The sequence below is a fragment of the Streptomyces naganishii JCM 4654 genome (assembly GCF_014650575.1).
Classification (GTDB): domain Bacteria; phylum Actinomycetota; class Actinomycetes; order Streptomycetales; family Streptomycetaceae; genus Streptomyces; species Streptomyces naganishii.
Window position 1 is genome coordinate 112,966 of sequence record NZ_BMVF01000016.1, and the last position, 56,567, is coordinate 169,532.

52 protein-coding genes and 3 tRNA genes (2 of these 55 only partly in view) are annotated in these 56,567 nt (G+C 71.7%); 35 read left to right on the plus strand and 20 right to left on the minus strand.

Annotated features, from left to right (window positions below; genetic code table 11):
* Positions 1-86: the beginning of a flavodoxin family protein gene (locus IE217_RS26100; RefSeq protein WP_190180402.1), read on the minus strand. Its footprint begins 556 nt before the window's first position; 86 of the gene's 642 nt are visible here — the first part of the coding sequence; it begins with the start codon at positions 84-86; its stop codon lies beyond the left edge, outside the window.
* Between the two features lie 114 nt (positions 87-200).
* Positions 201-758: a DUF6668 family protein gene (locus tag IE217_RS26105; RefSeq protein WP_190180403.1), complete on the minus strand. Its 558-nt coding sequence runs from the start codon at positions 756-758 to the stop codon at positions 201-203.
* 177 nt (positions 759-935) lie between these two features.
* Between IE217_RS26105 and IE217_RS26110 the strand changes: the two genes are divergently transcribed.
* Complete coding sequence (locus tag IE217_RS26110) at positions 936-2,300, plus strand: tetratricopeptide repeat protein (RefSeq protein ID WP_190180404.1); 1,365 nt, start codon at positions 936-938, stop codon at positions 2,298-2,300.
* 75 nt (positions 2,301-2,375) lie between these two features.
* On the opposite strand, the gene IE217_RS26115 is transcribed toward IE217_RS26110, so the two are convergent.
* From IE217_RS26115 to IE217_RS26125, 3 genes are all read right to left on the minus strand, one after another.
* Positions 2,376-2,852 carry a VOC family protein gene (locus IE217_RS26115; RefSeq protein ID WP_190180405.1) on the minus strand — a complete coding sequence of 159 codons (477 nt, stop codon included), beginning with the start codon at positions 2,850-2,852 and terminating at the stop codon, positions 2,376-2,378.
* Positions 2,853-2,993: 141 nt separating this feature from the next.
* Positions 2,994-4,028 carry an EamA family transporter RarD gene (gene rarD / locus IE217_RS26120; RefSeq protein WP_190180406.1) on the minus strand — a complete coding sequence of 345 codons (1,035 nt, stop codon included), beginning with the start codon at positions 4,026-4,028 and terminating at the stop codon, positions 2,994-2,996.
* Positions 4,029-4,161: 133 nt separating this feature from the next.
* Positions 4,162-5,016, minus strand: coding sequence for an SDR family oxidoreductase (locus tag IE217_RS26125; RefSeq protein WP_190180407.1), 855 nt, complete (start codon positions 5,014-5,016; stop codon positions 4,162-4,164).
* A gap of 91 nt (positions 5,017-5,107) precedes the next feature.
* On the opposite strand from IE217_RS26125, the gene IE217_RS26130 reads away from it, so the two are divergent.
* Complete coding sequence (locus IE217_RS26130; RefSeq protein ID WP_190180408.1) at positions 5,108-5,527, plus strand: winged helix-turn-helix transcriptional regulator; 420 nt, start codon at positions 5,108-5,110, stop codon at positions 5,525-5,527.
* 19 nt (positions 5,528-5,546) lie between these two features.
* On the opposite strand, the gene IE217_RS26135 is transcribed toward IE217_RS26130, so the two are convergent.
* The 5 genes from IE217_RS26135 to IE217_RS26155 form a co-directional block, all read right to left on the minus strand.
* On the minus strand, positions 5,547-6,626 hold the full coding sequence (locus IE217_RS26135; RefSeq protein WP_190180409.1) for a 2-oxoacid:ferredoxin oxidoreductase subunit beta: 1,080 nt from the start codon (positions 6,624-6,626) through the stop codon (positions 5,547-5,549).
* Positions 6,619-8,547: a 2-oxoacid:acceptor oxidoreductase subunit alpha gene (locus IE217_RS26140; RefSeq protein WP_190180410.1), complete on the minus strand. Its 1,929-nt coding sequence runs from the start codon at positions 8,545-8,547 to the stop codon at positions 6,619-6,621. Before IE217_RS26140 ends, IE217_RS26135 begins: the two co-directional genes overlap by 8 nt.
* A 275-nt stretch (positions 8,548-8,822) precedes the next feature.
* A complete protein-coding gene (locus IE217_RS26145) occupies positions 8,823-9,536 on the minus strand; it encodes a LuxR C-terminal-related transcriptional regulator (protein ID WP_308432772.1) in 714 nt (237 codons plus the stop codon).
* A 242-nt stretch (positions 9,537-9,778) separates the two neighbouring features.
* Positions 9,779-11,116: a sensor histidine kinase gene (locus tag IE217_RS26150; RefSeq protein WP_190180412.1), complete on the minus strand. Its 1,338-nt coding sequence runs from the start codon at positions 11,114-11,116 to the stop codon at positions 9,779-9,781.
* Positions 11,117-11,431: 315 nt separating this feature from the next.
* Positions 11,432-12,649, minus strand: coding sequence for a sensor histidine kinase (locus tag IE217_RS26155; RefSeq protein ID WP_190180413.1), 1,218 nt, complete (start codon positions 12,647-12,649; stop codon positions 11,432-11,434).
* Between the two features lie 201 nt (positions 12,650-12,850).
* On the opposite strand from IE217_RS26155, the gene IE217_RS26160 reads away from it, so the two are divergent.
* The 12 genes from IE217_RS26160 to IE217_RS26215 all read left to right on the plus strand — a co-directional run bounded on the left by IE217_RS26160 (position 12,851) and on the right by IE217_RS26215 (position 24,332).
* On the plus strand, positions 12,851-13,270 hold the full coding sequence (locus IE217_RS26160) for an NADH-quinone oxidoreductase subunit A (RefSeq protein WP_229857452.1): 420 nt from the start codon (positions 12,851-12,853) through the stop codon (positions 13,268-13,270).
* The gene (locus IE217_RS26165) at positions 13,261-13,944 is read left to right on the plus strand and encodes an NADH-quinone oxidoreductase subunit B (protein WP_190180414.1); all 684 of its coding nucleotides are present in this window, start codon (positions 13,261-13,263) and stop codon (positions 13,942-13,944) included. The genes IE217_RS26160 and IE217_RS26165 overlap by 10 nt, the downstream gene beginning before the upstream one ends.
* A complete protein-coding gene (locus IE217_RS26170) occupies positions 13,941-15,116 on the plus strand; it encodes an NADH-quinone oxidoreductase subunit C (RefSeq protein ID WP_190180415.1) in 1,176 nt (391 codons plus the stop codon). The genes IE217_RS26165 and IE217_RS26170 overlap by 4 nt, the downstream gene beginning before the upstream one ends.
* Positions 15,113-16,081, plus strand: a complete 969-nt coding sequence (locus IE217_RS26175; protein ID WP_190180416.1) for a complex I subunit 1/NuoH family protein — start codon at positions 15,113-15,115, stop codon at positions 16,079-16,081. Before IE217_RS26170 ends, IE217_RS26175 begins: the two co-directional genes overlap by 4 nt.
* Before the next feature lie 110 nt (positions 16,082-16,191).
* A complete protein-coding gene (locus tag IE217_RS26180) occupies positions 16,192-16,686 on the plus strand; it encodes a 4Fe-4S binding protein (RefSeq protein WP_190180462.1) in 495 nt (164 codons plus the stop codon).
* Positions 16,683-17,288 (plus strand): NADH-quinone oxidoreductase subunit J family protein, encoded by a 606-nt coding sequence (locus tag IE217_RS26185; protein WP_190180417.1) that lies wholly within the window; start codon positions 16,683-16,685, stop codon positions 17,286-17,288. Before IE217_RS26180 ends, IE217_RS26185 begins: the two co-directional genes overlap by 4 nt.
* Positions 17,288-17,677 carry an NADH-quinone oxidoreductase subunit NuoK gene (gene nuoK, locus IE217_RS26190; protein WP_190180418.1) on the plus strand — a complete coding sequence of 130 codons (390 nt, stop codon included), beginning with the start codon at positions 17,288-17,290 and terminating at the stop codon, positions 17,675-17,677. Before IE217_RS26185 ends, nuoK begins: the two co-directional genes overlap by 1 nt.
* Positions 17,674-19,668 carry an NADH-quinone oxidoreductase subunit 5 family protein gene (locus IE217_RS26195; RefSeq protein ID WP_190180419.1) on the plus strand — a complete coding sequence of 665 codons (1,995 nt, stop codon included), beginning with the start codon at positions 17,674-17,676 and terminating at the stop codon, positions 19,666-19,668. The genes nuoK and IE217_RS26195 overlap by 4 nt, the downstream gene beginning before the upstream one ends.
* A 6-nt stretch (positions 19,669-19,674) precedes the next feature.
* On the plus strand, positions 19,675-21,249 hold the full coding sequence (locus IE217_RS26200) for a complex I subunit 4 family protein (protein WP_190180420.1): 1,575 nt from the start codon (positions 19,675-19,677) through the stop codon (positions 21,247-21,249).
* A complete protein-coding gene (locus IE217_RS26205) occupies positions 21,246-22,769 on the plus strand; it encodes an NADH-quinone oxidoreductase subunit N (RefSeq protein ID WP_190180421.1) in 1,524 nt (507 codons plus the stop codon). Before IE217_RS26200 ends, IE217_RS26205 begins: the two co-directional genes overlap by 4 nt.
* 310 nt (positions 22,770-23,079) lie before the next feature.
* A complete protein-coding gene (gene htpX / locus IE217_RS26210; RefSeq protein ID WP_190180422.1) occupies positions 23,080-23,943 on the plus strand; it encodes a zinc metalloprotease HtpX in 864 nt (287 codons plus the stop codon).
* Positions 23,940-24,332: a YccF domain-containing protein gene (locus IE217_RS26215; protein ID WP_190180423.1), complete on the plus strand. Its 393-nt coding sequence runs from the start codon at positions 23,940-23,942 to the stop codon at positions 24,330-24,332. Before htpX ends, IE217_RS26215 begins: the two co-directional genes overlap by 4 nt.
* Before the next feature lie 231 nt (positions 24,333-24,563).
* On the opposite strand, the gene IE217_RS26220 is transcribed toward IE217_RS26215, so the two are convergent.
* Positions 24,564-25,832, minus strand: a complete 1,269-nt coding sequence (locus tag IE217_RS26220; RefSeq protein WP_190180424.1) for an APC family permease — start codon at positions 25,830-25,832, stop codon at positions 24,564-24,566.
* Positions 25,833-26,051: 219 nt separating this feature from the next.
* On the opposite strand from IE217_RS26220, the gene IE217_RS26225 reads away from it, so the two are divergent.
* Positions 26,052-26,318: a GlsB/YeaQ/YmgE family stress response membrane protein gene (locus tag IE217_RS26225; RefSeq protein WP_190180425.1), complete on the plus strand. Its 267-nt coding sequence runs from the start codon at positions 26,052-26,054 to the stop codon at positions 26,316-26,318.
* A gap of 91 nt (positions 26,319-26,409) precedes the next feature.
* On the opposite strand, the gene IE217_RS26230 is transcribed toward IE217_RS26225, so the two are convergent.
* From IE217_RS26230 to IE217_RS26240, 3 genes are all read right to left on the minus strand, one after another.
* Entirely contained in the window at positions 26,410-26,898 is a 489-nt protein-coding gene (locus IE217_RS26230; protein ID WP_189703345.1) for a YajQ family cyclic di-GMP-binding protein, read from the minus strand.
* Positions 26,899-27,252: 354 nt separating this feature from the next.
* On the minus strand, positions 27,253-27,909 hold the full coding sequence (locus IE217_RS26235) for an SDR family oxidoreductase (protein ID WP_190180426.1): 657 nt from the start codon (positions 27,907-27,909) through the stop codon (positions 27,253-27,255).
* Positions 27,910-28,131: 222 nt separating this feature from the next.
* The gene (locus IE217_RS26240) at positions 28,132-29,433 is read right to left on the minus strand and encodes an amidohydrolase family protein (RefSeq protein ID WP_190180427.1); all 1,302 of its coding nucleotides are present in this window, start codon (positions 29,431-29,433) and stop codon (positions 28,132-28,134) included.
* 214 nt (positions 29,434-29,647) lie between these two features.
* Here IE217_RS26240 and IE217_RS26245 point away from each other — a divergent pair.
* The 8 genes from IE217_RS26245 (at position 29,648) to IE217_RS26280 (ending at position 34,819) form a co-directional block, all read left to right on the plus strand.
* Positions 29,648-29,720: transfer RNA gene (locus IE217_RS26245), tRNA-Thr, on the plus strand.
* A 46-nt stretch (positions 29,721-29,766) separates the two neighbouring features.
* Positions 29,767-29,839: transfer RNA gene (locus IE217_RS26250), tRNA-Met, on the plus strand.
* Positions 29,840-29,928: 89 nt separating this feature from the next.
* On the plus strand, positions 29,929-30,093 hold the full coding sequence (gene rpmG, locus IE217_RS26255) for a 50S ribosomal protein L33 (RefSeq protein ID WP_003948671.1): 165 nt from the start codon (positions 29,929-29,931) through the stop codon (positions 30,091-30,093).
* A gap of 140 nt (positions 30,094-30,233) precedes the next feature.
* The gene (locus IE217_RS26260) at positions 30,234-30,686 is read left to right on the plus strand and encodes a MaoC family dehydratase N-terminal domain-containing protein (RefSeq protein WP_190180428.1); all 453 of its coding nucleotides are present in this window, start codon (positions 30,234-30,236) and stop codon (positions 30,684-30,686) included.
* A gap of 7 nt (positions 30,687-30,693) precedes the next feature.
* Positions 30,694-31,122, plus strand: a complete 429-nt coding sequence (locus tag IE217_RS26265) for a MaoC family dehydratase (protein WP_190180429.1) — start codon at positions 30,694-30,696, stop codon at positions 31,120-31,122.
* A 132-nt stretch (positions 31,123-31,254) separates the two neighbouring features.
* Positions 31,255-31,824 carry a TetR/AcrR family transcriptional regulator gene (locus IE217_RS26270; RefSeq protein WP_190180430.1) on the plus strand — a complete coding sequence of 190 codons (570 nt, stop codon included), beginning with the start codon at positions 31,255-31,257 and terminating at the stop codon, positions 31,822-31,824.
* 111 nt (positions 31,825-31,935) lie between these two features.
* A complete protein-coding gene (locus IE217_RS26275; protein ID WP_190180431.1) occupies positions 31,936-33,399 on the plus strand; it encodes an MFS transporter in 1,464 nt (487 codons plus the stop codon).
* Positions 33,400-33,763: 364 nt separating this feature from the next.
* Positions 33,764-34,819, plus strand: a complete 1,056-nt coding sequence (locus tag IE217_RS26280; protein WP_190180432.1) for a UDP-N-acetylmuramate dehydrogenase — start codon at positions 33,764-33,766, stop codon at positions 34,817-34,819.
* 66 nt (positions 34,820-34,885) lie between these two features.
* On the opposite strand, the gene IE217_RS26285 is transcribed toward IE217_RS26280, so the two are convergent.
* A complete protein-coding gene (locus IE217_RS26285; protein ID WP_190180433.1) occupies positions 34,886-35,518 on the minus strand; it encodes an NAD(P)-dependent oxidoreductase in 633 nt (210 codons plus the stop codon).
* 120 nt (positions 35,519-35,638) lie between these two features.
* Here IE217_RS26285 and IE217_RS26290 point away from each other — a divergent pair, with 120 nt between their 5' ends.
* The gene (locus IE217_RS26290) at positions 35,639-36,238 is read left to right on the plus strand and encodes a TetR/AcrR family transcriptional regulator (protein ID WP_190180434.1); all 600 of its coding nucleotides are present in this window, start codon (positions 35,639-35,641) and stop codon (positions 36,236-36,238) included.
* 31 nt (positions 36,239-36,269) lie between these two features.
* Here IE217_RS26290 and IE217_RS26295 read toward each other — a convergent pair whose 3' ends face one another.
* Together IE217_RS26295 and IE217_RS26300 are read right to left on the minus strand one after the other, a co-directional pair.
* The gene (locus IE217_RS26295) at positions 36,270-37,301 is read right to left on the minus strand and encodes an adenosine deaminase (protein WP_190180435.1); all 1,032 of its coding nucleotides are present in this window, start codon (positions 37,299-37,301) and stop codon (positions 36,270-36,272) included.
* Between the two features lie 167 nt (positions 37,302-37,468).
* Positions 37,469-38,695 (minus strand): pyridoxal phosphate-dependent aminotransferase, encoded by a 1,227-nt coding sequence (locus IE217_RS26300; RefSeq protein WP_189703374.1) that lies wholly within the window; start codon positions 38,693-38,695, stop codon positions 37,469-37,471.
* Positions 38,696-38,956: 261 nt separating this feature from the next.
* Here IE217_RS26300 and IE217_RS26305 point away from each other — a divergent pair.
* From IE217_RS26305 to IE217_RS26355, 11 genes are all read left to right on the plus strand, one after another.
* Positions 38,957-39,029 (plus strand) — tRNA-Trp (locus IE217_RS26305).
* 107 nt (positions 39,030-39,136) lie between these two features.
* Positions 39,137-39,424 (plus strand): preprotein translocase subunit SecE, encoded by a 288-nt coding sequence (gene secE, locus IE217_RS26310; protein ID WP_190180436.1) that lies wholly within the window; start codon positions 39,137-39,139, stop codon positions 39,422-39,424.
* Between the two features lie 81 nt (positions 39,425-39,505).
* Entirely contained in the window at positions 39,506-40,390 is an 885-nt protein-coding gene (gene nusG, locus IE217_RS26315) for a transcription termination/antitermination protein NusG (protein WP_190180437.1), read from the plus strand.
* A 170-nt stretch (positions 40,391-40,560) separates the two neighbouring features.
* On the plus strand, positions 40,561-40,995 hold the full coding sequence (gene rplK, locus IE217_RS26320; RefSeq protein ID WP_055515278.1) for a 50S ribosomal protein L11: 435 nt from the start codon (positions 40,561-40,563) through the stop codon (positions 40,993-40,995).
* A gap of 96 nt (positions 40,996-41,091) precedes the next feature.
* A complete protein-coding gene (gene rplA / locus IE217_RS26325) occupies positions 41,092-41,817 on the plus strand; it encodes a 50S ribosomal protein L1 (RefSeq protein ID WP_190180438.1) in 726 nt (241 codons plus the stop codon).
* Positions 41,818-41,947: 130 nt separating this feature from the next.
* Positions 41,948-42,889 carry an SCO4651 family lipoprotein gene (locus IE217_RS26330; RefSeq protein WP_190180439.1) on the plus strand — a complete coding sequence of 314 codons (942 nt, stop codon included), beginning with the start codon at positions 41,948-41,950 and terminating at the stop codon, positions 42,887-42,889.
* 280 nt (positions 42,890-43,169) lie between these two features.
* Complete coding sequence (gene rplJ / locus IE217_RS26335; protein WP_190180440.1) at positions 43,170-43,700, plus strand: 50S ribosomal protein L10; 531 nt, start codon at positions 43,170-43,172, stop codon at positions 43,698-43,700.
* 116 nt (positions 43,701-43,816) lie between these two features.
* Entirely contained in the window at positions 43,817-44,203 is a 387-nt protein-coding gene (rplL, locus tag IE217_RS26340) for a 50S ribosomal protein L7/L12 (RefSeq protein WP_190180441.1), read from the plus strand.
* Positions 44,204-44,382: 179 nt separating this feature from the next.
* Positions 44,383-44,583, plus strand: coding sequence for a hypothetical protein (locus IE217_RS26345; protein WP_190180442.1), 201 nt, complete (start codon positions 44,383-44,385; stop codon positions 44,581-44,583).
* 265 nt (positions 44,584-44,848) lie between these two features.
* Positions 44,849-48,334: a DNA-directed RNA polymerase subunit beta gene (rpoB, locus tag IE217_RS26350; protein ID WP_190180443.1), complete on the plus strand. Its 3,486-nt coding sequence runs from the start codon at positions 44,849-44,851 to the stop codon at positions 48,332-48,334.
* Positions 48,335-48,436: 102 nt separating this feature from the next.
* Positions 48,437-52,336: a DNA-directed RNA polymerase subunit beta' gene (locus tag IE217_RS26355; RefSeq protein ID WP_190180444.1), complete on the plus strand. Its 3,900-nt coding sequence runs from the start codon at positions 48,437-48,439 to the stop codon at positions 52,334-52,336.
* Between the two features lie 81 nt (positions 52,337-52,417).
* On the opposite strand, the gene IE217_RS26360 is transcribed toward IE217_RS26355, so the two are convergent.
* The 3 genes from IE217_RS26360 to IE217_RS26370 form a co-directional block, all read right to left on the minus strand.
* A complete protein-coding gene (locus IE217_RS26360; protein WP_190180445.1) occupies positions 52,418-53,338 on the minus strand; it encodes a M48 family metalloprotease in 921 nt (306 codons plus the stop codon).
* A gap of 520 nt (positions 53,339-53,858) precedes the next feature.
* Positions 53,859-55,208, minus strand: coding sequence for a PE-PGRS family protein (locus IE217_RS35135; protein ID WP_190180446.1), 1,350 nt, complete (start codon positions 55,206-55,208; stop codon positions 53,859-53,861).
* Positions 55,209-55,237: 29 nt separating this feature from the next.
* Positions 55,238-56,567: the 3' portion of a hypothetical protein gene (locus IE217_RS26370; RefSeq protein ID WP_190180447.1), read on the minus strand. Its footprint extends 881 nt past the window's final position; 1,330 of the gene's 2,211 nt are visible here — the last part of the coding sequence; its start codon lies off the right edge, out of view — the gene reads right to left on this strand; its stop codon occupies positions 55,238-55,240.

Sequence of the window (56,567 nt, forward strand, 5' to 3'; positions counted from 1 at the left end):
AGCTGCTCGGCGGCGCGGCGGGCGAGCAGTTCGGTGTTGCCCTCGCGGCGGGCGCTGCCCAGTACGAACAGGAAGCTGCGGGTCATGGGAGGTCTCCTGGGGTGAGCGTGGACCGGTGCCAGGTGATTGCGTATGCATTATATGCGCACGCATAGAAAAAGCCCCAGGTGTAGCCGTCACGGCCCCGACGGGCGCCTGGGTCAGCGCTGCCTGCCCGCCGCTCCCGTCAGCCGGGCCAGGGCCGCGGTCTCGCGCGGGGGCGGCCCGCTCAGGTCGCCCACCCGCCAGGCGGGCACCCACGGGACCCGGTAGACGTCGATGACGGACTCCAGCGGCTTCACACGCTGGGCGAGCGGCCGCGGCAGGCGCCCCGGAGCGTCCGCGACCAGCACCACCGCGTCCAGGTCGAGCCCGGCCGGCGCCTGCCCCCGCCGGAACACCTCCAGGGCCCGTACCACCGCCTCCAGGCCCGCCGCATGGGTACGGGCGACCAGCAGGACCGAGCGCGGAGCCTCGGGGCCGGGCCAGTCGCGCCCGCAGTCGTGGCCTCCGTAGACCGCCGCGAGCGTGGTCGTGCCCGCACCGCCGTGCGTGGCCAGCCAGGAGAAGCGGCGGCGCGCGAGGTGCATGCCGGCGGGCCGCTCGGGCACACGCTCCGCGTCGGTCACGGCACCGGTGCCCGCGAGGACGCCGGCCGCCGGGGCGGCCACCGGACCGCGGATCCAGATCTCCGGTCCCTGACGCACGTCGGTCCGCATGCCCGTTCCCTCCCTCGTCATCCCGGCGATCTTCGCGCTCCGCCCGTCACCCGCGACACACCGCGGAGGTTCCTGGTGCGAGTCTGTGACGTCGTGGTGACGCGTGGAGGGCGCACGAGCGGAGAGACTCGACAGTACGCGTACGACCGGATGGCACGCATCCGAGTGAGGGAGCCGATGTCTCGACTGAGCCGCGAGAAGAAGCGGGAAGACCAGCGCGCCGCACAGCCGGCGGCGTCCGCGGCGGCGCCCATCGCCGTCCACGTGCCGCTGGACGGCGCCGCGGCCTCGGTCGGCGGCGTCCCGGTGCGGTCGGCCCCGGGCGAGGAGATCCAGCACGCCGTCCTCGACCACCTCCACCGCATCGCCCTCGCCACCGGCCACCCCGTCCTCGCCACCGTCACCGACGAACGCATCGGCTACGTCGTCCCCCTCCAGGTCCGCCGCGACGGCTCCAGCGCCTTCACCGCCGAGCCCCTGCCCGCGCCTCCAGCAGCGCCCGCGCCTCCGCCCGCGCCGGCGCCGCCGGTCGCGCCCGCGACTGCGCCCGCACCGGCACCGCCCGCTCCCGGATCCGCGTCCGCCCCGCGGCCGCCCGCGCCCCTGCCCGTGTCCGCCGCGCCCCCCGCCGCGCCGCGGCGGGAACAGGCGACGCACGTCCTGCGGCAGGTGCCGGAGCCGGTGCGGGAGCCGGCTCCCACGTTCCCGTTGCGCGCCGTGAGCGAGCCCGTGTCGCCGGACCCCGAGCCCGGCGTCCCCACGCCCCCGACGTTCCCCCTGCGCGCCCTGCCGGTGCCCTCGGACGCCACGCCCCTGGGCACGGCCACCGCACCCACCGGGGAGTTCGGACCCCCGCCCGTGATGGACGCGGCGCCGTTCACCGAACCGAGCCCGGCCCCCGCAGCACCGAAGCCGGCCCCCGCCGCCGGACCGGCTCCCGCCCCCGCGCTCGCACCCGACCTCGCCCACATCCCCGACCCCGACCCCAAGCCCACCCCCGCCCGCGGTTTCGACGCCGTGGCCGAGGCGGTGCTCGGGGAGGACCCGAGGACCGCGGCCGGCGAAGGAGGCGCCGTCCTGCTCGCCGAGCCCCTCGCCCGGGTCAACGAGGCCGTGAAGGCGGGGCGGATCGAGGAGGCGGCGGCGCTGGCGGAGGCCACCGTCACCGAGGCGTCCGGCACGCTCGGCGCGGAGCACCCCGAGGTGCTGCGCCTGCGCGAGCTCACCGCCTACATCGCCTACCTGGCCGGCGACGCGCTCCGCGCCTTCACGCTCTCCCTGGAACTGGCCCGTATCCACCGCCGCGCCCAGGACGCCGAGGGCGCCTACGGCAACGTGCGGAGCGCGGCCTCCGCCTGGCGCGCGGTGCGCGACCCGGAGCAGGGGCTGCGGCTCGGCCGTGACCTGCTCGACCTGTGGACCGAGCTCACCGCCGAGGACGGCCCCGCCGCCGACGACATCGAGCAGCTGGAGTCCGCGCGCGCCCGCATGGGCCGCCTCGCCGAGCGCGCCCGCAGGCAGGCGCCCCCGCCGGCGGACTGACGACCCGGCCGCCCGCACCGCACACCGCCCCAGGACACACGCCCGCAGGCCTACGACACGTAGAACCCGCACGCCCTACGACACGCAGAACTCGTTGCCCTCCGGGTCCGCCATGACCACCCACTGCCCGGCGGGCTCCTTCACGTGCCGCAGCACGCTCGCGCCGAGCCCCTCCAGCCGTTCCACCTCACGCTCCCGCAGTCCCTCACCGGGATGCAGGTCGAGGTGGAGCCGGTTCTTGCCGGTCTTGGCCTCCGGCACCCGCTGGAAGAGCAGCCGCCGCCCGAGCCCGGTGCCGCTCTCCTTGTCGTACGGGTCGTCGGGGTGCCGTACGGCGATCAGGTCGCGGAAGGCCGGGCGGCCGTGGAACTCCACGGTGGCCGCCCCCGGCAGCGCGCCCGCCTCCAGCAGCCGCTCGATCAGCGCGCTGTTGTCCTCGGCCTCGTAGTGCAGCGCGGCGGCCCAGAAGTCGGCCTGGGCGTGCGGGTCGGCGGCGTCGACGACGAGCTTGAAGTGCAGCGGGGCGGCGGGAGCCGCGGGCGTCTGAGTCATGCGACCAGTCGTATCCGCCGCCCGGGCGCCCGGCAACAAGAACGCCGAACCGGACGGCGCCCCTCCGCGACCCGCACGACCCGGACGGGCTCACGGAGCCAGGCAGCCCGGACCCCGGAACCCCGGACCTCCGGACGGCTGTCAGGCCTCCACAGGATCCGAGCTCGGCCGTGCCTCCGCCGGGCCCGGTGCTGGAGCGGCCGTCGGTCCGGCCGCCGTCACGGGCGCCGCCGTGGGCGCCGCCGGGGCGCTGCGGGGTGCGGCCAGCCGTGCCCTGAGCGCCGCCGCCCGCCGTGCCGTACGCAGCCCGTCCCAGGTCAGCAGCGACAGCGCCAGCCACACCAGGGCGAACCCGGCCCAGCGCTCGGCCGGCATGGACTCGTGGAAGTACAGCACCCCGAGCAGGAACTGGAAGACCGGCGCCAGGTACTGAAGCAGCCCCAGCGTGGACAGCGGCACGCGGATCGCGGCCGCGCCGAAGCAGACCAGCGGCAGCGCGGTGACCACACCGGTGGCGGCCAGCAGGCCGGCGTGCCCGGCGCCCTCGGCGGTGAACGTCGAGCGTCCCTGCGCGCCGAGCCACAGCAGATAGCCGAGCGCGGGCACGAACTGCACCGCCGTCTCGGCGGCCAGCGACTCCACGCCGCCCAGGTTGACCTTCTTCTTCACCAGGCCGTAGGTGGCGAAGGAGAAGGCGAGGCACAGGGAGATCCACGGCGGCCGCCCGTAGCCGATGGTGAGCACGAGGACGGCGGCCGCGCCGGTGCCGACCGCGAACCACTGCACGGGCCGCAGCCGTTCCTTGAGGATCAGCACGCCCATGGCGATGGTGACCAGCGGGTTGATGAAGTAGCCGAGGGAGGCCTCGACCACGTGCCCGCTGTTCACGGCCCATATGTAGACGCCCCAGTTGACCGTGATCACCGAGGCGGCGACCAGGACGAGCCCGAGCCTGCGCGGCCGGCGCAGCAGCTCACCGGCCCAGGCCCAGCGCCGTACGAAGAGCAGCGCGGCCGCGACGAAGGCCAGCGACCACACCATCCGGTGGGCGAGGATCTCGAGGGCCCCGGCGGGCTTGAGCAGCGGCCAGAAGAGCGGGACCAGGCCCCACATCCCGTACGCCGCGAAGCCGTTCAGCAGCCCTGTGCGCTGCTCGCCCCTGGACTTGTCGCTCACGGGCGCCTCCTTCGTGCCTTGCCTGGCCGCGTGTCGTACGGCAACCAAGAAGGTAACGCCACCCACCCCCGTCTGTCATGCCCGTATCATCATACGGTCATGACAGACGCGGAGGGCCGCCCGTGGACGGCTCTCAGCCCTTGAGTGCGGCCGCGATCGCCTCGGCGACCGGGGTGGTCGGGCGGCCGGTCAGACGGGACAGGTCGCCGCTGTCGACGACCAGTTCCCCCTTCTCGATGGAGGCGTCCACGCCCGCGAGGATCGCCGCGAAGGGTGCGGGCAGGCCGGCGCCGGTGAGGATGCCCTGGAACTCCTCCACGGAGACCGGGCGGTAGACGATCTCCCTGCCGGACTGGCGGCCGACCTCGGCGGCGAACTCGGCGAAGCTCCACGCCTCGTCACCGCCCAGCTCGTACGTCCGCCCCTCGTGCCCCTCGCCGGTGAGGACCGCTACGGCGGCGGCCGCGTAGTCGGCGCGCGAGGCGGAGGAGACCCGGCCCTCGCCCGCGGCCTGCACGACGGCGCCGTGCTCGAGCACGGGGGCCAGGTTCTCGGTGTAGTTCTCGTGGTACCAGCCGTTGCGCAGCAGCACGTAGGGCACGCCGGAGGCGAGCAGCGCCTCCTCGGTGCCGCGGTGGTCGTCGGCGAGCGCGGCCTTCAGGGTGCCGGGGGCGCTGGTGTAGGCGAGCAGGGCCACGCCGGCCGCCTTCGCGGCGTCGATGACGACCCGGTGCTGCCCGACGCGGCCCTTGTCGAACTCGTTGCCGGAGACGAGCAGCACCTTGTCGCCGGCGGCGAAGAGGCCGTCGAAGGTCTCGGGCGCGTTGTAGTCGGCGACCGCGACGCGCACACCGCGCGCCGCGAGGCCGGCGGCCTTCTCCGGGCTGCGGACCACGGCGGTGACCTGGTCGGCCGGGACCTTCTCCAGCAGCTGCTCCACGACGTGGCGGCCGAGGTGCCCGGTGGCTCCGGTGACGACGATGCTCATGGGAGATCTCCTTGCGGGGGGTCGGTTGCCCACTAACCCTAGGAGCTGCGCTCTCCTTTAGAAAGTACCCACTTTGAAGTAAGGTACTGGCATGGCGGTAAGTGAGAGGGCGGCGGCCGTACGCGCGGAGGCGGGGGAGCAGCTCTGCCCCTACCGTCTGGTCCTGGAGCACGTCACCAGCCGCTGGGGCGTCCTCGTCCTGGTCGGGCTGCTCGAGCGTTCGTACCGCTTCAGTGAGCTGCGCCGCGCGATCGGCCGGGCGGTCGACCGCAACGTCAGCGAGAAGATGCTGACCCAGACGCTCCAGACCCTGGAGCGCGACGGCCTGGTCCACCGCGACGCCAAGCCCGTGATCCCGCCCCGGGTCGACTACTCCCTCACCCCGCTCGGCCGCGAGGCCGCGGAGCAGGTGCGGGCGCTGACCCTGTGGACCGAGGCGCGCATGGCGGACGTGGAGCAGGCCCGCAAGGCGTACGACGAGGCCCGGGCGTCCGCCGCCCGGGCCTCGTGAACGTAATCCGCGCGGGCGCTCAGCCGACGACCGTCCAGGTGTCCCCGCCCGCCAGCAGCGCGGCCAGGTCGCCCTTGCCGCGCTGTTCGACGGCGGTCTCCAGCTGGTCGGCCATCGCCGTGTCGTAGACCGGGCGGTCCACGGAGCGCAGCACGCCGATCGGGGTGTGGTGCAGGGTGTCGGGGTCGGCCAGCCGGGACAGCGCGAAGGCCGTCGTCGGGGACGCGGCGTGCGCGTCGTGGACGAGGATGTCGGCCTCGTTGTCCGCGGTGACGTCGACGATCTGCAGGTCGCCGGTCCGCGGGTCCCGTACGACGCCGCGCGAGCCGTCGGCGCCGAAGCGGATCGGCTCCCCGTGCTCCAGGCGGATCAGGGCCTCCTCCGCCTGCTGCTTGTCCTTGAGCGCGTCGAAGGCGCCGTCGTTGAAGATGTTGCAGTTCTGGTAGATCTCGATCAGCGCCGTGCCCGGGTGGGCGGCCGCCGCGCGCAGCACCGACGTCAGGTGCTTGCGGTCGGAGTCGATGGTGCGGGCCACGAAGGACGCCTCCGCGCCGAGCGCCAGCGACACCGGGTTGAAGGGCGCGTCCAGCGAGCCCATCGGCGTCGACTTGGTGATCTTGCCGACCTCGGAGGTCGGGGAGTACTGGCCCTTGGTCAGACCGTAGATCCGGTTGTTGAACAGCAGGATCTTGAGGTTGACGTTGCGGCGCAGGGCGTGGATCAGGTGGTTGCCGCCGATGGACAGCGCGTCGCCGTCACCGGTGACCACCCACACGCTCAGGTCGCGCCGGGAGGTCGCGAGGCCGGTGGCGATGGCGGGGGCGCGGCCGTGGATGGAGTGCATCCCGTAGGTGTTCATGTAGTACGGGAAGCGGGAGGAGCAGCCGATGCCGGAGACGAAGACGATGTTCTCCTTGGCCAGGCCCAGCTCCGGCATGAAGCCCTGCACGGCCGCGAGGATCGCGTAGTCGCCGCAGCCGGGGCACCAGCGCACTTCCTGGTCGGACTTGAAGTCCTTCATGGACTGCCGGGCCTCGGCCTTCGGCACCAGCGAGAGCGCCTCGAGCGTACCCGCGCCTTCCGTGGACGTCTCAGCCATCGATGGCCTCCTTCAGAGCCGTGGCGAGCTGTTCGGCCTTGAACGGCATGCCGTTGACCTGGTTGTACGAGTGCGCGTCCACCAGGTACTTCGCCCGCACCAGGGTGGCGAGCTGCCCGAGGTTCATCTCGGGGATCACCACCTTGTCGTAGCGCGTCAGGACCGTGCCGAGGTTCTTCGGGAAGGGGTTGAGGTGGCGCAGGTGGGCCTGCGCGATGGACACCCCGGCCGTGCGCAGCCGCCGTACGGCCGCCGTGATCGGCCCGTAGGTGGAGCCCCAGCCCAGCACCAGGGTGTCCGCCCCGTGCGGGTCGTCGACCTCGACGTCCGGGACCTCGATGCCGTCCACCTTGGCCTGCCGGGTGCGGACCATGAAGTCGTGGTTGGCGGGGTCGTAGGAGATGTTGCCCGTGCCGTCCTGCTTCTCGATGCCGCCGATGCGGTGCTCCAGGCCCGGGGTGCCCGGGATCGCCCACGGGCGGGCCAGCGTCCGCGCGTCCCGCTTGTAGGGCCAGAACACCTCGGTGCCGTCGGCGAGCGTGTGGTTGGGTCCCTGCGCGAACTGCACCCTGAGGTCGGGCAGCTCGTCCAGCTCGGGGATGCGCCACGGCTCGGAGCCGTTGGCCAGGTAGCCGTCGGAGAGCAGGAAGACCGGGGTGCGGTACGTCAGCGCGATCCGCGCCGCCTCCAGCGCCGCGTCGAAGCAGTCGGCCGGCGTGCGGGGGGCGACCACCGGGACGGGGGCCTCGCCGTTGCGCCCGTACATCGCCTGGAGCAGGTCGGCCTGCTCGGTCTTGGTCGGCAGGCCCGTCGACGGACCGCCGCGCTGGATGTCGACCACCACCAGCGGCAGCTCCAGCGACACCGCGAGTCCGATGGTCTCCGACTTCAGCGCGACGCCCGGGCCGGAGGTCGTGGTGACGGCGAGCGAACCGCCGAAGGCGGCTCCGAGCGCGGCGCCGATGCCCGCGATCTCGTCCTCGGCCTGGAAGGTGCGCACGCCGAAGTTCTTGTGCCGGCTCAGCTCGTGCAGGATGTCGGAGGCCGGGGTGATCGGGTACGACCCGAGGAACAGCGGCAGGTCCGCCTGCCGGCCCGCGGCGACCAGGCCGTAGGCCAGGGCGAGGTTGCCGGAGATGTTGCGGTAGGTGCCGACGGGGAAGGCCTTGGCGGCCGGGGCGACCTCGTAGGAGACCGCGAAGTCCTCGGTGGTCTCGCCGAAGTTCCAGCCCGCGCGGAAGGCGGCGATGTTGGCGGCCGCGATGTCCGGCTTCTTGGCGAACTTCGACTTCAGGAACTTCTCCGTGCCCTCGGTGGGCCGGTGGTACATCCAGGACAGCAGGCCCAGCGCGAACATGTTCTTGCTGCGCTCGGCCTCCTTGCGGGAGAGCTCGAACTCCTTGAGCGCCTCCACCGTCAGAGTGGTCAGCGGCACCGGGTGGAGGTTGTAGCCGTCCAGCGAGCCGTCCTCCAGCGGGGAGGCCTCGTAGCCGACCTTCTGCATCGCGCGCTTGGTGAACTCGTCGGTGTTGACGATGATCTCCGCGCCGCGCGGCAGGTCGCCGATGTTCGCCCGCAGCGCCGCCGGGTTCATCGCGACCAGCACGTTCGGCGCGTCGCCCGGGGTCAGGATGTCGTGGTCGGCGAAGTGCAGCTGGAAGGAGGACACGCCCGGCAGGGTTCCTGCGGGGGCCCGGATCTCGGCCGGGAAGTTCGGCAGCGTGGACAGGTCGTTCCCGAAGGACGCCGTCTCGGAGGTGAAGCGGTCGCCGGTGAGCTGCATGCCGTCACCCGAGTCGCCCGCGAACCGGATGATCACCCGGTCCAGACGGCGGACGTCCTTCGCCCCGGCCGCCTTGCGCTGCTCTCCTACGACGGCTCCGTCGGCCTGCTCCGCTGGACTGCTGACCTGGCTGGTCACTGAACTGGACCTCCTTCGAGGCGGCTGCGCGGGAAGGTCTTCGACGAAGACCTCGAAGACCTCGAAGACCTCGGGGACCTTCCCAGGACCTTCCCGCTTTCGACCTTCCCGTTTTTGACCTTCCCGCTTTCAACCCTACGACCGTCGTGGTCGCCTTCCCCGGACCGTTCGCATACTGGACGCGGCCGTGAGACGGTGACCGGGACGGCGCCGAAACTGCCGTGGTGCACGGGTGCGCGGCGTTCCACCGAGCCTCCTGACACAGTTTCAGCCCATCAGGAGTTCAGATAGGTGAGCACGGCCAGAACACGCCGGTGATCCCCGTCACTCTGCGACAGCCCGAGCTTGAGGAAGATGTTGCTGACGTGCTTCTCGACCGCTCCGTCGCTCACCACGAGCTGCCGGGCGATCGCGGAGTTCGTCCGCCCCTCGGCCATCAGGCCCAGCACCTCGCGCTCCCGCGGGGTGAGGCCGGCCAGCACGTCCTGCTTGCGGCTGCGCCCGAGCAGCTGGGCGACCACCTCCGGGTCCAGGGCCGTACCCCCCTGGGCGACCCGCACCACCGCGTCCACGAACTCGCGCACCTCGGCCACCCGGTCCTTGAGCAGATAGCCGACCCCGCGGCTGGAACCGGCCAGCAGCTCGGTGGCGTAGCGCTCCTCGACGTACTGCGACAGCACCAGCACGCCGAGCTCCGGATGCGCCTTGCGCAGCTGCACGGCGGCCCGCACCCCCTCGTCGGTGTGCGTCGGCGGCATCCGCACGTCCGCCACGACCACGTCCGGCAGCGCCGCCTGGTCGTGCAGCTCGGTGATGGTCTTGACCAGCGCCTCGCCGTCGCCGACGCCCGCCACCACCTCATGTCCGCGGTCGGTCAGCAGCCGGGTCAGGCCCTCTCTGAGCAGCACTGAATCCTCGGCGATGACCACCCGCACCCTGTCCTCCACGATCTCCGGCCCCCCACAGCCTCGACGAACATGGTCCAGCATTCCAGCATTCGGACCCTGCCGCGCCGGGGCCGGGAGAAGTGGGGGAGGCCTCCGCGGTTTCGCCGTGCGTTTTCGGCCGTGGTCATGGTCGTGGTCACGGCCGTGGTTCCGGTCGTGGTCACGGCCTTGTGGTGCGGGTGCGGGTCTCGGCCGGTGGGTTGCCGTCCTGCCCGGTTACGGCGCTGAGCGCCGCCATCCCGGCTACGGGGGTGTTCAGCGCCGCCTGCCCGGCTACGGGGTGTTCAGCGCCGCCAGGGCAGTTCCGCCGTCACCCGGGTGGGCCCGCCGGCCGGGGAGTCGACCACGAGGATCCCGTCCACGGCGTCCAGCCGCTCGGCCAGCCCCGCCAGGCCCGAACCCGCGGACACGTCCGCCCCGCCGGCCCCGTCGTCCACGACCTGGAGCATCAGCCGGTCCTCGACCCGCCACACGTCCACCGACGCCGACCTGGCCCCGCTGTGCTTGCTGATGTTCTGCAGCAGCTCCGAGACCGTGAAGTACGCGATGCCCTCGATCGCCGGGGCCGGCCGCTCGGAAAGGTCCACGTCCACCGCGACCGGCACCGTGCAGCGGGAGGCGACCGAGGACAGGGCGGCGTCCAGGCCGCGGTCGGTCAGTACGGCGGGATGGATGCCGCGGGCCAGGTCGCGCAGCTCCTGGAGCGCCGTCTTCACCTCGCCGTGCGCCTCGTCCACCATCCGCGCCGCCGCCCGCGGGTCCTCGGCCAGCTTCTCCTTCGCCAGGCCCAGGTCCATCGCCAGCGCCACCAGCCGGGCCTGCGCCCCGTCGTGCAGGTCCCGCTCGATGCGCCGCAGGTCGGCTGCGGCCGTGTCCACCACGACCCCGCGGTCCGACTCCAGCTCCACCACCCGCGCCGACAGCCGCGACGGCCCGAGCAGCCCGTGCACCAGCACCCGGTCCACCATCGTCAGCGCCCGCACGATCCACGGCGTGGCCAGCGTGAACAGCAGGCCCACCAGCCCGGTGACCCCGATCTCGAACGGGTTGTCGAGGAAGACGCGGTGGTGCTCGTCGCCGTAGAGCTGGATGCCGCCCTGGCCGGCCCACATCGGGAAGACCCAGAACCACAGCGGGTACGTCAGCAGCGTCCAGCCCACCGACCACACGGTCAGGCCCACCACGAAGGAGAACACCGACCACGGGAACTGGAGCACCGAGTAGAGCAGGGCCCGCCACGAGGCGCCGCTCTTCAGCACGGCCCCCGTCCAGGCCAGCACCCCGTGCCGCTTCATCCGCAACGGCTCCGGCTCGGCCACCTCCAGATCCAGCAGGCCGCGCGCCCTGGCCCGCTCCAGCACGCCGAGCCCGCGGCAGCCCGCCAGCGCCGCCGCCAGCACCGGCACCCCGAGGAACGTCACCAGCAGGCCGGCCCCCAGCGACACCATCGTCACGGCGTAGGTGAACATCAGGATGCCCATCGGCAGGCTCAGCAGCACGTACCCGAACTCGCGCCAGCTGCGCGCCTCGAACGGCGCCCGGAGCCCGGCGGGCAGCCGGTGGTTCCGGTGATCCCGGCCGGCGCCGTATTCCTGTCCGTGCCTCGCGTACTCGGTGGCCATCGGCTTAGTCCCGTTCCCCTCGTCGTGCCGTCGTGTCGTCGTGCCGCTTCGCCGGCGGTCGCCTCTCGACGGTCGCCTCCTGGCGGTGCGGCGCGGCTCCTTCTTCCCGCCGTACCCCAGCCTGCTCGGCCGGGCCCCACGGGACCATGGAGCACGTCGGCGTCCTGAACGGGGGGTTTTCCCTACCTGGGGGGCCTGGCGGGGGTACGGCGCGTCGAGGCCGGCTGGCCGGTGGTGCCGAAGGCCGGGGCGGCCTGGGCCGGTGCGGCAAGGCGCCGGCCCCGTTCGCGTTGGCGTGGTGGGCCGGTGCTCGGGTCAGCGGTCATTGACGGCCGCGCGGTCCCTCCACGGGAGTTCCGCCGTGACGGTCGTCGGGCCGCCCGGCGGGGACTCGACGACGAACAGGCCGTCGACGGCGTCCAGCCGATCGGCGAGCCCCCGCATGCCCGTACCGCCGTCGAGCCGGGCCCCGCCACGGCCGTCGTCCCACACCTGGATCAGCAGCCGGTCCTCGGACCGCCACACGTCCACCGACGCCGACCTCGCCCCGCTGTGCTTGCTGATGTTCTGCAGCAGCTCGGACACCGTGAAGTACGCGATGCCCTCGATCGCCGCCGCCGGACGCCTGTCCAGGTCGGCCGTCACCTTCACCGGCACCGTGCAGCGCGAGGCGACCGAGGACAGGGCGGCGTCCAGGCCGCGGTCGGTCAGCACGGCGGGATGGATGCCGCGGGCCAGGTCGCGCAGTTCCTGGAGCGCGAGCTTCACCTCGCCGTGCGCCTCCTCGACCATCGCGGCCGCCGAGTCCGGGTCCTCCAGCAGCTTCTCCTTGGCCAGACCGAGCCCCATGGCCAGGTTCACCAGCCGGGCCTGCGCCCCGTCGTGCAGGTCGCGTTCGATGCGCCGCAGATCGGCGGCGGCGGTGTCGACCACCACTCCCCGGTCGGACTCCAGTTCGGCGATGCGCCGCTCCAGCTCGTCCGAGGGCGACAGCAGGGCGCGCGCCATCGCCCGGTCCACGTTGGTCATCCCGCGCGCGAGATAGGGCAGCACCGGCCACAGCACGAAGAGCGAGGTCAGCGTGACGGCGAAGGTCAGGATGCCCCAGGGCAGCCGGATGAGCTCGTAGAGCGCGGCCCGCCAGGCGACCGGGTCCTTCAGCATCAGCCACAGCCGGCTCAGCGGGCCCTTCGTCCGCGCCAGCGGCAACGGGCTCGGCTCCTCGATCGCCGTCCCCAGCAACGACCTGACCCGGGCCCGCTCCAGCCGGCCCAGCTGCCGCGAGCCCGTCAGCCCGGCCGCCAGCAGCGGCAGCCCGACCACGGTGACCGCGAGCCCGGCTCCGGTGGAGAGGACGGTCACGACGTAGACGAAACCGATCAGGGACATCGGCAGGTTGGAGAGGAGATGCGTGATCTCCTTCCAGGTGGGCAGGTCGTAGGCGAAACGGACCGGGGGCGGGCCGTCCTCGGTGCCGGCCTCCGAACGGGCGCCGGCCGCCGCCCGTTCGGAGGAGGAGATGGGTGCGGTCATAGCCGCTAGCGTGCCGTGCGGCGCGCGAGCGCGCCATGAGGTCGGCCGCCCAGGTCCACGGGGGAAAACCCCACCCCCGCGTCCCACGGTGTGACGGGCTGCTTACCCTCCCTTTATCAGGGCCTAGACTCCCGTGCGTACAGATCGTCGAACACCACGGACATCACGAACACCACGAGGTCAGGGAGCGAGGGACGGACGGTGCCTGAGACGTTGCGGGAGACACCGCGGGGGTCGACCGCCGTCGTCGCGGCGGACTACTTCCACTCCTACTCGGTCGTCGGACTGCTCGCCGTCGTCGGCGTGCTCTTCGTCGCCGTCGCCTTCGGCGCGGGCCGACTGCTGCGGCCGGTGGTCCCCACCCCCGAGAAGCTCCTGACCTACGAGTGCGGCGTCGACCCCGTCGGCGAGGGCTGGGCGCACACCCAGGTCCGCTACTACGTCTACGCCTTCCTCTACGTGATCTTCGCCGTCGACTCGATCTTCCTGTTCCCCTGGGCGACGGTCTTCGCCGCCCCCGGCTACGGCGCCGCGACGCTCGTGGAGATGTTCGTCTTCCTCGGCTTCCTGGCCGTGGGCCTGCTGTACGCATACAAGAAGGGCGTCCTGGCATGGACGTGAACCCTGGCAGGGACGCGGCCCCCGAGCCCGTTCCCGAGCCCGTTGCCGAGCCCGTTCTGCTTCCCGAGCCGAAGCGGCTGGGCGCGCTCGCCCGGCTGGCGCCCGAGCCGATGAAGGTCGTCCTCAACTGGGGCCGCCGCTACTCGCTCTGGGTCTTCAACTTCGGCCTCGCCTGCTGCGCGATCGAGTTCATCGCCGCGTCGATGGCCCGCCACGACTTCATCCGCCTCGGCGTGATCCCGTTCGCCCCCGGCCCCCGCCAGGCCGACCTGATGGTGGTCTCCGGCACGGTCACGGACAAGATGGCCCCGGCGGTCAAGCGCCTGTACGAGCAGATGCCCGAGCCGAAGTACGTCATCTCCTTCGGCGCCTGCTCCAACTGCGGCGGCCCGTACTGGGACTCCTACTCCGTCACCAAGGGCGTCGACCAGATCATCCCGGTGGACGTCTACGTCCCCGGCTGCCCGCCCCGCCCGGAGGCACTGCTCCAGGGCATCCTCAAACTCCAGGAGAAGATCGCCCGGGAGTCGCTGGGCGAGCGGTACGGCACGGATACGGCGGGGCCGTCGGCGGCGGCGCGTCCGTCGGCGGCGGCGCTGCGGAGCGGGCTGGTGCGGCCCCCCGCCCCGGAGGCGGCCGAGGGGACCGAGGGGACCGAGGGGGAGACGCGATGACACCGGCCGGCTGGCTGCCCGCGCCCGCCGAGGAACTGTTCGGCGCGGACGCCACCGCGGAGGAGTCCTACGAGGTCCTGACGGTCGACGTACCGCCGGCCTCCTGGATCCCCGCGCTGCGCACCGCCCGCGACGAACTGGGCTGCACCTACTTCGACTGGCTGAGCGCGGTCGACGAACCGGGCACCGGCATGCGCGTCTGCGCCCACGTCGTCGCCCTCTCCCCGGTACGGCGCCTGCTCCTGCGCACGACCGTTACCCACGAGTCCCCGGCCCTGCCCTCCGCGGTGGACGTCTACGCGGGCGCGGCCTGGCACGAACGCGAGACGCACGAGATGTTCGGCGTCCGCTTCGAGGGCCACCCGGGCTTGGACCACCTGCTCCTCCCCGACACCTTCGAGGGCCATCCGCTGCGCAAGGACTTCGTGCTCGCGGCCCGGGTCGCCAAGGCCTGGCCCGGTGCCAAGGAGCCGGGCGAGTCGGACCACGGCGGCCCCAAGCGCCGGCAGATGCTGCCCCCCGGAGTCCCCGACCCCAACGAGTGGGGCCCCCTGAAGGGCCAGCTCCCGCCCGCTCCGGCCCGCCCGGCCCGGGGCGCCGGCCGTGCGGCGGGCGAACGTCCGGCCCGCGCCGCGGGCGACCGCCCGGTCCGCCGCACCCGCACCGCGGCACAGGGCTCGGCCAGTCAGACCGACCCGGCGGCGCAGACCCCCCCGGAAGCACCGGCCCAGCCGGCGGCGGGCGCCCCCGAGGCCCCGGCGCCCCGCCCGCGCCGGACGCGCAGCGCGAGCCAGGGCTCGGTCAGCCAGACCACGCCCCCGGAGAAGCAGCCCCCGGCCGGCGACACGGCACCGGAAACCCCGGCCCCCGCCACCCCGGCCCCGCCGAGCCCCCCGCGCAGTACGGACGCCCCCTGGCACCACGCCCGCCCGGCCTTCGACGAGCCGGGAACCGCGAGCGAACCCGGGACCGGGGCCGACCGCGCCCCCGCACCCGCACCCGAGCGGAAACCCAGCCCCGACACCGAGGACGGCACGGGTACTGGTACCGGCACCCGCACGGGCGCCGACGCCGGCACGGGCACCGGTACCGGTACCGACGCCCGCACGGGCACCGACGCCGACGCCGGCACCGATGACAGCAGCGACCAGACCGAAGGAGGCCCGCAGTGAACGACGCGGCCGACGTCGCCCTGCGACTCCTGATCGTCTTCGCGGTCTTCCTCACCTTCCCCCTGATAGTCGGTCAGACCGAGCACAAGGTGATGGCCCACATGCAGGGCCGCCTCGGCCCCATGTACGCCGGCGGCTTCCACGGCTGGGCCCAGCTCGTCGCGGACGGGGTGAAGTTCGCGCAGAAGGAGGACGTGGTCCCCTCCGGCGCGGACCGCCGCGTCTTCCAGCTCGCCCCGGCCGTCGCCCTGCTGCCGTACCTCCTCGTACTGCTCGCCATCCCGATCGGCCCCGGTGAGGGCGCCGTCGGTCAGGTCCTGGACGCGGGTATCTTCTTCGTGCTCGCCGTGATGGGCGTCGGCGTCCTCGGCTCCCTCATGGCCGGCTGGGCCTCGGCGAACAAGTTCTCCCTCCTCGGCGGTCTGCGCACCGCCGCCCAGCTCCTCGCCTACGAGCTGCCGATGCTGCTCGCCGCCGCCTCCGTGGCGATGGCCGCCGGCACCGTGTCCCTGCCGGGCATCCTGCACGCCTTCCACTGGTGGTGGCTGCCCTGGCAGATCGTCGGCGCGATCGTCTTCTTCGTCGCCGGACTCGCCGAACTGCAACGCCCGCCGTTCGACATGCCCGTCGCCGACTCGGAGATCATCTTCGGCGCGTACACCGAGTACACCGGTCTCCGCTTCGCCCTGTTCCTCCTCGCCGAGTACGCCGGGATCGTCGTCCTGTGCGGCCTGACCACTGTCCTCTTCCTGGGCGGCTGGCACGGCCCCTGGGGCGCCGAGGGCCTCGGCTGGGTGTGGACCCTGCTGAAGACGGCCGTCCTCGCGTTCGTCGTCATCTGGCTGCGCGTCACCTACCCGCGCCTGCGCGAGGACCAGCTGCAGAAGCTGTCCTGGACCCTGCTCGTCCCCCTTTCCCTCGCCCAGATCGCCCTCACCGGCGTCGTCAAGGTGGTGATCTCCTGATGTCCCGCCCGTCGCCCGACCACCGCCCCTCGGCGACGCCCTCCGGGCGCCCCCGCCTGTCGATCCCCGGCTCCGGCCTGGCCAAGGGCCTGGCCGTCACCCTGCGCACGATGACGAGGAAGACCGTCACCGAGCAGTACCCCGACACCCAGCCCGACCTCCCGCCCCGCACCCGCGGTGTGATCGCCCTGTTCGAGGAGAACTGCACGGTCTGCATGCTGTGCGCCCGCGAGTGCCCGGACTGGTGCATCTACATCGACTCCCACAAGGAGACCGTGCCGGCGGCGGTCCCCGGCGGCCGCGAGCGCAGCCGCAACGTCCTCGACCGCTTCGCCATCGACTTCTCCCTGTGCATGTACTGCGGTATCTGCATCGAGGTCTGTCCTTTCGACGCCCTGTTCTGGTCCCCGGAGTTCGAGTACGCCGAGACCGACATCCGCGACCTCACCCACGAGCGGGACAAGCTCCGCGAGTGGATGTGGACCGTCCCGGCCCCGCCCGCGCTGGACCCCGGCGCCGAGGAGCCGAAGGAGATCGCCGCCGCCCGCAAGACCGCCGAGAAGCTGGCCGAGGCACAGCCGGGGCCCGAGGAGGGAGACGCGTGAGTCTCGCCGCCCAGACGCACGGCTTCCTCACGCCCACCGGCGTCGAGATCGCCTTCCTCCTCGTCGGCCTGGTCACCTTCGGCGCGGCCCTCGTCACCGTGACCACCCGGCAACTGGTTCACGCCGCCCTGTGGCTGGTCGTCGCCCTCGGCGGTCTCGCCGTCGAATACCTCCTGCTCACGGCGGAGTTCATCGCCTGGGTGCAGGTCCTCATCTACGTGGGTTCCGTCGTCGTACTCCTCCTGTTCGGTCTGATGCTCACCAAGGCCCCCATCGGCCGCTCCCCGGACGCCGACTCCGGCAACCGGTGGGCCGCCCTCACCGTGGCCGTCGCCGCCGCGACCGCCCTGGTGTGGGTGGTCGTCGACGCCTTCCGCGCCACCTGGATCGACCTGGACGGCGCCGCAGCCGGCTCGACGAAGGTCACCGGCGCGAGCCTGTTCCAGAACTGGGTGCTGCCCTTCGAGGCGCTCTCCGTCCTCCTCCTCGCCGCCCTGGTCGGCGCGATCGTCCTGTCCCGCAGGGCGAAGGCGACGGCCGCCGCGTCCTCCGCCGCCGCGGACGCCCCCGGCGGGCGGCCCGCCGAGGAAGGGGTCCGCTGATGCACCTCGTCTATCCCGCCGTGCTCTCCGCCCTCCTGTTCTGCACCGGCCTGTACGGCGTCCTCGCCCGGCGCAACGCGATCCTCGTCCTGATGTCCGTCGAGCTGATGCTCAACGCGGTCAACCTCAACCTGGTCGCCTTCGACGTCTGGCTCAGCAAGACGGCCACCGAGACCCTCCACTCCGGCCAGGCCCTGACCCTGTTCACCATCGCCATCGCCGCGGCGGAGATCGGCATCGGCCTGGCGATCGTCCTCGCCGTGTACCGCGACCGCGGCACCTCGGACATCGACCGCCTCCGCGACTCCGCCGAGGGCCCCGGCGACGACCCCGGCCCCGGGGACGCCGCGGCCGCTCAGGACACCGAGAAGGCTGAGGCCACCACGTGACCACGACCACCCTCGCCGTCCTCGTCCCCCTCCTTCCGTTCCTGGGCGCCGCGGCCGGCCTGCTCCTCGGCCGCACCGCCCCCGGCTACGTCCGGCCGCTCGCCGTACTGCCGACCCTGGCCTCCCTCGTCCTGGCCGTCCTGGTCGCCGCCGGCCAGGGCGGCGGCCGGTCCATCGACGCCGCCACCGAGCTCACGCCCACCGGCTCCGTCCCCATCGAACTCGCCCTGCACATCGACGGCTTCGCCGCCCTCGTCGCCGTCCTGGTCGGCGTCGTCGCCACCTGCGTGCAGATCTACTCGACGGGCTACCTGCGCCACGACCCGCGCTACCCCTCGTACGCCGCTCTGGTCTCCCTGTTCACCTCCGCGATGTTCCTCGTCGTCTACTCCGGCGACCTGATCGTGCTGCTGGTCGGCTGGGAAGTCATGGGCATCTGCTCCTACTTCCTCGTCGGCCACTACTGGGAGACCCCGGAGGCCCGCGCCGCCTCCATCAAGGCCTTCCTCGTCACCAAGCTCGGCGACGTCCCCTTCCTGATCGGCCTGTTCGCGCTCGGCACCGCCGCCGGGTCCTTCCGGATCACCAAGGTCCTCGGCACCGTCGCCAGCGGCGGCCTGCATCATCCGACCGTGGTCGCGCTGCTGCTCCTCGCGGGCGTGGCGGGCAAGTCGGCGCAGTTCCCGCTGCACACCTGGCTCCCCGACGCGATGGCGGGCCCCACGCCCGTCTCCGCGCTGATCCACGCCGCGACGATGGTCGCCGCCGGTGTCTACTTCGTCGCCCGTCTCCTCCCCGTCTTCCAGGCCTCCGCGGCCGCGATGACCGTGCTCGCCGTCATGGCCGCCGTCACGATGGCCGGCTCGGCGCTCGCCGCGCTCGCCCAGGACGACATCAAACGCGTCCTCGCCTACTCGACGATCGGCCAGCTCGGCTACATGACCGGCGCGCTCGCCGTCGGCGACCGCGGTGCGGCCGTCTTCCACCTCCTGTCCCACGGCGCCTTCAAGGCGCTGCTCTTCCTCGCCGCCGGCGTGATCATCCACGCCGCCGGCACCAACTCGCTGGCCGCCATGTCCCGCATGAGCAACCTGCGCGACCGCGTCCCGGACGCCTACTGGACGATGACCGTGGCACTGCTCGCGCTCGCCGCGATCCCGCCCTTCAGCGGCTTCTTCTCCAAGGAGTCCGTCCTCGGCGCCGCCGAGCGGGCCGCCACCGGCCACAGTGGCGGAGCCCCCGGCGCGGCCGGCTGGATCGTCCTCGTCGCGAGCCTCCTCACCGCCCTGCTCACCGCCGCGTACGCCATGCGCCTGTGGCTGCTGGCCTTCTGCGGACGGGGCGCGGAAGCCCCCGACCACGGCAGGCAGCCGCTGGTCATGAACGCCGTCCTGTGGGTCCTCGCCGTGCCCTCCCTCGCCTTCGGCGGATTCGCGTTCCGCCTGCTGCCCGACTGGTTCGACGGCCGCGACCTCACCCCGGCCCTGACCACCTCCGTCCTCGGCACGGGCCTCGCCCTGGCCGGCGGCACCGTCTGCTACGGCGCCTGGCGGCACACCACCGCGCTCACGGCCCGCGTCCCGCTCGGCGCGGTCGCGGCCCACCCCGAGGCCGACGCCGCACTCGTCGAGGCCGAGGCCATCGCCACCCACAAGCCCGCCTACGGCGACATCGCCTACGCCGTCGACCCCGCGGATCCCGGGAGGCTGCTGCTCGGCCCGCTGCACCGGCACGCGGCCACCGGCTTCCACCTCGACGCCGTGTACGCGGCCCTCTTCGTCCGCCCCGTCCTGGCGGCGGCCGACCTCGTCCGGTTCCTCGACCGGGAGGTCGTCGAGACCTACGTACGCGGTGCGGGCGCCGTACCCCGCCTGCTGGGGGCCGCCGTACGGCGCGCCCAGACCGGCAATGTGCAGACCTATGTGAGCGCGCTGCTCGCCGGCACCGTCGTCCTCGCGGTCGCCGCCGTCCTCGTCGCCACGGGAGTGTGAGCAGGCGTGATCGATATCAGCGAGTCCGTGATGCAGTTCCTTCTGGCATTCGTCGTCGCCGGCCCGCTCCTCGGAGCGCTCGCCGCCCTCCTGCCGGCCCCGCCCGGACTGAAGGGCAAGTCACCCGCGCAGGCGGTGCTGCGGCACGGCGTGACCGTCACCGGCGCCGTGCTCATCGCCGCGATCGTCCTCGCGCTCGGCTTCGACCACGACCACCCGTCGAAGATGCAGGCCACGACCGACATCAGCTGGATCCCCGCACTCCACGTGCGCATCCACCTCGGCATCGACGGCATCTCCCTCCCCCTCGTCGTCCTGACCGCGCTGCTGACCTTCCTCTGCGCGCTGTACTCCTACTTCAAGCCGCCCGCGGGACCCACCCCGAAGGCCTTCGTCGCGCTGCTGCTCCTGCTCGAGTCCGGCACCCTCGCGACCTTCGCCGTACTCGACCTGCTGCTGTTCTTCCTCGCCTTCGAGACGGTGCTCGTCCCGATGTACTTCCTCATCGCCCGCTGGGGCGGCGAGGGCCGCCGGGCCGCGGCCTGGCGGTTCATCCTCTACACCCTGCTCGGCTCGGTCGTCATGCTGCTCGGCCTGCTCCTGATCGGAATCAAGGCGGGCACGTTCGACATGGTTGCACTCGCCACTGACAACGGCCGGTCGCTCACAGCATCCGTGCAGGTCATCGCCGTTCTGGCGATCGGGATCGGGCTCGCGGTGAAGACGCCGATGTGGCCGCTGCACAGCTGGCTGCCCGACGGGCACACCGCCGCTCCGACCGTCGGCTCGGTCCTGCTGGCCGGCGTCCTGCTGAAGATGGGTACGTACGGGTTCGTCCGCATTCTCCTGCCGATCGCGCCCCACGGCTTCCACACCTTCGCGCCCTACCTCGCCGCCTTCGCCGTGGTCGGGATCATCTACGGGTCACTGGCCTGCCTGGCCCTCGCCAAACGCGGCGCCAAGGGCGATCTGAAGCGGCTCATCGCCTACTCCTCCGTCGGCCACATGGGCTTCGTCCTGCTCGGCATCGCCACCATGACCCCGACCGGCGTGAACGGCGCGCTGTTCGCCAACATCGCCCACGGCCTCATCACCGGCCTGCTCTTCTTCCTCGTGGGGGCGCTCAAGGACCGCACCGGCACCACCGACCTCGACGCCCTGGCCGAGGAGACCGGCGCCGCGCTGTACGGCAAGGCCCCGCACCTCGGCGGCCTGCTCGCCTTCGGCGCCGTCGCCTCGCTCGGGCTGCCCGGGCTGGCCGGCTTCTGGGGCGAGATGCTCGCCCTGTTCGGCGCCTTCGAACCCGGCGCCGGCCTCAGCCGCCCCGCCTTCCTCACCTTCATGGCGATCGGCGTCTTCGGCACCCTGCTCACCGCCGCCTACATGCTCGCCGTGGTCCGCCGCGTCTGCATGGGCGCGCTGCCGCAGGACGCGCCGAAACTCGCCGACGTCCGCACCTTCGAGTTCGCGGCCTGGACCCCGCTCGTCGTCCTCACCGTCCTCGCGGGCCTCTGGCCCAAGGCCCTGCTCGGGCTCACCGACCCGGCCGTGCAGCAGCTCCTCGCAGGAGGCACCCGATGAGCGCCCTCGCCTTGCCCCTGGCCGAGTCGGCGGTCCAGTCCGTCGACTGGCTCGCGATCGCGCCGCCCACCCTCACCGCGGTGGTCGCGCTCGTCGTCCTCGTCGCCGACCTCTTCCTGCCCGCCGCGCGCAAAGCCCTCCTCGGCTGGACCTCCGTCGCCGGCCTCGCCGCCTCCGCGCTGCTTCTCCTGCCCCTCCTCGACGGCGACCGCGACACCTTCTGCCTGACCGGCCACCCCGGCGTGTGCAGCTACAGCGCCGACCGGTTCACCCTCGTCATCCAGCTCCTGGTCCTCGGCGGCGCCCTCCTGGCGGCCCTGCTGTCGGTCACCGCCCTGAAGGACGCGCGCGGAGGACTCCCCGAAGGCGAGTACTGGTTCCTGCTGCTCTCCTCCGCCGCCGGCGCCGCGCTGCTGCCCGCCTCCCGCGACCTGGCCACCCTGATCGTCGCCCTCGAAGTGGCCTCCCTGCCCGCGTTCGCCCTCGTCGGCCTCCGGCACGGCGACCGCAGGTCCTCCGACGCGGCCCTGAAGTTCTTCCTGTCGTCGGTCACCGCCACCGCCGTCAGCCTGCTGGGCATCAGCTTCGTCTACGCCTCCACCGGCACCCTCTACCTCACCCAGGTCGCCGACCGCATCCAGCACGTCGACGGGCAACTGCACACCCTCGCCCAGGCCGGCGTCGTCCTCACACTGGTCGGCTTCGCCTTCAAGACGGCCGCCGTCCCCTTCCACTTCTGGGTGCCCGACACCTACGTGGGCGCGCCCCTGCCCATCGCCGCCTACCTGTCGGTCGTCGGCAAGGCGGTCGGCTTCACCGGTCTCATCCTCGTCACCGTCGTGGGCTTCCCCTCCTACGGCGACCTGTGGGGACCGGCGCTCGCCGTGCTCGCCGCGCTCACCATGACCGTCGGCAACGTCGGCGCCCTGCGCCAGCAGGCCACGCGCGCGTACAGCGCGGTACGGCTCCTCGCCTGGTCCTCCGTCGGCCAGGCCGGCTACCTGCTGGTGCCGATCGCCGCCGCCGGCTACACCAAGGACGCCCAGAAGACGATCGGCTCCACGGTCGCGTACGCCCTCATGTACGCCGCCGTGAACCTCGGAGCCTTCGCCGTGGCCGCGCTCGTGGGCCGCACCAGGAGCCACAACCGCGTCGCCGACTACCGGGGCCTGTACGCGACGAACCCCCTGACCGCGCTCCTCATGGCCTTCTTCCTGCTGTGCCTGGCCGGGCTGCCCCCGGGCGTCATCGGGCTCTTCGCCAAGGTCACCGTCTTCTCCGCGGCCGTGGACGCCGGACTCGGCTGGCTCGCCGTCGTCATGGCCGTCAACGTCGTCATCGCGCTGTTCTACTACCTCCAGTGGACGGCCCTGCTGTTCCGCGCCCCCGAGGGCGAGGCCGCCCGGCACCGCGTCCCGGCCCCCCTCACGGCCGCCATCACCCTGACGGCCATCCTCGGCATCGCCCTGTCCGGCGCCCCCCAGCTGGTGCTCCGCTTCACGAGCACCGGACTGTTCTGACCCCGGACGCCACCACACGCGCGGGTCATCGGAGCCCGGGGCGCCACTACACGCGCGGGTCACCGGAGCCCCCGGGCGTCATCACGCGCGCGCGGGGCACCCGATCCCCACGCGCGCGTGCCACCCGGTGCCCCGCTCACCCGGACGGCCCGCGCGCCGTCGCACGCACCAGGGAACCAGGGGCTCTCGCCTGGCGTTGACCAGTACGGAAGGGTCCACTGGACGTGACGCCACGACACGTCACGGCACCAGTGGCACCGAACAGCAGCAAGCGAAGGGTTCCCCTGCCGCACCACTTGGAGGGCGTACCGTGCACCGCCGGCACAACGGGCTCAGGACCGCAGTACTCCTCGGGGGACTGTCCGCACTCATCATCGTCATCGGCAGCTTCTTCGGCCGCACCGGCCTGATCGTCGCGGTCCTCATCGCCCTCGGCACCAACGCCTACGCGTACTGGAACAGCGACAAGCTGGCCCTGCGCGCGATGCGCGCCCGCCCGGTCAGCGAGTTCGAGGCGCCCGGCCTGTACCGCATGGTCCGCGAGCTCTCCAACCAGGCCCGGCAGCCCATGCCCCGCCTCTACATCTCCCCGACGGAGGCGCCGAACGCCTTCGCGACCGGCCGCAACCCCCGCAACGCCGCCGTGTGCTGCACGGAAGGCATCCTGCGCATCCTGGACGAGCGTGAGCTGCGCGGCGTCATCGGCCACGAGCTCAGCCACGTCTACAACCGCGACATCCTCATCTCCTCCGTCGCCGGCGCCCTCGCCTCGGTGATCATGTTCCTGGTCAACTTCGCCTGGCTGATCCCCGTGGGCCGCTCGGACGACGACGACGGCCCCGGCGTGCTCGGCATGCTGCTGATCATGATCCTCGGACCGCTCGCGGCCAGCCTCATCCAACTGGCCATCAGCCGCTCCAGGGAGTACGAGGCCGACGCCTCCGGCGCCCAGATCACCGGTGACCCGCTCGCCCTCGCCAGCGCCCTGCGCAAGCTCGAGGCGGGCACCCAGCAACTCCCGCTGCCCCCCGAGCCGCGCATCGAGACCGCGAGCCACATGATGATCGCGAACCCGTTCCGCCCGGGCCAGGGCCTGGCGAAGATGTTCTCCACCCACCCGCCCATGGCGGAGCGCATCGCCCGCCTCGAGCAGATGGCAGGTCACCACCGATGAAGACAATTCTGAACGTCATCTGGCTGGTCCTCAGCGGCTTCTGGCTCTTCCTCGGCTATCTCCTCGCCGGGGTGCTCCTGTGCATCACCGTGATCGGCATCCCGTTCGGGATCGCCGCGTTCCGCATCGGCGTCTACGCCCTGTGGCCCTTCGGGTACACCACGATCGAGCGGCGTGACGCGGGCGCCCCCTCCTGCGTCGGCAACGTCCTGTGGCTGGTCCTGGCGGGCTGGTGGCTGGCGCTGACCCACATCGTCACGGGCATCGCGCTGTGCGTCACGATCATCGGCATCCCGTTCGGCATCGCCAACTTCAAGCTGATCCCGGTCTCGCTGCTCCCGCTCGGACGCGAAATCGTGCGCACGGACGAGCCGTTCGCGGCGCGCTGAGCCGCGGCCGCCGGGCGGAGAGGATTTTCCACAGGCGGTTTTTTCCACAGCCCGCGGGTTGTCCACAGGCCCGCACGGATTTCCGCCGCTGCCCGCATGATGAATCCATGACCGAGCACGAGCAGACGCCGACACCGGGGAGGGCCGAACCGTCGGCCACGGCCAGCAACGCCCCGCCGCGAAGCGGGACTTCCCGCTCCACCCCCACCCTTCTCATACACGCCTGAGCGGCTACGGCGCCGCCGCCCACCGCCGTACGCCGTAAGCGCCCACGCCCACCGCGAGCACTCCCGTGCCCACGGCCACGGAGACCCACGGCAGGGCGAACGCCAGCGTCACACACCCGAGGAGCCCCACCGCCGGCGCCGCACGCCGCCACGGGGCCGGATCGAGCGTCCACGCGGAGGCGTTCGCCACCGCGTAGTACGCCAGCACACCGAAGGAGGAGAAACCGATCGCGCCCCGGACATCCACCGTGGCGGCCAGGACGGCGACCACCGCGCCCACGGCCAGTTCGGCCCGGTGCGGCACCTGGAAGCGGGGATGCACCACGGCCAGCGCCCCGGGCAGGTGACGGTCCCGGGCCATGGCCAGCGTGGTGCGCGAGACACCCAGGATCAGGGCCAGCAGCGAGCCCAGCGCGGCCACGGCGGCACCGGCCCGCACCACCGGCACCAGCGCGGGCACCCCGGCCGCCCGTACGGCGTCGGCCAGCGGTGCCGCCGCCGCCCCGAGCCCGCGCGCCCCCAGTACGGACAGCACGGCAACCGCCACACCCGCGTACACCACCAGCGCGATGCCCAGGGCGAGCGGGATCGCGCGGGGGATGGTGCGGGCGGGATCCCGGACCTCCTCGCCGAGGGTCGCGATCCGCGCGTACCCGGCGAACGCGAAGAAGAGCAGACCGGCCGCCTGCAGCACGCCGCCGGCGCCCGCCGAACCGTCCACGGCGAGCCGCCCGGCAGCGGAGGCGCCCGAGCCCAGACACACGACGACCACGGAAGCGAGGACCGCCAGGACGACCGCCACGATCACCCGCGTGAGCCACGCGGACTTCTGGATGCCGCCGTAGTTCACCGCCGTCAGCGCCACCACGGCCGCCACCGCCACCGCGTGCGCCTGCCCCGGCCAGACGTACGCGCCCACGGTGAGCGCCATCGCCGCACAGGAGGCCGTCTTCCCGACCACGAACGCCCAGCCCGCCAGATAACCCCAGAACTCGCCGAGGCGCTCGCGCCCGTACACATAGGTGCCGCCCGAAGCCGGGTACCGGGCGGCAAGCCGAGCGGAGGAGGTGGCATTGCAGTAGGCGACCACGGCGGCGACCGCGAGCCCGAGCAGCAGTCCCGGGCCGGCCGCGCGCGCCGCCGGTCCCAGGGCGGCGAAGATGCCCGCCCCGACCATCGAACCGAGCCCGACGACGACCGCGTCCCCGACCCCGAGCGCGCGCCGCAGTTGGGGGCCGGGAACGGAAGAGGGCAGGGAATCGGGGCGTGTCATGGCCCGCACACTACTGACCAGTGCAACCGTGGGGTGCCGCCGTGACGTCCTCCTGGGCAACACGGCACGAACACGCGGGTGGCGGAAAGATCACCGGCACTACGAGAACGACGCACGGCCTGCGGGTACAGCCTGTCCGGAACCGGGATCACGGCGAACCAAACCGGGATCACCGCACCGGGACAGTGCAGGCACAGCGTGGAAGGGCAGGTTCAGGGCATGGGCATCATCAGCTGGATCCTTCTGGGACTGTTCGCCGGGGCCATCGCGAAGTTCCTGCTTCCGGGCCGTGACCCGGGCGGCTTCATCGGCACGACCATCATCGGCATCGCGGGCGCGTTCATCGGCGGCTGGATCTCGGCCCGCTGGCTGCACCACCCGATCTCCAAGCACTTCTACGACGGCGCGACCTGGGTGGCGGCGATCGGCGGCTCCCTGGTGCTGCTGATCGCCTACCGCCTCATCTTCGGCAACTCGCGCGACTGAGCGCCCGCCGGCGGCCCGGTATCCGTGGACGGGTGTGCCCGGCGGGGCCGGGCACACCCTTCGTCATCCCTACCGGATCCCTGTCGGGTTCCTACCGGTAGTTCACGAACTGCAGCGCGAAGTCGAAGTCCTGGCCCTTCAGCAGGGCGATGACGGTCTGCAGGTCGTCGCGGCTCTTGGAGCTGACGCGCAGTTCGTCGCCCTGGACCTGGGCCTTCACGCCCTTCGGGCCCTCGTCGCGGATGAGCTTGGCGACCTTCTTGGCGTTCTCCTGGGAGATGCCCTCCTGGATCGTGGCGAAGAGCTTGTACTCCTTGCCGGAGAGCTGGGGTTCGCCGGCGTCCAGAGCCTTCAGCGAGATGCCGCGCTTGATCAGCTTGGACTGGAAGACGTCGAGGACGGCGTTCACCCGGTCCTCGGAGTTCGCCTCCATGAGGATCTTGTCACCGGACCACGAGATCGAGGCGCCGACGCCCTTGAAGTCGTAGCGCTGCGAGATCTCCTTGGCGGCCTGGTTGAGGGCGTTGTCGACCTCCTGCCGCTCGACCTTCGAGACGATGTCGAAACTGGAGTCGGCCATGTCCTGTGGCTCCTTGTATCGGGTGTATCGGGTGAGTCCGCCGCGCCCGGTCTTCGGGCCCCGGCCGCATCCGCCCAAGCCTAGCCATCCCCCGACCCCTGGGTGCCGATCAATCGGGTGGCGAAGCACCCCTCCGTATCGGGTATTGTTTACGTCGTTGCCAGGCAGCACCGCCGCAAGGCGGTTCGAACGGCATCAACCCCCGGCGGTGTGGCTCAGCCTTCCCAGGTTCGAATCCTGGCGCCGCCACATTGAGGAAGACCCTCTCCGGTTTGCGGAAACGCAAGCGGAGGGGGTCTTCTCGTATGCGGTGGCCGCGGTGGGCGCGGCGCACCGCCCTGCCCGGTGGGGGCGTCAGTTGCCGGCGACCGACTTCACCGCTACCGAGACCGGGGTGGAACCGCTGACCAGTTCCAGGGTGAGGCCGGCGGTGGCCGAGGTGTCGACCAGTTCGGCCAGGACGGCGGCCACGTCGTCGCGGGGGACGGTGCCCCGGCCGGTGTGGGCCTCCAGGCGGACCAGGCCGGTGCCCGCGTCGTCCGTGAGGGCGCCGGGACGCAGGATCGTCCAGTCCAGTGCCTCCTGGCGGCGCACATGGTCGTCCGCCTCGCCCTTGGCCCGCAAGTACACGTCGAAGACCTCGTCCCCCTTGTGGCTCGCGTCCGCGCCCATCGACGACACGACCACGTGACGCCGTACGCCCGCGCGGACCGCCGCGTCCGCGAACAGGACCGCCGCACCCTTGTCGACCGTGTCCTTCCGGCCTGCCCCGCTGCCCGGGCCCGCGCCCGCCGCGAACACGGCCGCGTCCGCGCCCCGCAGCCGCTCCGCGACCTCCTCGACCGAGGCGGACTCCAGGTCCAGCACGATCGGTTCGGCGCCGGCCGCCCTCAGGTCGTCGCTCTGTTCCGCGCGCCGGACGATGCCCGCCACCTCGTCCCCGCGCCCGGCGAGCAGCCGCTCCAGCCGCAGCGCGATCTGTCCGTGACCTCCAGCGATGACAATGCGCATGTCTTGACCGTACGCCCACACGGCCGCGCCCGCCGCACGGCTCGGCCAAGTCCCGTGCGCGCCACGCCCCGCCGCCCATCACCCGCCAAACCCATCATCCGCCAAACCCTTCACCCGCCACCCATCGCCCGCCGCCCACCGTCGGCCCGCGACAAGCAGCCGAGGCCACGGCCGGCCACGGCCACGGCCACGGCCACGTCTACGTCCACATCCACGGCTCGGCTACGACAACTCGCCGCGCCCCTGCCGAGGCAGCCCCAGCTCGACCGTCGCCGCCGAGTCGCAGAACTCCCGTACCGCGCTGGTCCGTGCCACCACGCGCCCCCGGTGCACCACGATGCGGCTGTACGCCAGCGACAGCGCCCCCGCGAGCCGGTCGCCGCGCACCGCGAGCAGTTCGGCCGGGAAGCCCGCCTCCACCCGCACCTCGGGCAGTCCGAGCGCCGCGCGGGCCGACGCGCTCACCGCCTCGTAGGCGTCCTCGGGACGCATCCCGTACCGCGAGGCCAGCAGGTACGCCGCCTCCAGCGGGTCGCCGCGCCCCACCGGGTTCGCCGCGTCCCGCAGGGCGCCGCTGCCCGCGGCCACCCGCACCCCGGCCGCGCGCAGCAGCCGTACCGGAGCCGTCCCGCGCCCCTCGGCGCCCTGGCAGCCGCCCTGTGGCAGGCACACCACCGTCACGCCGGCGGCGGCCAGTTGGTCGGCCGCGCGCGAGGCCGCCTCGGAGGGCAGCCGGGACAGACCGCCGCACGGGCCCAGCGTGACGCCGGGCCGCAGGCCGCCCGCCATCGCCGCGACGCGCGCCAGACGGGCCGGATCCCCGGCGTCGGTGTGCAGGTCCACGGGGCAGCCGTGCTCGGAGGCGACCTCCAGCACCGCCTCCACGTAGCCGGTGGGGTCCGGGTCGACGTCCGGGCAGCCGCCCACCACGCAGGCGCCCATCTTCAGCGCGTCCCGCAGCATGGCCAGCCCGTCCGCGCCCGCGGCCCCGGTCAGCACGCGCGGGACCGCGACCGTCGTCATCTCGGCGAGCCCGCGCAGCGACCGCCGGGCCCGCAGCACTGCCCTCAGGGCGCCGAGCCCCTGGACGTCGCCCACGCGCACGTGCGCGCGTACGGCGGTGGCGCCGTGGCCGAGCTGGAGCAGGGTGGCCTCGGTCGCGCGGCGCTGAACGTCGTCCGGGTCCTCGGAGGCGGGGCCGTCGCCGTCCGCGGTCAGGGCGGTGTCGGGGTGGGCGTGCGGTTCGGCCGGGGCCGGCAGGAGCAGGTAGCCGGTGAGGTCCACCCGCGCCCCGCCCTCGTGGGAGCCGCCCGCGGCCCGGCCGCCGCCGACGCCGTGGCCGCCGCCCCCGCCCAGGCTGCCTGCCGTGCCGACCGCCTCGATGCGCCCGCCGGACAGGCGTACGTCCACGGTCCGCCCGTCGGTCAGCAGGGCCCCGCACAGCAGCAGCCCGTCCGGGTCCGGCTGCCCGGAGGGACCCGGCGAGGAGGACGAGTGGGGCGGCTGCGGCTTACCGGGGGGCATCGCACTCCAGGCACGACAGGGAACGGAGGGCAGGGGTCGAGAGCAGGGCACGCAAGATCACGCAGAGTGAGTCGAGCCTAGGGTGGCGGCCCGCCGGGAAGGGGGAGGAGCGCAATAGTCGTACCGGCGTGGCCGCGGCGCGGACCGGGCCGGACGGGCGCCGCGAAACGGATTTGGGCGAACGGCGGCGGAGCGTGTAATGTCTTCATCGCTCGCCCCAATAGCTCAGTCGGCAGAGCGTCTCCATGGTAAGGAGAAGGTCAACGGTTCGATTCCGTTTTGGGGCTCTGGTGTGAGAGGTTCCCGCCGCGAGGCGGGGTCCGATCGCATCGCAGCGGTGTAGCTCAGTCGGTAGAGCAAGCGGCTCATAATCGCTGTGTCACCGGTTCAAGTCCGGTCACCGCTACTGTCAGTAGCCGATTGCGGGGTCGGTCCTTCGATCGGCTACTCTTTCTTGCGTTGAATTAGCCCACCCGTTCGTCAAGGAGCACTCACGTGGCTGCCACCGACGTCCGCCCGAAGATCACGCTGGCCTGCGTGGAGTGCAAGGAGCGGAACTACATCACCAAGAAGAACCGGCGTAACAACCCGGACCGTCTTGAGATGAAGAAGCACTGCCCGCGTTGCAACGCGCACACCGCGCACCGCGAAACGCGATAAATCAGGCTCATACATGAGGCCGTCCCCTCCCGAGGGGGCGGCCTCATGGTGTTTTCGCCGTGCCTCCCGCCGCGGCGGGAAGAGTCGCGGCAGCAGCAACCGCAGTCCCGATCGAGAGTGACACCAGGAGGTGCCGAGCCATGGCGCTCGACCAGTCCTTCGTGGGGCGTTCCTACCCGCCCACCGCCCCCTACGAGGTCGGGCGGGAGAAGATCCGCGAGTTCGCGGAGGCGGTGGGGGACGCCAACCCGGCGTACACGGACCCCGAGGCCGCCAAGGCGCTCGGCCACCCCGACGTGATCGCCCCGCCGACCTTCGTCTTCGCGATCACCTTCAAGGCCGCCGGACAGGTCGTGCAGGACCCGCAGCTCGGTCTCGACTACAGCCGCGTGGTGCACGGCGACCAGAAGTTCGCCTACAACCGGCCCGTGCGCGCCGGTGACCGGCTGACCGTCACCTCCACCATCGAGGCGGTCAAGTCCCTGGCGGGCAACGACATCCTGGACATCCGCGGCGAGGTCCACGACGAGGCCGGCGAGCACGTCGTGACCGCCTGGACCAAGCTGGTGGCCCGCGCGGCCGAGGAGGCGTGAGGAAGCGATGACGGCGAAGATCGCCTACGACGACGTCGAGGTCGGCACCGAGCTGCCGGCGCGGGCCTTCCCCGTGACCCGCGCCACCCTCGTGCAGTACGCGGGCGCCTCCGGTGACTTCAACCCGATCCACTGGAACGAGAGGTTCGCCAAGGAGGTCGGGCTGCCGGACGTGATCGCGCACGGCATGTTCACCATGGCCGAGGCGATCCGGGTCGTCACCGACTGGACGGGCGACCCGGGTGCCGTCGTGGAGTACGGCGTCCGGTTCACCAAGCCGGTCGTCGTCCCGGACGACGACAAGGGCGCCGTGATCGAGGTCAGCGGCAAGGTCGCCGCCAAGCTCGACGACAACACGGTCCGGGTCGACCTGACCGCGACCAGCGCGGGGCAGAAGGTGCTGGGCATGTCCCGGGCCGTCGTACGGCTCGCCTGACCGCCCACGCGCGGCACATGCGCACCGGGCGGCACACGCGCACGGGCGGTACACGGTAAGGGGCGTTCGCCATTGCGGGCGCCCCCTACGGGGCCTTGACGAAGTTAGTGATTGAGCACTAACTTACTTCCCATGGTCAGGATGAGCGCGCAGGAGCGGCGCGAGAGCGTCATCCGCGCCGCGACGACCGAGTTCGCGCGGGGCGGCTACTACGGCACGTCGACCGAGTCGATCGCCCGGCGGGTCGGTGTCTCGCAGCCGTACCTCTTCCGGCTCTTCCCGAACAAGAAGGCGCTCTTCCTGGCGGTCGCCGAGCGGTGCCTGGAGGACACGGTCCGCACCTTCGCGGAGGCCTCCGAAGGCCTCGAGGGCGAGGAGGCGCTGCGCGCCATGGCCAACGCGTACACGGAGGTCATCGCGGAGCGGCCCGAGCGGCTGCTGATGCAGATGCAGATGTACGTCGCCGTGGCGGCCGCCGAGCAGCAGGGCGACCGGGAGTTCGGCGAGACCGTGCGGGCCGGCTGGACGCGGCTGTGGGAGACGGTCCACCTGCCCCTGGGGGCCGACATCGGTGAGACGACGACCTTCCTGGCGTACGGCATGCTGATCAACACCCTGGTGGCGATGGGCTTCCCGCCGGACCACCGGGTCTGGGAAGGGCTGTATCCCGAGGCGCGGATCAAGGGGCGCCTGCAGAAGTAGCGCGCGGGCGCGGCGCGGGGGCGGAAGCGGCGAAGTTCTTCGTGGTTTTTCATGGCCGCGAAAGTAAGTGATCAATAACTAATCCAAGAGTGATCAACCGATGGGGGAGCGATGTCGGAACACACCGCGGGAACAGGGAAGCGGACGGCCACGGAGCGGAGCCGGACCGTCTGGGCCCTCGTCATCACCGGCGTCGCCGGATTCATGGCGGCCCTCGACAACCTCGTCGTCACCACCGCCCTGCCCTCGATCCGCAAGGACCTCGGCGGGGCGCTGGGCGACCTCGAGTGGACCGTGAGCGCCTACACGCTGACCTTCGCCGTGCTGCTGATGTTCGGCGCGGCGCTCGGCGACCGGTTCGGCCGCCGGCGGCTCTTCCTCGCCGGGCTGGCCGTGTTCACCGGCGCCTCCGCCCTCGCGGCCATGGCGCCCGGCATCGACTCCCTGATCGCCGCGCGTGCGGTGCAGGGCGTCGGCGCGGCCGTCATGATGCCGCTGACGCTCACCCTGCTGACCGCCGCCGTGCCCGCCGCCAAGCGCGGGATGGCGTACGGCATCTGGGGCGCCGTCAACGGGCTCGCCGTCGCCTCCGGGCCGCTCATCGGCGGCAGCCTCACCCAGCACGTCTCCTGGCACTGGATCTTCTGGCTGAACGTTCCGCTCGGCCTCGCCCTGCTGCCGCTCGCACGGCTGCGCCTGGACGAGTCCCGCGGCACCGGCGCCCCGCTGGACGTCCCCGGCACCCTGCTCGCCAGCGGCGGTCTGTTCGGCGTCGTCTACGGGCTGGTGCGCGGGCCCTCCGACGGCTGGACCAGCGCGCTCGTCCTGACGGGACTGTTCGCGGGGACCGCGCTGCTGACCGGGTTCGTGCTCTACAGCACCCGGGCGAAGAACCCCATGCTGCCGATGCGGCTGTTCCGCTCCCGCGCCTTCTCCGGGATCAACGCGGCGAGCATGCTGATGTTCCTGGGGATGTTCGGCTCGATCTTCCTGCTCAGCCAGTACATGCAGGGAGTGCTCGGCTACTCGCCCACCGAGGCGGGCCTCAGGATGCTGCCGTGGACCGGCATGCCGATGCTCGTGGCGCCCGTCGCGGGCATCCTCTCCGACCGCGTCGGCGGCCGGCCCGTCGTCGCCACCGGGCTGTTCTTGCAGGCGGCCGGGCTCGCCCACCTGGCGTGGGTGGCCACGGCCGACGCCTCCTACGCCGTCCAGCTGCCCGGTCTGATCCTCAGCGGCATCGGCATGGCGCTGTTCTTCGCCCCGGCCTCCAACCTGGTCATGTCCAGCGTCCGCCCGGCCGAGCAGGGCATCGCCTCCGGCGCCAACAACGCGCTGCGCGAGGTGGGCGGTGCGCTCGGCGTCGCGATCATGTCGTCGATCTTCTCCGCGCAGGGCGGCTACGAGTCCGCGCGGGCCTTCGTGGACGGCCTGCGGCCCGCTCTGGTCACCGGGGCGGCAGTAGTGGCCCTCGCCGGAGCCGCGGCCCTGTTCATCCCCTCCCGCCGCCGAGCCCCCGGCACCGGGGCCCCGGCCGACCAGCCGTCACCGGCACTGGAACCGGCCGCCGGCTGACCGACGACGTCCACGCGCGCGCGTGCGGCCCCGCCCGATCCGGGTGAGGCCGCACGCGCGCGTGCCGGGCCACCACCGACCGCGGCGGACACTCGGGACCGCCCGCCCCCGGGGAGCCGCGCTCGCGCAGACCGCGGTCGCACGCGAGGGTTCGCGGCCGGACAGGACCTCCCGGACCGCGCGGGATCCGCCGCCGCTCCCGAGGCACCGCGAAACCCGGAGCTGCCGCCGCGTCCGGAACCGCCGCCGCGCCCGGCGCCGCGAGCGGCCCGCGGCCGCGGCCCGCGGTCGTGGAGAAACCGTGGGCGCCCTCACCCCCTGTGCGCCCGACGGGGCTGTCGGTGCCGTCTCGTAGTCTTGGCGCGTGCAGGAACTTCATGATGTGCCCCTTGCTCCGCTGACCACCTTCCGGCTGGGCGGTCCCGCGGCGCGGCTGGTCACCGCGACCACCGACGCCGAGGTGATCGACGCCGTCCGTGAGGCCGATGCCGCCGGTACGCCGCTGCTCGTCATCGGCGGGGGATCCAACCTGGTCATCGGGGACAAGGGCTTTGACGGCACCGCCCTGCGCATCGCCACCCGCGGCTTCGCGCTCAGCGGTACGACGCTGGAGCTGGCCGCCGGCGAGGTGTGGACCGACGCCGTCGCCCGCGCCGTGGAGGCCGGGCTCGCCGGCATCGAGTGCCTGGCCGGCATCCCCGGCTCGGCGGGCGCCACCCCCATCCAGAACGTGGGGGCGTACGGCCAGGAGGTCTCCTCCACCATCACCGAAGTCGTCGCCTACGACCGCGAGGCCGGCGAGACGGTCACCCTCGCCAACGAGGAGTGCTCCTTCTCCTACCGCCACAGCCGCTTCAAGGAGCACCCCGAGCGTTACGTCGTCCTGCGCGTCCGCTTCCGCCTGGAGGACGCGGACGGGCTGTCCGCGCCGGTCAAGTACGCCGAGACCGCACGCGCGCTCGGCGTGGCGGCGGGCGACCGGGTCCCCCTCGGCGCCGCCCGCGAGACCGTGCTGAAGCTGCGCGCCGGCAAGGGGATGGTGCTCGACCCGGAGGACCGCGACACCTGGTCGGCGGGGTCCTTCTTCACCAACCCGATCCTCACCGACTCCGCCTTCGCCGCCTTCCGCGCGCGCGTGCGGGAGCGGCTGGGCGAGGACGCCGAGCCGCCCGCGTACCCGGCGGGGGAGGGCCGCACCAAGACCTCAGCGGCCTGGCTGATCGACAAGGCCGGCTTCACCAAGGGCTACGGCACCGGCCCCGCCCGCATCTCCACCAAGCACACCCTCGCCCTCACCAACCGCGGCGGCGCGACCACCGAGGACCTGCTGGCGCTGGCCCGCGAGGTCGTGGCCGGGGTGCGCGAGACCTTCGGCATCACCCTGGTCAACGAGCCGGTGACCGTGGGCGTCAGCCTCTGACCAAACCGGAGTCCGCGGCCCCGTGCCCCAGTACGCCAACCACCCGCAGTCCGCGGCCCCCGCGCCTCAGTACGCCACCCCCACACCGTGCTTCACCATCGACGGGTCGTCGACCGCCGCCAGCATCGCGTGGGCCACGTCGGCCCGCCCGATGAACCGGCCGCGCTGGGGGAAGCCGCCCACGACTGTGCGGTAGCTGCCGGTGAGCGGCTTGTCCTGGAGGCGCGGCGGGCGCACCACCGTCCAGTCCGTGGCGCTGCGGGCCAGCTCGTCCTCCGCCTCGCGCAGATCGGCGTAGACGTCCTTCAGGATCGCCGAGATCAGCCCGCGTCCCGCGCGGTCCACCAGCCCGTCGTGCGCCGGCGCCGGGCCGACCGGGGCGGCCGTCACCACGACCAGCCGCCGTACGCCCTCCGCCTCCATCGCGCCAAGGACCGTACGCGTCAGCCGGGCCGTCACCCCGGCGTCCTTGCGGCTGCGCGCGCCCAGCCCGGACAGCACCGCGTCGCGGCCCGAAACGGCGGGGCGCAGCGCCTCCGCGTCGGTGAGGTCCGCGCGGAACACCTCCAGGCCCGTGCCGGTCACGCCCAGCCGGGCCGGGTCGCGCACGACGGCCGTGACCCGGTGGCCGGCGGCGAGGGCCTGCCGGACGATCTGCCGGCCGATGCCGCCGGTGGCGCCGAAAACGGTGAGGTTCATCTCTGGCTCCCAGGACCCTATGGTGGGTGAGTGCTTACTCACCCTGTGCTCCCCTAGAGTGAGTAAGCACTCACCCACCCGTCAAGTCCCCGGGAGGCCGCCATGGAATCCTTGGGCCCCATGCAGCAGAAACCGGCCCGCGTCCGCGTCCTCGACGCCGCCCACGAACTGATGCTCACCGTCGGACTGGCCCGCGCCACCACCAAGGAGATCGCGCGGGCCGCCGGCTGCTCCGAGGCCGCCCTCTACAAGTACTTCGCGAGCAAGGAGGAGCTGTTCATCCAGGTGCTGCACGAGCGGCTGCCGCGCCTGACCCCGCTGCTGCGCAGCCTCGCCGCCGAACCGGGCCACGGCACCCCCGAGGAGAACCTCACCGAGATCGCCCGCCAGGCCGCCCTGTTCTACGAGCAGAGCTTCCCGATCGCCGCCTCCCTCTACGCCGAGATCCAGCTCAAGCGCCGGCACGACCAGGCGATGCGGGAGATGGGCTCGGGCCCCCACATGCCCATCGAGGAACTGGACGCCTATCTGCGCGCCGAGCAGGCCCTGGGCCGCATCGGCGCCGGCGCCGACACCTTCGCCGCCGCCTCGCTGCTGCTCGGCGCCTGCGCCCAGCGGGCCTTCGCCTACGACGCCTCGCCGAGCGGCGAGCGCCCGCCCGTGGACGACTTCGCCGGGCGCCTGGCCCGCACGCTGCTCGCGGGCATCGCCGGCGGGTGACCGGCACCCGGCCGCACCCGGCCGCGCCGGATCACCCCGTCAGCCAGTCGTCCACGCCCGACAGCAGCTTGCGCCGTACGTCCTCCGGGGCGGCCGAGGCGCGGATGGACTGGCGGGCCAGCTCGGCGAGTTCGGCGTCGGTGAAGGCGTGGTGGCGGCGGGCGATGTCGTACTGGGCGGCCAGCCGGGAGCCGAACAGCAGCGGGTCGTCGGCGCCCAGGGCCATCGGCACGCCCGCCTCGAAGAGCCGGCGCAGGGGCACGTCCTCGGGCTTCTCGTAGACGCCCAGCGCCACGTTCGACGCCGGGCACACCTCGCAGGTGACCTGGCGGTCGGCCAGGCGCCGCATCAGGCGCGGGTCCTCCGCCGCGCGCACCCCGTGGCCCACCCGGTGGGCGTCGAGGTCGTCCAGGCAGTCGCGCACCGAGGCCGGGCCGGTCAGCTCGCCGCCGTGCGGGGCCGCGAACAGCCCGCCCTCCCGCGCGATGGCGAAGGCGCGGTCGAAGTCCCTCGCCATTCCCCGGCGTTCGTCGTTGGAGAGGCCGAAGCCGACCACCCCGCGGTCGCGGTAGCGCACCGCCAGCCGGGCCAGCGTGCGCGCGTCCAGCGGGTGCTTCATGCGGTTGGCGGCCACCAGGACCCGCATGCCGAGCCCCGTGTCGCGCGACGCCGTCTCCACCGCGTCCAGGATGATCTCCAGCGCCGGGATCAGCCCGCCCAGACGCGGGGCGTACGAGGTGGGGTCGACCTGGATCTCCAGCCAGCCGGAGCCGTCGTTCAGGTCCTCCTCGGCCGCCTCGCGCACCAGCCGCTGGATGTCCTCCGCCTCGCGCAGGCAGGAGCGCGCCGCGTCGTACAGCCGCTGGAAGCGGAACCAGCCCCGCTCGTCGGTGGCCCTGAGTCTCGGCGGCTCGCCGCTGGTCAGGGCGTCGGTGAGGGCTTCGGGCAGCCGCACGCCGTACTTGTCGGCCAGTTCGAGCAGGGTGGTGGGCCGCATCGACCCGGTGAAGTGCAGGTGCAGATGGGCTTTCGGCAGCTCAGAGACATCACGTACACGCTCCATCCCAGGATCCTGCCGCACGCCCCCCGCGTCCCGGTAGCGGTTTCCCCGTTCGTAGTCTTGCTCGCACGAATGACCCGTAGAGATGACCCGGAGAAATGACCCGTAGAAAAGAAGGGGGGACCGCCCCCGGACATCCGGAAGCGGTCCCTCGCCGGGCGGGGCGGAACTCAGTCCCGCGCCTCGGCCAGCAGCTTCTGGATGCGGCTCACGCCCTCCACCAGGTCCTCGTCGCCGAGCGCGTAGGAAAGGCGCAGGTAGCCGGGGGTGCCGAAGGCCTCGCCGGGGACGACCGCGACCTCGGCCTCCTCCAGGATCAGCGCGGCCAGCTCCACCGTGTTCTGCGGCCGCTTTCCGCGGATCTCCTTGCCGATCAGCGCCTTCACCGACGGGTAGGCGTAGAACGCGCCCTCCGGCTCCGGGCAGAGCACGCCGTCGATCTCGTTGAGCATCCGCACGATGGTCTTCCGCCGGCGGTCGAAGGCCTCGCGCATCTTCGCCACGGCCTCCAGGCCGCCGGAGACGGCGGCGAGGGCGGCGGCCTGCGAGACGTTCGACACGTTGGAGGTGGCGTGGGACTGGAGGTTGGTCGCGGCCTTGACCACGTCCTTGGGGCCGATGACCCAGCCCACGCGCCAGCCGGTCATGGCGTACGTCTTGGCGACGCCGTTGACGACGACGCACTTGTCGCGCAGCTCGGGCAGCAGGGCCGGCAGGGAGACGGAGACGGCGTCGCCGTAGACGAGGTGCTCGTAGATCTCGTCGGTGAGGACCCACAGGCCGTGCTCCAGCGCCCAGCGGCCGATCGCCTCGGTCTCGGCCTCGGAGTACACCGCGCCGGTCGGGTTGGACGGCGAGACGAAGAGGACGACCTTGGTCTTCTCGGTGCGGGCGGCCTCCAGCTGCTCCACCGTGACCCGGTAGCCGGTGGTCTCGTCGGCGACGACCTCGACGGGCACGCCGCCGGCCAGGCGGATCGACTCCGGGTACGTCGTCCAGTACGGCGCCGGCACGATGACCTCGTCGCCCGGGTCGAGGATCGCGGCGAAGGCCTCGTAGATCGCCTGCTTGCCGCCGTTGGTGACCAGGATCTGGGAGACGTCCGGCTCCCAGCCCGAGTCGCGCAGCGTCTTCGCGGCGATCGCGGACTTCAGCTCGGGCAGGCCGCCGGCCGGGGTGTACCGGTGGAACTTGGGGTTCTTGCAGGCCTCGATCGCGGCCTCGACGATGTAGTCCGGGGTCGGGAAGTCGGGCTCACCGGCGCCGAAGCCGATCACCGGACGCCCGGCGGCCTTGAGGGCCTTGGCCTTGGCGTCCACGGCGAGGGTGGCGGACTCGGAGATCGCGCCGATGCGCGCGGAGACCCGGCGCTCGGTGGGAGGGGTTGCAGCGCTCATACCGTCCATCGTTTCAGACCGCGAACGCCCCGGGCACGCGGGTTTCACGGACTGGGCAGGACCGGTCGAACCCTTGAACACCCGTCCGGATCCGGGCCCCGGCCAGGCGATCTTCCAACGGGCGGGCCGCGAGCGGCACTTTCTGTTCGACGACCGGCCCCGGACCACGTACACTCTTCCCTCGTTGGCCTTCAGCAGCCGCCACCGCACCCGGTGCACATCGGGCATCCGGTCGGATGCGGTACGTTGGGGGACACACAAAGGGTCGTAGCTCAATTGGTAGAGCACTGGTCTCCAAAACCAGCGGTTGGGGGTTCAAGTCCCTCCGGCCCTGCTACACACACCTTCGCCGAGATGTGTGCGCATGTACGTACAGCAATGCACCGCCGTGCGGCTCGACCGGGCGCGGCACGGCCACGACCCGGAATCAGGTGAGGACGAATGACGGACGCCGTGGGCTCCATCGACACGCCTGATGCCCAGGACGAGGTGACGGAGTCCAAGAAGAAGTCCCGCAAGGGCGGCAAGCGAGCCAAGAAGGGCCCGCTCAAGCGCCTTGCCCTCTTCTACCGCCAGATCGTCGCGGAGCTCCGCAAGGTCGTCTGGCCCACCCGCCACCAGCTGACGTCGTACACCACCGTGGTGATCTTCTTCGTTGCCGTCATGATCGCTCTGGTGACCGTGATTGACTATGGGCTCAACCACGCGGCCAAGTACGTTTTCGGCTGAGCCAGAAGCGAAGGGCGCCGTGGTTACCGGCGCCCGTTTTCGCATGTTCCACCCCTATGTATCCAGGAAGAAGCAGCCACCGTGTCTGACCCGAACCTGAACGACGCCATCGAGCCGACCGAGTCCGTGGATGACGAGCTCGACATCGTCGAGGGTGCGGACGAGGTCGACGAGGCCGAGGCTGCCGAGGCCGCCGCGGGCGAGCCCGCCGAGGAGGCCGCCGTCCACGTCGAGGACGAGACCGCCGAGGACGAGACCGCCGAGATCACCGAGGACGAGGCCGGCGAGGCCACCGAGGGCGAGGCCGGCGAGGCCGCCGACGAGGAGCCCGGTGAGCCCGAGGAGCAGCTCGACCCGGTGACCAAGCTCCGCGAGGAACTGCGCACGCTGCCCGGCGAGTGGTACGTGATCCACACCTACGCCGGCTACGAGAAGCGCGTGAAGGCCAACCTGGAGCAGCGCGCCGTCTCGCTGAACGTCGAGGACTTCATCTACCAGGCCGAGGTCCCCGAGGAAGAGATCGTCCAGATCAAGAACGGCGAGCGCAAGACCGTCCGGCAGAACAAGCTGCCCGGTTACGTCCTCGTCCGCATGGACCTGACGAACGAGTCGTGGGGCGTCGTCCGCAACACCCCGGGCGTCACCGGCTTCGTCGGCAACGCCTACGACCCCTACCCGCTGTCCCTGGACGAGATCGTCAAGATGCTCGCCCCGGAGGCGGAGGAGAAGGCCGCCCGCGAGGCCGCCGAGGCCGAGGGCAAGCCGGCCCCGCAGCGCAAGGTCGAGGTCCAGGTGCTGGACTTCGAGGTCGGCGACTCGGTCACCGTCACCGACGGCCCCTTCGCCACGCTGCAGGCGACCATCAACGAGATCAACCCCGACTCCAAGAAGGTCAAGGGCCTCGTCGAGATCTTCGGCCGCGAGACCCCGGTCGAGCTGAGCTTCGACCAGATCCAGAAGAACTGACGCCTCACGGCGACCAAAGCCACCGGACGGGTCAGACGGGTTCTCGCAACCTGTCTGACCTGCTCGGTTTCAAGCCGCGCATCCATACCCGTTATCGTTGTGCGGTATGCCTGCGTCCGGGTGGTCCCCGGAAGCGGGCAGGACCCGAATTCGAAAGGACCCGGAGAGCTATGCCTCCCAAGAAGAAGAAGGTCACGGGGCTCATCAAGCTCCAGATCAACGCCGGTGCGGCGAACCCGGCCCCGCCGGTCGGTCCGGCGCTGGGTCAGCACGGCGTCAACATCATGGAGTTCTGCAAGGCCTACAACGCCGCGACCGAGTCGCAGCGTGGCTGGGTGATCCCGGTGGAGATCACGGTCTACGAGGACCGCTCCTTCACCTTCATCACCAAGACGCCGCCGGCCGCCAAGATGATCCTCAAGGCCGCGGGCGTGGAGAAGGGCTCCGGCGAGCCGCACAAGACCAAGGTCGCCAAGATCACCGAGGCGCAGGTCCGCGAGATCGCCCAGACCAAGCTGCCCGACCTCAACGCCAACGACCTGGACGCCGCGTCCAAGATCATCGCCGGCACCGCCCGCTCCATGGGCATCACGGTCGAGGGCTGAACACCCACCTCGTAGTCCCGCGGCCGTGAAAGGCCGCACGTGGCAGGGCCTGCTCGGCCCGTACCACGCCTCCTTTCAGAACACACAGGAGCAGTTGTGAGCAAGCGCAGCAAGGCCCTTCGCGCTGCGGACGCCAAGGTCGACCGGGAGAAGCTGTACGCCCCGCTCGAGGCCGTCCGTCTCGCCAAGGAGACCTCCACGACCAAGTTCGACGGCACCGTCGAGGTCGCCTTCCGCCTGGGTGTCGACCCGCGCAAGGCCGACCAGATGGTCCGTGGCACCGTGAACCTTCCGCACGGCACCGGTAAGACCGCCCGGGTCCTGGTCTTCGCGACCGGTGACCGTGCCGAGGCCGCGCGTGCCGCGGGCGCCGACATCGTCGGCGCCGACGAGCTGATCGACGAGGTGGCGAAGGGCCGTCTGGACTTCGACGCCGTCGTCGCCACCCCGGACCTCATGGGCAAGGTCGGCCGCCTCGGCCGCGTCCTCGGCCCGCGTGGTCTGATGCCGAACCCGAAGACCGGCACCGTCACCCCCGACACCGCCAAGGCCGTCACCGAGATCAAGGGCGGCAAGATCGAGTTCCGCGTCGACAAGCACTCGAACCTGCACTTCATCATCGGCAAGGCGTCCTTCGACGACGAGAAGCTGGTGGAGAACTACGGCGCCGCGCTGGAGGAGATCCTCCGTCTGAAGCCGTCCGCCGCCAAGGGTCGCTACATCAAGAAGGCCGCCATCACCACCACGATGGGCCCCGGCATCCCGGTCGACCCGAACCGCACCCGCAACCTCCTCGTCGAGGAGGACCCGGCCGCGGTCTGAGCCTCACCGCTCACGCGTTCCGGCGACGAGCCCCGCGACCCCACGGGTCGCGGGGCTCGTCCCTTTTCCCGCACGGCTGTCGGTGGGCTGCGCTAGCGTGCAACTCACAGCGATCACTCAGGGGGAACGCATGAAGAGCACGACCGCCCGCCGCATCGGGCTCTGCGCCGCGGTGGCCGCCGCGCTGACGACAGTGGCCGCCTGCGGCTCGTCGGGCTCGGGGAAGGCGGCCGGCACGGCCGGCCAGGGCGTGACGCGCGTGAGCCCGGTAGCGGCCCTGCGCTCCGCCGAGACGTCCACCGACAGGGCCGACTCCGCCCGGGTCGACGGGACGACCACCATCGGCTCCATGGTGTCCATGAAGGCGCAGGGCACGCTCGGCTGGGGCAGCGGCCTGACCGGCCGGCTGACGCTGACGTACACCGGCGGCACCATGGCCGAGACCATGCGCCGCGCGGCCGGGATCACGTCGATGGAGGCGCGCTACCTGCCGGACGCGTACTACGCGCACATGAGCGACACCTTCGCCGCCCGGGCCGGCGGCGGCAGGCACTGGCTGCGCTACGGCTACGACGACCTCGGCCGGCTCGGCGGCGGCTCCGGGGCGTACCTGAAGGACCAGCTGCGCAACACCACGCCGAACCAGTCGGTGAAGCTGCTGCTCGCCTCCGGCGACGTGAAGAAGGCGGGCGAGGCCACCGTCCGCGGCGAGCACACCACGCACTACGCCGGCACCGTCGACGTCGCCGGCCTCGCCACGCGCACCTCCCTCCTGCCCAAGAGCCAGCTGGACCAGCTCAAGCAGCAGCTCACCCAGGCCGGCGTCACCACCGAGCGCGTCGACATCTGGATCAACGACCGGAACCTGCTGGTCAAGAAGGTCGAGAAGGCCGACATGACGGCCGGCACCATGACCAGCACCGCCTACTACAGCGACTACGGCACGAAGGTCTCCGTCACCGCGCCCCCGGCCGGCGACACCAGGGACTTCAAGGACCTGATGAAGTCCCAGGGGACCGTCACGGGCGGCACCGGCACCGGCACGGGTACCGGCACTGGCGCCGGGTCCTGATTTGCCCGACGGCGACCCCGTCCCGTACTCTCCTACAGAAGCCAAAGACCGCTGGTCGTTGCCGTGCGCTCGCTCGAGGGCGCGGTGGCCGAAGGATCCGCTGAAACTGCGGACGACCCGCGTAGGTGACTGTGGAAGAACTCCCGGAGTGCGTGCGCGCCCGCATCGCGTGTGCCCCCGGTCGAGTCCGCCCCGTGCGCCTGCGCCGGGGCGTTTCGTTTTCCCCAGTCCTCCTTCGGGTCCGCGCGGTCCGAATCACCCGGAAGGAGGCCGAGGCTCTATGGCGAGGCCCGACAAGGCTGCCGCGGTTGCCGAGCTGACGGACAAGTTCCGCAACTCGTCTGCTGCCGTGCTGACCGAGTACCGCGGTCTCACCGTGGCGCAGCTCAAGACGCTGCGCCGTTCGCTCGGTGAGAACGCCCAGTACGCCGTGGTGAAGAACACGCTGACCAAGATTGCGGCCAACGAGGCCGGGATCACCACGCTGGACGACCTGTTCAACGGTCCGACGGCTGTCGCCTTCGTCACCGGTGACCCGGTGACGTCGGCGAAGGGTCTCCGTGACTTCGCCAAGGACAACCCGAATCTCGTCATCAAGGGCGGTGTCCTTGACGGCAAGGCGCTGTCCGCCGACGAGATCAAGAAGCTTGCGGACCTCGAGTCCCGCGAGGTTCTGCTCAGCAAGCTGGCCGGTGCCTTCAAGGCGAAGCAGTCCCAGGCTGCCTCCGTCTTCCAGGCGCTGCCGTCGAAGCTCGTCCGCACCGTGGACGCGCTGCGCGCCAAGCAGGCCGAGCAGGGCGGTGCCGAGTAACTCGGCTCGCTTTCTGATCCGGGCCGCCTGACGGCGGCAGGGTCACAGCGGGCCGACGTACGCCCGCCATTCATGTACATACGGCACCAGCCGAATTAGTGGAAGGATCGCCCGTCATGGCGAAGCTCAGCCAGGAAGACCTGCTCGCGCAGTTCGAGGAGATGACCCTCATCGAGCTCTCCGAGTTCGTGAAGGCCTTCGAGGACAAGTTCGACGTCACCGCCGCCGCGGCCGCCCCGGTCGTCGTCGCCGGCCAGGGTGGCGGCGCCGCCGCCGAGGCCGTTGAGGAGAAGGACGAGTTCGACGTCATCCTCACGGGTGCCGGCGACAAGAAGATCCAGGTCATCAAGGTCGTGCGCGAGCTGACCTCCCTGGGCCTGAAGGAGGCCAAGGACCTGGTCGACGGTGCGCCGAAGCCCGTCCTGGAGAAGGTCAACAAGGAGGCCGCGGACAAGGCCAAGGAGTCCCTCGAGGGCGCCGGCGCCTCCGTCGAGGTCAAGTAAGACCTCCTCGGGTCCGCACGGACTCCGCGCGCACGGCAGCTCCGTAGCGCGTCCCTGAGAACGGGCCGCGCAGGGCTGTAACGCGAACGCACCGAAGAGCGATCATCCATCCGGGTGGTCGCTCTTCGGCGTTCCCCGGGGGTGGCTGTGGCGGCCTTGCACCCGAGATCGGGAGGGGTATGGTGATCTTCGTCGTGCCTCGAGAGGCCCCCGGCGGCAGGCCGCAAGAGATGGTGCAAGTGACGATGGCAGCACCCGGTTCGGGCATGGGGGGCCTTGACGAACCGCACGCAGCGCGCAATTCTCAGGACGCGTCGTCACAACGATCCGAATCCGAGGCATGGATCGACGGCGAAGAGGGCAGTATCAACGTGCGTTGAGGGCAAGCATGCCGCAGGCGGTGACGACAACGAGGGTCTCGAAAAACCGGCGCTGGACATCAGTGTGCCAAGTGGCTACACTGACCCTTTGCGCTGCCTGTTAGCTGTCCCCTGCCCGTCACCAGGGGCCTGCCCTCGCCTGAGCATCGACGACCGGACCGCACCTGACCTGGCCTTATAGCCACTTCAGGCACCGTCTGTCCCGTTGCCCCGGAGAGGGGCCGGTACGCGCGTAGTGAGTCCGAGCCCTCGGAAGGACCCCCTCTTGGCCGCCTCGCGCAACGCCTCGACCGCGAATACGAACAACGGTGCCAGCACCGCCCCGCTGCGCATCTCCTTTGCAAAGATCAAGGAGCCCCTCGAGGTTCCGAACCTTCTCGCGCTGCAAACCGAGAGCTTCGACTGGCTGCTCGGCAACGACGCGTGGAAGGCTCGCGTCGAGGAGGCTCTGGAGAACGGTCAGGACGTCCCCACCAAGTCCGGCCTCGAGGAGATCTTCGAGGAGATCTCCCCGATCGAGGACTTCTCCGGGTCGATGTCGCTGACGTTCCGGGACCACCGCTTCGAGCCGCCGAAGAACTCCATCGACGAGTGCAAGGAGCGCGACTTCACGTACGCCGCCCCGCTCTTCGTCACCGCCGAGTTCACCAACAACGAGACCGGTGAGATCAAGTCCCAGACGGTCTTCATGGGCGACTTCCCGCTCATGACGAACAAGGGCACCTTCGTCATCAACGGCACCGAGCGTGTCGTGGTGTCGCAGCTGGTCCGTTCCCCCGGTGTCTACTTCGACTCCTCCATCGACAAGACGTCCGACAAGGACATCTTCTCCGCCAAGATCATCCCCTCCCGGGGCGCCTGGCTGGAGATGGAGATCGACAAGCGCGACATGGTCGGTGTCCGCATCGACCGCAAGCGCAAGCAGTCCGTCACCGTGCTGCTCAAGGCGCTCGGCTGGACCAACGAGCAGATCCTCGAGGAGTTCGGCGAGTACGAGTCCATGCGCGCCACCCTGGAGAAGGACCACACCCAGGGCCAGGACGACGCGCTGCTCGACATCTACCGCAAGCTGCGTCCGGGCGAGCCCCCCACGCGTGAGGCCGCGCAGACGCTGCTGGAGAACCTCTACTTCAACCCCAAGCGCTACGACCTCGCCAAGGTCGGCCGTTACAAGGTCAACAAGAAGCTGGGTGCGGACGCCCCGCTGGACGCGGGCATCCTGACCGTCGAGGACGTCATCTCGACGATCAAGTACCTGGTGAAGCTGCACGCGGGCGAGACCGAGACCGTCGGCGACGCCGGCGGGACGATCGTCGTCGAGACCGACGACATCGACCACTTCGGCAACCGCCGTCTGCGCAGCGTCGGCGAGCTCATCCAGAACCAGGTCCGCACCGGCCTGGCCCGTATGGAGCGCGTCGTCCGCGAGCGCATGACGACCCAGGACGTCGAGGCGATCACGCCGCAGACCCTGATCAACATCCGGCCGGTCGTCGCCTCCATCAAGGAGTTCTTCGGCACCAGCCAGCTGTCCCAGTTCATGGACCAGAACAACCCGCTGTCCGGGCTGACGCACAAGCGTCGTCTGTCCGCGCTCGGCCCGGGTGGTCTCTCCCGTGAGCGGGCCGGCTTCGAGGTCCGTGACGTGCACCCCTCGCACTACGGCCGCATGTGCCCGATCGAGACGCCCGAAGGCCCGAACATCGGTCTGATCGGCTCGCTCGCCTCCTACGGCCGGGTCAACGCGTTCGGCTTCGTCGAGACCCCGTACCGCAAGGTCGAGGGCGGCCAGGTCACCGACGAGGTCGACTACCTGACCGCCGACGAGGAGGACCGCTTCGTCATCGCGCAGGCCAACGCCACGCTCGGCGACGACATGCGCTTCGCCGAGGCCCGCGTCCTGGTCCGCCGCCGTGGCGGCGAGGTCGACTACGTCAGCCCCGAGGACGTCGACTACATGGACGTCTCGCCGCGCCAGATGGTGTCGGTCGCGACCGCCATGATCCCCTTCCTCGAGCACGACGACGCCAACCGTGCCCTCATGGGCGCGAACATGATGCGCCAGGCCGTCCCGCTCATCAAGAGCGAGGCCCCGCTCGTCGGCACCGGCATGGAGTACCGCTCCGCCGTCGACGCCGGCGACGTCGTCAAGGCCGAGAAGGCCGGTGTGGTCCAGGAGGTCTCCGCGGACTACATCACCACCGCCAACGACGACGGCACCTACATCACCTACCGGCTGGCCAAGTTCGCCCGCTCCAACCAGGGCACCTCGGTCAACCAGAAGGTCATCGTCAACGAGGGCGACCGCGTCATCGAGGGCCAGGTCCTCGCCGACGGACCGGCCACCCAGAACGGCGAGATGGCGCTCGGCAAGAACCTGCTGGTCGCGTTCATGCCGTGGGAGGGTCACAACTACGAGGACGCGATCATCCTGTCGCAGCGCCTCGTGCAGGACGACGTCCTCTCCTCGATCCACATCGAGGAGCACGAGGTCGACGCCCGTGACACCAAGCTCGGCCCCGAGGAGATCACCCGGGACATCCCGAACGTCTCCGAGGAGGTCCTCGCCGACCTCGACGAGCGCGGCATCATCCGCATCGGCGCCGAGGTCATCGCGGGCGACATCCTGGTCGGCAAGGTCACCCCGAAGGGTGAGACCGAGCTGACCCCGGAGGAGCGCCTGCTGCGCGCGATCTTCGGTGAGAAGGCCCGTGAGGTCCGCGACACCTCGCTGAAGGTGCCGCACGGCGAGACCGGCAAGGTCATCGGCGTGCGCGTCTTCGACCGCGAGGAGGGCGACGAGCTGCCCCCGGGCGTGAACCAGCTGGTCCGCGTCTACGTGGCGCAGAAGCGCAAGATCACCGACGGTGACAAGCTCGCCGGCCGCCACGGCAACAAGGGTGTCATCTCCAAGATCCTGCCGATCGAGGACATGCCGTTCCTGGAGGACGGCACCCCGGTCGACATCATCCTCAACCCGCTGGGTGTCCCGTCCCGAATGAACCCGGGACAGGTCCTGGAGATCCACCTCGGCTGGCTCGCCAGCCGCGGCTGGGACGTCTCCGGCCTCGCGGAGGAGTGGGCGCAGCGCCTCCAGGCGATCGGCGCCGACCAGGTCGACCCGGGCACGAACGTCGCCACCCCCGTCTTCGACGGTGCGCGCGAGGACGAGCTCGCGGGTCTGCTGCAGCACACCATCCCGAACCGGGACGGCGAGCGCATGGTGCTCCCGACCGGCAAGGCGCGGCTGTTCGACGGCCGCAGCGGTGAGCCGTTCCCGGACCCGATCTCGGTCGGCTACATGTACATCCTGAAGCTGCACCACCTGGTCGACGACAAGCTGCACGCCCGCTCGACCGGTCCGTACTCGATGATCACCCAGCAGCCGCTGGGCGGTAAGGCGCAGTTCGGCGGCCAGCGGTTCGGCGAGATGGAGGTGTGGGCACTCGAGGCGTACGGCGCCGCCTACGCCCTCCAGGAGCTGCTGACCATCAAGTCCGACGACGTCACCGGCCGCGTGAAGGTCTACGAGGCCATCGTCAAGGGCGAGAACATCCCCGAGCCCGGCATCCCCGAGTCCTTCAAGGTGCTCATCAAGGAGATGCAGTCCCTCTGCCTGAACGTGGAGGTGCTGTCGAGCGACGGTATGTCCATCGAGATGCGCGACACCGACGAGGATGTCTTCCGCGCCGCGGAGGAGCTCGGCATCGACCTGTCCCGGCGCGAGCCGAGCAGCGTCGAAGAGGTCTGACGGGAGTCCGGTAGGGGCCTCGCCACCGTGTGAGGCCCCCGCCGACCCCCAGGCCCCCGTTTCAGACCAAAGACTTACGACCCTGAGAGGGATTGACGCATAGTGCTCGACGTCAACTTCTTCGACGAGCTCCGGATCGGCCTGGCCACCGCTGACGACATCCGTCAGTGGAGCCACGGCGAGGTCAAGAAGCCCGAGACCATCAACTACCGCACCCTCAAGCCCGAGAAGGACGGACTCTTCTGCGAGAAGATCTTCGGTCCGACCCGGGACTGGGAGTGCTACTGCGGCAAGTACAAGCGCGTCCGCTTCAAGGGCATCATCTGTGAGCGCTGTGGCGTGGAGGTCACCCGCGCCAAGGTGCGCCGTGAGCGGATGGGCCACATCGAGCTCGCCGCTCCCGTCACCCACATCTGGTACTTCAAGGGCGTTCCGAGCCGGCTGGGCTACCTGCTCGACCTGGCCCCCAAGGACCTCGAGAAGGTCATCTACTTCGCGGCGTACATGATCACGTACGTCGACGAGGAGCGCCGCACCCGCGACCTGCCCTCGCTGGAGGCCCACGTCTCCGTCGAGCGCCAGCAGGTCGAGCAGCGCCGTGACGCCGACCTCGAGGCCCGCGCCAAGAAGCTCGAGACCGACCTGGCCGAGCTGGAGGCCGAGGGCGCCAAGGCCGACGTGCGCCGCAAGGTGCGCGAGGGCGCCGAGCGCGAGATGAAGCAGCTGCGCGACCGCGCGCAGCGCGAGATCGACCGCCTCGACGAGGTGTGGACCCGGTTCAAGAACCTCAAGGTCCAGGACCTCGAGGGCGACGAGCTGCTCTACCGCGAGCTGCGCGACCGCTTCGGCACCTACTTCGACGGCTCGATGGGCGCCGCGGCGCTGCAGAAGCGCCTGGAGTCCTTCGACCTCGAGGAGGAGGCCGAGAAGCTCCGCGAGATCATCCGCACCGGCAAGGGCCAGAAGAAGACCCGCGCCCTGAAGCGGCTGAAGGTCGTCTCCGCGTTCCTGCAGACCTCCAACAGCCCCAAGGGCATGGTCCTGGACTGCGTCCCGGTCATCCCGCCGGACCTGCGTCCGATGGTGCAGCTGGACGGTGGCCGCTTCGCGACCTCCGACCTGAACGACCTGTACCGCCGTGTCATCAACCGCAACAACCGCCTGAAGCGGCTTCTCGACCTCGGCGCGCCCGAGATCATCGTGAACAACGAGAAGCGCATGCTCCAGGAGGCCGTCGACGCGCTCTTCGACAACGGCCGCCGCGGCCGCCCGGTCACGGGCCCCGGCAACCGTCCGCTGAAGTCGCTGTCCGACATGCTCAAGGGCAAGCAGGGCCGCTTCCGCCAGAACCTGCTCGGCAAGCGCGTGGACTACTCCGCGCGTTCCGTGATCGTCGTCGGTCCGCAGCTCAAGCTGCACCAGTGCGGTCTGCCGAAGGCGATGGCGCTGGAGCTGTTCAAGCCGTTCGTGATGAAGCGCCTGGTCGACCTGAACCACGCGCAGAACATCAAGAGCGCCAAGCGCATGGTCGAGCGCGGCCGCACGGTCGTGTACGACGTGCTCGAAGAGGTCATCGCCGAGCACCCGGTTCTGCTGAACCGTGCGCCCACCCTGCACCGCCTGGGCATCCAGGCCTTCGAGCCGCAGCTGGTCGAGGGCAAGGCCATCCAGATCCACCCGCTCGTGTGCACCGCGTTCAACGCGGACTTCGACGGTGACCAGATGGCCGTGCACCTGCCGCTGTCCGCGGAGGCGCAGGCCGAGGCCCGCATCCTGATGCTGTCCTCGAACAACATCCTCAAGCCGGCCGACGGCCGTCCGGTGACGATGCCGACCCAGGACATGGTCCTCGGTCTGTTCTTCCTCACCACCGACGGCGAGATGCGGGACGTGAAGGGCGAGGACCGCTCCTTCTCCTCCGTGGCCGAGGCGATCATGGCGTTCGACGCCGGCGAGCTCTCGCTGCAGTCGCGCGTGGACATCCGCTTCCCGGTGGGCACCATCCCGCCGCGCGGCTGGACCCCGCCGGCCCGTGAGGAGGGCGAGCCGGAGTGGCAGCAGGGTGACACCTTCCGCCTGAACACCACGCTGGGCCGCGCGCTCTTCAACGAGCTGCTGCCCGAGGACTACCCGTTCGTCGACTACGAGGTCGGCAAGAAGCAGCTCTCCGAGATCGTCAACGACCTCGCCGAGCGCTACCCGAAGGTCATCGTGGCGGCGACGCTCGACAACCTGAAGGCGGCCGGCTTCTACTGGGCCACCCGTTCCGGCGTCACCGTCGCCATCTCCGACGTCGTCGTCCCCGAGGCGAAGAAGGAGATCGTCAAGGGCTACGAGGCGCAGGACGAGAAGGTCCAGAAGCAGTACGAGCGCGGTCTGATCACCAAGGACGAGCGCACGCAGGAGCTCATCGCGATCTGGACCAAGGCGACCAACGAGGTCGCCGAGGCGATGAACGACAACTTCCCGAAGACCAACCCGATCTTCATGATGGTGAACTCGGGTGCGCGCGGCAACATGATGCAGATGCGTCAGATCGCCGGTATGCGTGGTCTGGTGTCGAACGCGAAGAACGAGACGATCCCGCGGCCCATCAAGGCCTCGTTCCGTGAGGGTCTGTCCGTGCTGGAGTACTTCATCTCCACGCACGGCGCCCGCAAGGGTCTGGCGGACACCGCTCTGCGTACCGCCGACTCGGGTTACCTCACCCGTCGTCTGGTCGACGTCTCCCAGGACGTCATCATCCGCGAGGAGGACTGCGGCACCGACCGCGGCCTCAAGCTGCAGATCGCGGAGGTCGGCGCGGACGGCGTGCTGCGCAAGGCGGAGAACGTCGAGACGTCCGTGTACGCGCGCTGCCTCGCCGAGGACATCGTGGTCGACGGGCAGGTGCTGGCCCCGGCCGGCACCGACCTGGGCGACGTCCTCATCGAGGAGCTCGTCTCCCGCGGCGTCGCGGAGGTCAAGACCCGCTCGGTCCTGACCTGCGAGTCCGCCGTCGGCACCTGCGCCATGTGCTACGGCCGTTCGCTCGCCACCGGCAAGCTGGTCGACATCGGTGAGGCGGTCGGCATCATCGCCGCCCAGTCCATCGGTGAGCCCGGCACCCAGCTGACGATGCGTACCTTCCACACCGGTGGTGTGGCCGGTGACGACATCACCCAGGGTCTGCCGCGTGTCGTCGAGCTCTTCGAGGCCCGTACGCCGAAGGGTGTCGCCCCGATCTCCGAGGCGGCCGGACGCGTCCGGATCGAGGAGACCGAGAAGACCAAGAAGATCGTCATCACCCCGGACGACGGCAGCGACGAGACGGCGTACCCGATCTCGAAGCGCGCCCGTCTGCTGGTCGGCGAGGGCGACCACGTCGAGGTGGGCCAGAAGCTCACCGTGGGTGCCACCAACCCGCACGACGTGCTGCGCATCCTGGGCCAGCGCGCCGTCCAGGTCCACCTGGTCGGCGAGGTCCAGAAGGTCTACAACTCGCAGGGTGTGTCGATCCACGACAAGCACATCGAGATCATCATCCGGCAGATGCTCCGCCGTGTGACGATCATCGAGTCCGGCGACGCCGAGCTGCTGCCCGGCGAGCTGGTCGAGCGCTCGAAGTTCGAGCAGGAGAACCGTCGTGTGGTCCAGGAGGGCGGTCACCCGGCCTCCGGTCGTCCGCAGCTGATGGGTATCACCAAGGCCTCGCTGGCGACGGAATCCTGGCTGTCGGCCGCCTCCTTCCAGGAGACGACCCGAGTCCTGACGGACGCGGCGATCAACGCCAAGTCCGACAGCCTCATCGGCCTCAAGGAGAACGTCATCATCGGTAAGCTCATCCCGGCCGGTACGGGCCTGTCCCGCTACCGCAACATCCGGGTCGAGCCGACCGAGGAGGCCAAGGCCGCGATGTACTCGGCCGTCGGCTACGACGACATCGACTACTCGCCGTTCGGCACCGGCTCCGGCCAGGCCGTCCCGCTGGAGGACTACGACTACGGTCCGTACAACCAGTAAGCGAGCAGCCGCTTGACGCGGTGAAGGGCGGCCACCCCCTGGGGGGTGGCCGCCCTTCGGCGTGTCCGGGGCGGTGGCCCCTCAGCGCTTGAGACGCAGATACGGCTCCAGGGCGCTCAGCCGGGTCTCGTGGTCGGGGTGGGTGGACAGCAGCCGGTCCAGGGGGCCGGGCGCCTTCAGCTTCTGCCCCTGCGCCGCGGCGGCCGCCTTCGCCGCCTCCTCCTCGGTGCGGAAGTGGTGGATCACCTCGGCGAGCCGGTGCGCGAAGCCCAGCTCGGCGGCCTGCTGGTCGGCGCGCAGCTCGCCGCGCCGGCCCATGTACGCCAGCAGGTAGGGGGCGGCCACCAACGGGACCGTGACGTACCAGGCGCCGAGGAACCCGGCGAGCACCGCCATGCCGATGAAGAAGTACACGAACGCGGCGGCCGCCAGCGAGAACACGCTCGCCACGGCGATCGCGACCCGGGCCAGGCCCCGCATCACCGCCCACGCGACCCGCCCCGGCAGCGAGTACCAGTAGCCGAGCAGTCCCGCCCAGGCGTGCCCGCCCGTGTGGTGGCCGAGCTCGTGCGCGAGGACGGCCGCGAGGTTGCTGCTGGGGATCCTGTTCAGGGCGTACGTGGTGACGCCGACGACGTGTCCGGCCACGGCCACGGCGTTCAGCTCGTCGCTGTTCTCCACCATCAGCTCGTAGGTGTGCGCCTCGATGCCGGCCCGCGCGGTCACCTCCCGCCACACCGGCTCCAGCCGCGCCCGCTCCTCGGCCGTGGGCGCGCGCAGCTTGAGCACGTGCCGGGCGAACGCCAGCTCGGAGGGCCGGTGGAAGACCAGGGCGCCGCCGGCGACCCAGGCCAGGGTGACGATCCACCCCATCACCGTGCCCAGTATCCCGAGGGCGATCGAGCTGACCACGGCCAGGCTCACCAGCGCGCCCGGCAGTTGCGCCGCCAGCCGCCCGATCGCGGTCGCGTCGGCCCCGCGCTGATGATCGGCGACGAGCACACGGCCGCCGCGGTGCCGGTAGTCGAGGTCGTCGGGGGCGGGCTCGGGCTGGGGCTCGGGCTGGGGAGCGGCGACGTGCGGGGGCTCGGGTGCCGGGGCGGGCGCCGGGTGGCCGCCGCCGGGGTACGGGGGAGGGGCCGTGGCCGTCGCCCCCGGGTACTGCGGCGCGCCCGGGTACGCGGGCGCGGCGGGGGCGCCGGAGGCACCGGGATGCGCGGGCGCGGCCGGGGTGCCCGGGTGCGCGGGCGGGGCGGGAGGTGAGTACGCCCGCCCGGCCGCCGTGCCGGGGTAGGTGGGCGCGGCCGGGGTGCCGGGGTACTGCGGAGGTAAGGCGGGGGCGCCCGGGTACTGGGGGCCGGGCACGGCCGCACCGGGGTACTGCGGGGGCGGGGGAGTGGACGGTTCCGGGTACTGCGGGGGCGGTGGCGCGGGCACGCCCGGGTAGGGCGGTTCGGTGGGCTCGGGCATGGGGCGGGGGCTCCTTCGAGGTACGGGGGCGTGAGGCGGCGGGCAGCGGTGCTCAGGCGGGCTCCGCCGGGCCGGTCGGGGACTCCGTGCCGTAGGGCGGCGCCTGGCCCGGCAGCGGGGGCACCACGGGCGCGGGCCCGGGGGTGACGGGCGGCACCGGCGTGGGCGGGAGCGCCGGTTGCCCGTACGCCCCGGCGTACTCCGGCGGGACCGGGTCACCGGGCGCCGGTCCGGGCGCGGGCGTGGGCGGCGCGTACGGCGGCGGGGCGTACGCCGAGGGCGCGTACGGGCCCTGCGGCGGCGGTGCGTACGCCTGCGGCGCGTACGGATGCTGCGGTGCCGACGGCGCGTAGGGATCCGGCGGTACGGGCGGTGCCGGCGGCGCCGGCGGTGCCTGCGGTGGCGTGCCCGGGGGCAGGGCCTCCGCCGTGACGGGCGGCTGGGCGGCGGCCTGGTCCTGCTGCTGGATCAGGTCGTCCACGGACTTCAGCACCGTCCGCGCCGACTCCGCCTTCTGGAAGTCCTCCAGCGTGTCGCCCGCGATGAGCTGGAGCTGACTGCGGATCGCGCCGAGCTGGTCCTTCTGGAGGGTGCCGATCACCATCTTGGTGTCCATGGGGTGCTGCGCGAGGTGCAGCGCCCACGCGGCGACCCCGCCGTGCTGGAGGTGGTACTGGTAGAACGCGATCTTCTGCGCGACCAGTTGGTGCGACTGCTGCTGGCGCAGCCACTCCAGCTCGTGCTCCTGCCGCGCCCGGCGCATCTCCAGCTCGTGCTCCGGGTCCAGCATCTCGCTCTCGTAGCGCAGGCTGCGCTTGCGCCGGCGGTGGGCGATCGCCTCGTCGTCCAGGCGCAGCCGCACCACGCACGTCACGTCGAGCCCGGTGCCGGCGGCGAAGCGGCCCTCCTCCGCCACCGCGCCCAGCACGGCCTGTTCGGCCTCGGGGCTGTCCTCGATCGAGTAGCGCCGCGTGATGGGGCGGGCGAGCTGCTGGAGTTCGCGGCTGAGCCGCGTCGGCACGTCGCGCTCGCCGCTCGCCACGTACGCGATCGGGTCGGCCACCCGCCAGGTCAGGTCGGCGACCGCGCCGAAGGAGAACGCGTCGTCGTCGCTGGGCAGCCGCAGCTTCAGCTGGACCGGGTGGCTGCCCATGTCCACCTCGTACACGGAGGTGTAGCGACGGGTCGCCGCCTCGGCGCGGCTGGGCCGCTGCGGCGGCATGAAGACCTCGTAGGAACCGCCCGCGGTCACGAAGACCAGCGCGTGGTCGATCGCGCCGACCTGCCTGCGGGCGACGTAGTCGAAGCGGGAGATCGGGCGCACGGTCAGCACCGGGTCGATCAGCGTGCTGTGCCGGTCGGCGTCCTGCTGCCACTCCGGCGGCCGGCGGAAGTCCGCCATGGGTCAACTCCTCGAGCAGATGGGGATGTTCAGTGAGCGGCGGAGGCGGCCGGGTGCAGCGCCGTGAGCAGGTGGTCGGCCAGCGGCGGCCGGGGGCCGCCGTCCTCGGCGCGCAGCGTGCGCAGTTCGTGGTCCAGGCGCTTGCGGTCGTCCGCCGTGATGACGAGGGCGGGCAGCAGCAGCTCCAGCGCGTGCGCGGCGTCGGCGCGGCGGCCGCCCACGTGCACCCAGAGGCGCAGGGCGTCCAGCGCCGCCCGGGTGTGGGCGCGGTCGCCGAGCGCGGTGCGCCACAGGGTGGCGAGGTCGCGGGCCGCATCCGCCTCGTACATCCCGCTCTCGGCGTACCAGCCGACGAGCGCGCCGTCCTCGGCGTTGTCGCAGGCGCGCACGAACGCGGCGAGCGCCAGGTCGCGCACCGCCGGCGTGTCCAGGTACAGCAGCCGTACGAACTCCGCGAGCACCTCGCCGCGGCGGCGGCCCGGGCCGCCCGACAGCAGCAGCGCGGCGGACTCGGTGAGGCTGTCGTGCTCGGCCTTGTTGCCGGCGTCCGCGCGGGCCCGGGCGGCGAGCGCGCCGAGCGCGGCTCCGGCGAGGTCCGGGCGCAGCGGGGCGAGCAGGCCGAAGGCGCGGATGGCCGTCCAGCGCCGGCCCGCGTGCCCGTCCGAGCACCACTGGGTGAGCAGCCGCAGCACCACCGGCACGTCCAGGAGCTGGGCGAGGGTGAGCGTGTTGGCGGCGGTGACGCGCGGTCCGACCGCGCGGGAGGTCGCCCAGCGGTCGACGAGCAGGGCCATCGTCGAGGGCAGGTCGGCGGCGGCGAGCTGCGCGGTGGCCGCGGCCGCGCGGGTGCGTACGAGGGGTCGCCCGTCGCGGGCGAGCTGACCGATCCAGGCGACCAGCGCGGGCCGCGCGGAGGGGTGCCGGGTCCACACCTCGGTGAGCAGCACCCGCGGGGTGCGCTCCTCGCGGAAACCGGCCGTGAACTGCGTGACCGGCCCCCACTCGGTCGCCTCGCCGCGCAGTTCCCCCTCGGCCCGGGCGAAGGCGAGCCGGTCCGCGGCCGCCGGCCCGAACACCGGGATCTCGGGCGGCTGTTCGGGGTGCTGAAGCCGCTGGAAGTGCACGTACAGCTGGTCGGCGAGCTCGGCGGCCAGTACGTAGGGGGCCTGGTCGAAGACGGCGAGCGAGATGAGGAAGGCCTTGTCGCGCAGGTCCGTGCCCGGGTCGCCGAGCCAGTCGCGGCAGCGCTTCTCGACCGCCGCCTGCCCGAAGTCCGCGAGCCGCGCGAGGGCCTCCGCGCTGCCGTCGTGGGCGGCGAGCGCCTCGGCGAACGCGGCCGCCTCGGCGGGCTGCCGGTCG

What these genes read in the sequence shown, in the direction of transcription:
- IE217_RS26180 (WP_190180462.1), top strand. Translation starts at nt 16,192, where the DNA reads ATGACGAGGAAGACCGTCACCGAGCAGTACCCCGACACCCAGCCCGAC.
- IE217_RS26260 (WP_190180428.1), top strand. Translation starts at nt 30,234, where the DNA reads ATGGCGCTCGACCAGTCCTTCGTGGGGCGTTCCTACCCGCCCACCGCC.
- IE217_RS26235 (WP_190180426.1), bottom strand. Translation starts at nt 27,909, where the DNA reads ATGCGCATTGTCATCGCTGGAGGTCACGGACAGATCGCGCTGCGGCTG.
- nuoK (WP_190180418.1), top strand. Translation starts at nt 17,288, where the DNA reads ATGCACCTCGTCTATCCCGCCGTGCTCTCCGCCCTCCTGTTCTGCACC.
- rplK (WP_055515278.1), top strand. Translation starts at nt 40,561, where the DNA reads ATGCCTCCCAAGAAGAAGAAGGTCACGGGGCTCATCAAGCTCCAGATC.
- IE217_RS26205 (WP_190180421.1), top strand. Translation starts at nt 21,246, where the DNA reads ATGAGCGCCCTCGCCTTGCCCCTGGCCGAGTCGGCGGTCCAGTCCGTC.
- IE217_RS26105 (WP_190180403.1), bottom strand. Translation starts at nt 758, where the DNA reads ATGCGGACCGACGTGCGTCAGGGACCGGAGATCTGGATCCGCGGTCCG.
- IE217_RS26130 (WP_190180408.1), top strand. Translation starts at nt 5,108, where the DNA reads ATGGCGGTAAGTGAGAGGGCGGCGGCCGTACGCGCGGAGGCGGGGGAG.
- IE217_RS26225 (WP_190180425.1), top strand. Translation starts at nt 26,052, where the DNA reads ATGGGCATCATCAGCTGGATCCTTCTGGGACTGTTCGCCGGGGCCATC.
- IE217_RS26295 (WP_190180435.1), bottom strand. Translation starts at nt 37,301, where the DNA reads ATGGAGCGTGTACGTGATGTCTCTGAGCTGCCGAAAGCCCATCTGCAC.
- IE217_RS35135 (WP_190180446.1), bottom strand. Translation starts at nt 55,208, where the DNA reads ATGGCGGACTTCCGCCGGCCGCCGGAGTGGCAGCAGGACGCCGACCGG.
- secE (WP_190180436.1), top strand. Translation starts at nt 39,137, where the DNA reads ATGACGGACGCCGTGGGCTCCATCGACACGCCTGATGCCCAGGACGAG.
- IE217_RS26110 (WP_190180404.1), top strand. Translation starts at nt 936, where the DNA reads ATGTCTCGACTGAGCCGCGAGAAGAAGCGGGAAGACCAGCGCGCCGCA.
- IE217_RS26115 (WP_190180405.1), bottom strand. Translation starts at nt 2,852, where the DNA reads ATGACTCAGACGCCCGCGGCTCCCGCCGCCCCGCTGCACTTCAAGCTC.
- IE217_RS26230 (WP_189703345.1), bottom strand. Translation starts at nt 26,898, where the DNA reads ATGGCCGACTCCAGTTTCGACATCGTCTCGAAGGTCGAGCGGCAGGAG.
- IE217_RS26300 (WP_189703374.1), bottom strand. Translation starts at nt 38,695, where the DNA reads ATGAGCGCTGCAACCCCTCCCACCGAGCGCCGGGTCTCCGCGCGCATC.
- IE217_RS26150 (WP_190180412.1), bottom strand. Translation starts at nt 11,116, where the DNA reads ATGGCCACCGAGTACGCGAGGCACGGACAGGAATACGGCGCCGGCCGG.
- IE217_RS26345 (WP_190180442.1), top strand. Translation starts at nt 44,383, where the DNA reads ATGGTGATCTTCGTCGTGCCTCGAGAGGCCCCCGGCGGCAGGCCGCAA.
- rplJ (WP_190180440.1), top strand. Translation starts at nt 43,170, where the DNA reads ATGGCGAGGCCCGACAAGGCTGCCGCGGTTGCCGAGCTGACGGACAAG.
- IE217_RS26135 (WP_190180409.1), bottom strand. Translation starts at nt 6,626, where the DNA reads ATGGCTGAGACGTCCACGGAAGGCGCGGGTACGCTCGAGGCGCTCTCG.
- IE217_RS26240 (WP_190180427.1), bottom strand. Translation starts at nt 29,433, where the DNA reads ATGCCCCCCGGTAAGCCGCAGCCGCCCCACTCGTCCTCCTCGCCGGGT.
- IE217_RS26215 (WP_190180423.1), top strand. Translation starts at nt 23,940, where the DNA reads ATGAAGACAATTCTGAACGTCATCTGGCTGGTCCTCAGCGGCTTCTGG.
- IE217_RS26155 (WP_190180413.1), bottom strand. Translation starts at nt 12,649, where the DNA reads ATGACCGCACCCATCTCCTCCTCCGAACGGGCGGCGGCCGGCGCCCGT.
- IE217_RS26145 (WP_308432772.1), bottom strand. Translation starts at nt 9,536, where the DNA reads ATGCTGGACCATGTTCGTCGAGGCTGTGGGGGGCCGGAGATCGTGGAG.
- IE217_RS26275 (WP_190180431.1), top strand. Translation starts at nt 31,936, where the DNA reads ATGTCGGAACACACCGCGGGAACAGGGAAGCGGACGGCCACGGAGCGG.
- IE217_RS26125 (WP_190180407.1), bottom strand. Translation starts at nt 5,016, where the DNA reads ATGAGCATCGTCGTCACCGGAGCCACCGGGCACCTCGGCCGCCACGTC.
- IE217_RS26285 (WP_190180433.1), bottom strand. Translation starts at nt 35,518, where the DNA reads ATGAACCTCACCGTTTTCGGCGCCACCGGCGGCATCGGCCGGCAGATC.
- IE217_RS26165 (WP_190180414.1), top strand. Translation starts at nt 13,261, where the DNA reads ATGGACGTGAACCCTGGCAGGGACGCGGCCCCCGAGCCCGTTCCCGAG.
- IE217_RS26270 (WP_190180430.1), top strand. Translation starts at nt 31,255, where the DNA reads ATGGTCAGGATGAGCGCGCAGGAGCGGCGCGAGAGCGTCATCCGCGCC.
- rplL (WP_190180441.1), top strand. Translation starts at nt 43,817, where the DNA reads ATGGCGAAGCTCAGCCAGGAAGACCTGCTCGCGCAGTTCGAGGAGATG.
- IE217_RS26170 (WP_190180415.1), top strand. Translation starts at nt 13,941, where the DNA reads ATGACACCGGCCGGCTGGCTGCCCGCGCCCGCCGAGGAACTGTTCGGC.
- IE217_RS26290 (WP_190180434.1), top strand. Translation starts at nt 35,639, where the DNA reads ATGCAGCAGAAACCGGCCCGCGTCCGCGTCCTCGACGCCGCCCACGAA.
- IE217_RS26330 (WP_190180439.1), top strand. Translation starts at nt 41,948, where the DNA reads ATGAAGAGCACGACCGCCCGCCGCATCGGGCTCTGCGCCGCGGTGGCC.
- IE217_RS26265 (WP_190180429.1), top strand. Translation starts at nt 30,694, where the DNA reads ATGACGGCGAAGATCGCCTACGACGACGTCGAGGTCGGCACCGAGCTG.
- IE217_RS26220 (WP_190180424.1), bottom strand. Translation starts at nt 25,832, where the DNA reads ATGACACGCCCCGATTCCCTGCCCTCTTCCGTTCCCGGCCCCCAACTG.